General features: G+C 65.4%; 38 protein-coding genes. 11 read left to right on the plus strand and 27 right to left on the minus strand.

Annotation, left to right across the window (positions count from 1 at the left end; genetic code table 11):
• The 7 genes from ACWEVR_RS32230 to mobF form a co-directional block, all read left to right on the plus strand.
• A partial coding sequence (locus ACWEVR_RS32230; RefSeq protein ID WP_452469990.1) for a single-stranded DNA-binding protein occupies positions 1–407 on the plus strand: 407 nt, incomplete at its 5' end.
• Between the two features lie 516 nt (positions 408–923).
• Complete coding sequence (locus tag ACWEVR_RS32235; protein WP_452469991.1) at positions 924–1,454, plus strand: hypothetical protein; 531 nt, start codon at positions 924–926, stop codon at positions 1,452–1,454.
• A gap of 241 nt (positions 1,455–1,695) precedes the next feature.
• Entirely contained in the window at positions 1,696–1,899 is a 204-nt protein-coding gene (locus ACWEVR_RS32240; RefSeq protein WP_452469992.1) for a hypothetical protein, read from the plus strand.
• 204 nt (positions 1,900–2,103) lie between these two features.
• Positions 2,104–3,210, plus strand: coding sequence for a DUF4192 domain-containing protein (locus tag ACWEVR_RS32245; protein WP_452469993.1), 1,107 nt, complete (start codon positions 2,104–2,106; stop codon positions 3,208–3,210).
• A 533-nt stretch (positions 3,211–3,743) separates the two neighbouring features.
• Complete coding sequence (locus ACWEVR_RS32250) at positions 3,744–5,324, plus strand: hypothetical protein (RefSeq protein ID WP_452469994.1); 1,581 nt, start codon at positions 3,744–3,746, stop codon at positions 5,322–5,324.
• Between the two features lie 99 nt (positions 5,325–5,423).
• Positions 5,424–5,813 (plus strand): hypothetical protein, encoded by a 390-nt coding sequence (locus ACWEVR_RS32255; RefSeq protein WP_452469995.1) that lies wholly within the window; start codon positions 5,424–5,426, stop codon positions 5,811–5,813.
• Positions 5,814–6,201: 388 nt separating this feature from the next.
• Positions 6,202–12,264, plus strand: a complete 6,063-nt coding sequence (gene mobF / locus ACWEVR_RS32260) for a MobF family relaxase (protein ID WP_452469996.1) — start codon at positions 6,202–6,204, stop codon at positions 12,262–12,264.
• A 192-nt stretch (positions 12,265–12,456) separates the two neighbouring features.
• On the opposite strand, the gene ACWEVR_RS32265 is transcribed toward mobF, so the two are convergent.
• The 15 genes from ACWEVR_RS32265 to ACWEVR_RS32335 form a co-directional block, all read right to left on the minus strand.
• A complete protein-coding gene (locus ACWEVR_RS32265; RefSeq protein ID WP_452469997.1) occupies positions 12,457–14,004 on the minus strand; it encodes an MBL fold metallo-hydrolase in 1,548 nt (515 codons plus the stop codon).
• 127 nt (positions 14,005–14,131) lie between these two features.
• Positions 14,132–15,640 carry an AMP-binding protein gene (locus tag ACWEVR_RS32270; protein WP_452469998.1) on the minus strand — a complete coding sequence of 503 codons (1,509 nt, stop codon included), beginning with the start codon at positions 15,638–15,640 and terminating at the stop codon, positions 14,132–14,134.
• 19 nt (positions 15,641–15,659) lie between these two features.
• On the minus strand, positions 15,660–16,130 hold the full coding sequence (locus ACWEVR_RS32275) for a chorismate--pyruvate lyase family protein (RefSeq protein ID WP_452469999.1): 471 nt from the start codon (positions 16,128–16,130) through the stop codon (positions 15,660–15,662).
• 148 nt (positions 16,131–16,278) lie between these two features.
• The gene (locus tag ACWEVR_RS32280; protein WP_452470000.1) at positions 16,279–17,859 is read right to left on the minus strand and encodes a glycine hydroxymethyltransferase; all 1,581 of its coding nucleotides are present in this window, start codon (positions 17,857–17,859) and stop codon (positions 16,279–16,281) included.
• Positions 17,860–17,883: 24 nt separating this feature from the next.
• Positions 17,884–19,110: a DegT/DnrJ/EryC1/StrS family aminotransferase gene (locus ACWEVR_RS32285; RefSeq protein ID WP_452470001.1), complete on the minus strand. Its 1,227-nt coding sequence runs from the start codon at positions 19,108–19,110 to the stop codon at positions 17,884–17,886.
• On the minus strand, positions 19,107–20,342 hold the full coding sequence (locus ACWEVR_RS32290; protein WP_452470002.1) for an ATP-grasp domain-containing protein: 1,236 nt from the start codon (positions 20,340–20,342) through the stop codon (positions 19,107–19,109). The genes ACWEVR_RS32285 and ACWEVR_RS32290 overlap by 4 nt, the downstream gene beginning before the upstream one ends.
• A 38-nt stretch (positions 20,343–20,380) precedes the next feature.
• Positions 20,381–22,360 (minus strand): Gfo/Idh/MocA family oxidoreductase, encoded by a 1,980-nt coding sequence (locus tag ACWEVR_RS32295; RefSeq protein WP_452470003.1) that lies wholly within the window; start codon positions 22,358–22,360, stop codon positions 20,381–20,383.
• The gene (locus ACWEVR_RS32300; RefSeq protein ID WP_452470004.1) at positions 22,357–24,066 is read right to left on the minus strand and encodes a carbamoyltransferase family protein; all 1,710 of its coding nucleotides are present in this window, start codon (positions 24,064–24,066) and stop codon (positions 22,357–22,359) included. The genes ACWEVR_RS32295 and ACWEVR_RS32300 overlap by 4 nt, the downstream gene beginning before the upstream one ends.
• A gap of 37 nt (positions 24,067–24,103) precedes the next feature.
• Positions 24,104–25,495: a radical SAM/SPASM domain-containing protein gene (locus ACWEVR_RS32305; protein ID WP_452470005.1), complete on the minus strand. Its 1,392-nt coding sequence runs from the start codon at positions 25,493–25,495 to the stop codon at positions 24,104–24,106.
• Positions 25,496–26,672: 1,177 nt separating this feature from the next.
• The gene (locus tag ACWEVR_RS32310) at positions 26,673–27,566 is read right to left on the minus strand and encodes a hypothetical protein (RefSeq protein ID WP_452470006.1); all 894 of its coding nucleotides are present in this window, start codon (positions 27,564–27,566) and stop codon (positions 26,673–26,675) included.
• Positions 27,567–27,643: 77 nt separating this feature from the next.
• Positions 27,644–28,402: an aldo/keto reductase gene (locus ACWEVR_RS32315; protein WP_452470007.1), complete on the minus strand. Its 759-nt coding sequence runs from the start codon at positions 28,400–28,402 to the stop codon at positions 27,644–27,646.
• A gap of 17 nt (positions 28,403–28,419) precedes the next feature.
• Positions 28,420–29,643 (minus strand): JmjC domain-containing protein, encoded by a 1,224-nt coding sequence (locus ACWEVR_RS32320; protein WP_452470008.1) that lies wholly within the window; start codon positions 29,641–29,643, stop codon positions 28,420–28,422.
• A gap of 10 nt (positions 29,644–29,653) precedes the next feature.
• Entirely contained in the window at positions 29,654–29,794 is a 141-nt protein-coding gene (locus ACWEVR_RS32325; protein WP_452470009.1) for a hypothetical protein, read from the minus strand.
• A 367-nt stretch (positions 29,795–30,161) separates the two neighbouring features.
• Positions 30,162–30,737, minus strand: coding sequence for a cysteine hydrolase family protein (locus tag ACWEVR_RS32330; protein WP_452470010.1), 576 nt, complete (start codon positions 30,735–30,737; stop codon positions 30,162–30,164).
• Positions 30,734–31,702 carry a hypothetical protein gene (locus ACWEVR_RS32335; protein WP_452470011.1) on the minus strand — a complete coding sequence of 323 codons (969 nt, stop codon included), beginning with the start codon at positions 31,700–31,702 and terminating at the stop codon, positions 30,734–30,736. The genes ACWEVR_RS32330 and ACWEVR_RS32335 overlap by 4 nt, the downstream gene beginning before the upstream one ends.
• A gap of 360 nt (positions 31,703–32,062) precedes the next feature.
• Here ACWEVR_RS32335 and ACWEVR_RS32340 point away from each other — a divergent pair, with 360 nt between their 5' ends.
• The 4 genes from ACWEVR_RS32340 to ACWEVR_RS32355 all read left to right on the plus strand — a co-directional run bounded on the left by ACWEVR_RS32340 (position 32,063) and on the right by ACWEVR_RS32355 (position 36,563).
• Entirely contained in the window at positions 32,063–32,803 is a 741-nt protein-coding gene (locus tag ACWEVR_RS32340) for a WD40 repeat domain-containing protein (protein ID WP_452470012.1), read from the plus strand.
• Between the two features lie 37 nt (positions 32,804–32,840).
• Positions 32,841–34,010: a damage-control phosphatase ARMT1 family protein gene (locus ACWEVR_RS32345; RefSeq protein WP_452470013.1), complete on the plus strand. Its 1,170-nt coding sequence runs from the start codon at positions 32,841–32,843 to the stop codon at positions 34,008–34,010.
• Positions 34,011–34,532: 522 nt separating this feature from the next.
• Positions 34,533–35,726, plus strand: a complete 1,194-nt coding sequence (locus ACWEVR_RS32350; protein WP_452470014.1) for an IS110 family transposase — start codon at positions 34,533–34,535, stop codon at positions 35,724–35,726.
• A 51-nt stretch (positions 35,727–35,777) separates the two neighbouring features.
• On the plus strand, positions 35,778–36,563 hold the full coding sequence (locus tag ACWEVR_RS32355; protein ID WP_452470015.1) for a glycerophosphodiester phosphodiesterase: 786 nt from the start codon (positions 35,778–35,780) through the stop codon (positions 36,561–36,563).
• A gap of 751 nt (positions 36,564–37,314) precedes the next feature.
• Here the strand turns inward: ACWEVR_RS32355 and ACWEVR_RS32360 are convergent.
• The 12 genes from ACWEVR_RS32360 to ACWEVR_RS32415 all read right to left on the minus strand — a co-directional run.
• Positions 37,315–37,974, minus strand: coding sequence for a GNAT family N-acetyltransferase (locus ACWEVR_RS32360; RefSeq protein ID WP_452470016.1), 660 nt, complete (start codon positions 37,972–37,974; stop codon positions 37,315–37,317).
• 56 nt (positions 37,975–38,030) lie between these two features.
• Complete coding sequence (locus ACWEVR_RS32365; protein WP_452470018.1) at positions 38,031–38,906, minus strand: MBL fold metallo-hydrolase; 876 nt, start codon at positions 38,904–38,906, stop codon at positions 38,031–38,033.
• Positions 38,907–39,075: 169 nt separating this feature from the next.
• Positions 39,076–39,987 carry a hypothetical protein gene (locus tag ACWEVR_RS32370; protein ID WP_452470019.1) on the minus strand — a complete coding sequence of 304 codons (912 nt, stop codon included), beginning with the start codon at positions 39,985–39,987 and terminating at the stop codon, positions 39,076–39,078.
• Positions 39,984–40,886, minus strand: coding sequence for a hypothetical protein (locus tag ACWEVR_RS32375; RefSeq protein WP_452470020.1), 903 nt, complete (start codon positions 40,884–40,886; stop codon positions 39,984–39,986). The genes ACWEVR_RS32370 and ACWEVR_RS32375 overlap by 4 nt, the downstream gene beginning before the upstream one ends.
• Positions 40,883–41,812 (minus strand): DUF4913 domain-containing protein, encoded by a 930-nt coding sequence (locus ACWEVR_RS32380; protein WP_452470021.1) that lies wholly within the window; start codon positions 41,810–41,812, stop codon positions 40,883–40,885. Before ACWEVR_RS32380 ends, ACWEVR_RS32375 begins: the two co-directional genes overlap by 4 nt.
• On the minus strand, positions 41,809–43,683 hold the full coding sequence (locus ACWEVR_RS32385; protein WP_452470022.1) for a type IV secretory system conjugative DNA transfer family protein: 1,875 nt from the start codon (positions 43,681–43,683) through the stop codon (positions 41,809–41,811). The genes ACWEVR_RS32380 and ACWEVR_RS32385 overlap by 4 nt, the downstream gene beginning before the upstream one ends.
• A gap of 55 nt (positions 43,684–43,738) precedes the next feature.
• Positions 43,739–44,770, minus strand: a complete 1,032-nt coding sequence (locus ACWEVR_RS32390; protein ID WP_452470023.1) for a hypothetical protein — start codon at positions 44,768–44,770, stop codon at positions 43,739–43,741.
• A 191-nt stretch (positions 44,771–44,961) separates the two neighbouring features.
• Complete coding sequence (locus ACWEVR_RS32395; protein WP_452470024.1) at positions 44,962–45,948, minus strand: hypothetical protein; 987 nt, start codon at positions 45,946–45,948, stop codon at positions 44,962–44,964.
• A gap of 140 nt (positions 45,949–46,088) precedes the next feature.
• Positions 46,089–46,964, minus strand: coding sequence for a hypothetical protein (locus ACWEVR_RS32400; protein WP_452470025.1), 876 nt, complete (start codon positions 46,962–46,964; stop codon positions 46,089–46,091).
• Positions 46,965–47,016: 52 nt separating this feature from the next.
• Positions 47,017–48,306, minus strand: a complete 1,290-nt coding sequence (locus tag ACWEVR_RS32405) for a hypothetical protein (protein ID WP_452470026.1) — start codon at positions 48,304–48,306, stop codon at positions 47,017–47,019.
• Positions 48,307–48,361: 55 nt separating this feature from the next.
• Positions 48,362–48,994, minus strand: coding sequence for a hypothetical protein (locus ACWEVR_RS32410; RefSeq protein WP_452470027.1), 633 nt, complete (start codon positions 48,992–48,994; stop codon positions 48,362–48,364).
• Between the two features lie 26 nt (positions 48,995–49,020).
• A partial coding sequence (locus ACWEVR_RS32415) for a hypothetical protein (protein ID WP_452470028.1) occupies positions 49,021–49,449 on the minus strand: 429 nt, incomplete at its 5' end.

Below are 49,449 nucleotides of genomic sequence, written 5' to 3' on the forward strand. Positions count from 1 at the left end.
CAAGACGAGGTGTCTATGTAGCAGGAACTACCGACCAAATACAAACCGTACGGACGTTATGGACAGCGGCGAAAGAGGTCTACTTAACGCTGACCCGGGGAGCGCGTGTCATCGTCAGCGGCCGTCTCAAGCAACGGTCCTACCAGACCCGAGAAGGCGACAAGCGCACCGTCGTGGAACTCGAGGTCGACGAGGTCGGGCCCTCGCTGCGCTATGCGACTGCCAAGGTCAACAAGCGAAACGGCAAGCGTAACAGTGTAAACACTAGCCCCGATCGTTCCGGAGAACTTGTCGGGGCAGCTATTGGTGCCCCGACCGGCGGTGGCGACGATGTTTGGGCTACCGCACCCGGTAACGGATCCGGTGCAGGGTTCGGCGGCGGATTCAGCGACGAGCCCCCGTTCTAGAAACCGGTCCCGCGCTAGTGCCAAATCCGGGGTCCGCGTCAGTGACACTCACCGGTATCGGCGGGGGTGCACCCGATGTTCCGGTCGGGTGCACCCCCGAACGGTTTCACCGCCGCCCGGCCCCTGCGTCGACGACGTTCGCCCTCCGATGGTGCGCCTTCCCGAATACCGGCCAGACCAGTCGCGGTACGCCGAATCAACATGGCGAAAGGCCGATGACCGCGTGAACGAACCCGAGAACTCGACCTACGCCCGCGACCAGGGCGACTGGGAGCCGACCCGCTGGTACACCGTGCACCGTCCCAACGGGCAACTCTGGGCCGAGACCAGCGACCGCGCCGGGGCAGTCACGGCCCTGCGCCCCGGCGATCGGTCCCACGCACCTGGCAGCGGATCTGGCGCGAGTCGCAGATGCGTGAAGAACAGCACTGAACGAACCCATCATCTCGACAGCGGTGGATCCATCCCCTCGGGCGTGAACCCATCACTGCCTCAACCGAACCCAGGAGACCCCTGATGAGCGAGCCTGTCTCTACCGAACCACCCGCACTCACCGCGTCAGCTGCGGCGGCGTCCGCGCTGATCGCACTCGCCGAGCACGCACCCACGCGAGCACGCGCCGCGATGGCCGCAGCACTGGACGAGCTGGCACCCGCGGACTGGGCGTGGCTGGGGCTACTCCACAGCGGCCACGCCCACTCACCCAACGCTGCCCTGTCCAGAGTCCTCGCCCTCGCCGCAGCCCGCCTGTCCACCACCGACACCGATGCGCTCGAACATCAGGCCCGCCCGGCCATCGGCGTCGAGGTCGTCGAGGTCCCGATCGAGGTCGAGATCGGTGAATGGGCGCGTCACCCGGTCCGCGAGGACTGCTACGACCTGCGCCTGCACGCCGAACCGAGCCCGGCCACCGACGCGATGCGCACCACCAGCGCGGCGATCGCCGCCCGTGCCCGCCACCGCCCGGCCCGCCACCCCGGTTTCGCAAGCGTCACCACCGCAGCGACTGGAAACAGCACCGACGTGCACCGCCAGTTGGTGGCCTGACCCGGGCAAGGGTGTGCCATGAGCGCCAACGACCCCGCCAGAGACGGCCACGATCCAGATCCGGTTTCTGCACCACCTGCTCGACCGCCTCGAAACCCTGGCCGGTGAGACCAGCCCGTGGGAAGAGATTCGTCGCCTGCGCACAGTCATCGCCCAACGCCTCACTGTCATCACCGAGGCAGAACCGGGCGACCCGGCAGACGGCGTCACCGGCGGGCACGATCGGCAGGCGTTGATCGTCGTGGAGTTGCACCGGCTGCGCCGCGCCGCGATTTCGGCCGCGATCACAACCCGCGGCGGGCAGCGCCACCGTGTCCGCGTCCTGGCGGTCCGTCACCGCCACACTGTCGTCGACACCCACAGCGGCTTCGGGCTCGCCCCGGTGCTGGTACCGCTGCAATTCATCGAATCGGTGGATCCGCTGGAATCCGCCGCGCAGCCCTGACCTCGTATCAACGTCGGTTCCTGCACCGCATGTGCGACCGCCTCGACACCCTCGCCGACGAGACCACACCGTGGGAGGCAATCGCCGGTTCACGCACTGTGCGGCCCTCGCTCACCATGTGTCCGACCGCGAGGCCAGAACCTCGTCCTGGGCCCATCGTCGTACTCCCACATGCATTGCCTTCGAACCAGAAAGGAATCAGTGGTGGAACCCAACGACGAAGCCAGCTCACCCGCTTTCGATGCGTGCGCCCTCGACCCGACTGAGGACTCCACACGCCTGCGCGTCGACACTCCCGGCGAGTTGATCGCCGCGATACCCGCGATGCTCGGGTTCTTCCCGACCCGGTCGTTGGTGGTGGCCTTGTTCAGCACCGACTCCCTGCCCCCTGGCATGGAAACGTTCCAGGCGGTGATCCGATTCGACATCGACGACGCCACCACCCGCCACCTGGCCCGGCAGGTGGCCGACAGCGTCGACACGATATGCCTGCGCGAGAACCTTGCCTCGCCGATGCTGATCGCCGTCGACGACCGGGACGACGCGGCCACGACTGCCGTTGACGTTGTGTTTGCGCTCCTCGAGGCCGGGCTCGAGCCCAGGCACGCTTGGTGGGTCGAGAACATAGCGACCGATGAGGAGTACCACGATCTGCTCAGGTTCGGCCGGGTCGGCCGCGTGAGCGACCCTCGCGCGTCGACGGTGGCGCTCGACCACGTCCTCAAGGGCCGCCAGATCCATGGCTCCCGTGCCGAACTCGTCGACTTCCTCGCCCCGAACCCCGCACTGGCAACCCAGGTTCGCCCTCTCATCGACCCCGCCGCGACCAAGTACCGTGATCGCCTCGCCGCGACCAATACGACGGACTGCGCGATCCACCACCGACGCGAGGCCACCGGATGGGTTCTCGCCCAGATCGGCGTCGCCGACGAAACACTCCACACCGCACGGGATCTGGCAAGGATCGTCGTGCTGCTGCGTGACAGGACAATCCGCGACATCATGTACAGCCTCGCCGCGACCCGCTGGCACGGCGAAGCCGAGGCACTGTGGCGACAGATCGCGTCGGTGACCGACGGCTCCGATCACGCCCAGGCCGCCACGCTGTTCGGCTACAGCGCCTACTGCCGCGACAACACCGTTCTCGCCGCGATCGCCATCGACGCAGCGCTACAGGCCGACCCCGACCACACGATGGCGCAGCTGTTCGAAGTTTCGTTGTCTGGGGGTATTCGACCTGATCAGATCCGCAGGCTCGCCCAAGCCGGAGCCGAGATCGCCTCAGACCTAGGCATCGACACCACCGACTGAACTGCGACTCAGCAGTGCCCGCTCGGTCTCGGCGTCGGTCGAGAACCCCGCCCTGATTCACACAACGGCCGCGAAACCCTGTCGCCGGCCACGACCGGGCGTGGCCTCACCGGGTCGCCGGTGATCTGAAGTGGCAGCAACCGGACGCGCCGAGACCTTGCCCTGTCACCAGCGGGGTCGGGTTGGGCGGTGGGAAGGGCTGAGCGTCTGGCCGTCTGCCCCGCCTTCCCGAGTGCTACCAGGGCGTGAGCCCGCCACGGCTGCGAGCCCGCGCCCGGCCCTCACCGAATTCGACCAGCGCGCCGACCCGTTCGCATCCATCGGTCGTGTTGCTACAGCGCAGACGGCTGGCGCCGCGAATTCGGCGCTGGCCGCATCGGCGCGTTCTCTCCGCCGTGTCGGGCTCCCACCCTGGTCGGCCGCACTCAGGCGGGTCAGACGACCAGCCACCCAGCCCCGTGCCGGGGTGCGTGCTCGAGTTGGCGCGTCCGGTGCGGGGCTGTGCCGTTTCCACGACTGACAGGAACCTCGCGATGACCGCTACCTTGAACTCACCCGATACCACAACCGTCGCACCCGACGTCACCGATCCTGTGTCGCCTTTCGCCATTGCGCTCGGCGAGATCGAGTACTTGCTCGAGGTCGATCCCGACCGCGCCCGTGAGCGTTTCGCTGCTGTGCTGGCCCAGGCGTCGCCGACCGAGCGCATGGTGCTCGACCGTGCCGCTGACATCATGACCCGGTCTCCGTGGAAAGTCGCTGCCCGCCAACTGGGGTGGATGGCCAAGAGCCGCCCGGAGTTGCGGGCCATGATCATCGAGAACACCGCCGAAGGCGATCCCGGCCTGTGGCGCCCTGAGCTGCCTGCCCAGTCCGACACCTCGATCGAGGCCGCCGAATGGGTTCGCCGCTCGATCCGCGACCGCCGACACCGCGACCGGCTCACCGCCACCCCCAGTGCCGAGACCGACGCTGCCCGCTATTCCGCGACGGCGATCGCCGCGCGCCGTGCCCGCGTCCCCGCACCGGCTTCCAGTGGGGTGAGTCTGCGCCACCGTGCGCGTGACCTGCGGGTAGCCCAGCGACGGGAGCGCGAGTACGCCAGCTACGCCGCACAGCGGCTGTACGCGATCGACCCCGTCGGCGACGAGGACCGCACCCCGCCGGTGCCGGACCCGCGCAAGCGCCCCGATCTGCTCTGGGCGCATGTGCAGGCCGACTTGTGGGACCGCAGCTATTTCCTCCACGTGGCCGACTGCTACACCGAAGCCGACCGCCATCTGCTCGCGCCCACGATCCCCGAGCGCCACAGCGGTCACGCCGACCGCCACACCGCACTCGACGACGCGGCCCGGGAGTTGCTGGGTGAGCACGACACCGAATCCGAAGGGTCCTCTCGTGGTCGGCGCACGCGGGCCCGCCGGAGCCGCCCTCAGCTGCCGCCGCGGATCAGCGCCGCCGACCAGAGCCGGTTCGCGGCTCGACGCACCGGGATCCCGGTTCCCTCCGACTACGAAATCTTGGTGCCCTACAGCGAACTCGACATTCGTGAGTCCACTTGGCAGGGCTCGGGATTGGACTACGACCTCGTCGCGATGACGCCGTATCTGGGGTGGCCGTGTGTGGTGTGCTGGATCGACCGCACCGCGCTCGACCACCGTCCACTTCACGTCCGCGACGGGCGACTGGTCAGCGACGACGGACTCTGCGATGTCTGCCGCGCTGACGGCCACACCGGTATCCCCGCGTTGCCTTCTGATTTCCGGTTGGGCGATTTCGTCGAGTCCCGGTGCGACCATATCGCCGCCGTCTATCCCGCGCAGGCGCGCGGGCTGCTGGATCGTATCCGGGCGGCTGCTGCGAACACCGGTCTCACGTGGCGGTTGATCACCCGCTGGATGGCTCTCAATCTCGACCAGCCCGACCGCCCTGTCCGATCTGCGCCCACGGTTCGACGCCCCCGCCGTACGTCGGCGCTGGGGGCCGGGCAGCGGATCGGCCGTTGCGACGCCTGCGCCCGCAACGGCGTCGTGCACGCCGACAACTACTGCACCAGCTGCCGCGTCGATCTCGGACTCGTCCCCGCTACCCGCCGTAAGAAGTCGGTGGCCTGACCCTTCCTCGCTTGCATCCCTGTTCGCCGGTCCGCCGCGGTGTCGACTTGCCCGCGGCGGGCCGGTCCACCACCGCACCCACCGAGTAGGAGCTCTGCTGTGCACCGACTACCCACCCGAGCGCGCCGCGCCTTTCGCCTGCTGCGCGAGGCGCTGTTCGCGTCCGGACCGAACCAGGTCCAGGTGCGGGTCTACCTCAACACCGACCTGACCGCGATGCTGACCGGGCACCAGCCCGGCGCACCGATGACACTGGCCTACACCTACCGAGTGCGCGCCGACCGCGCCGATACCGACGAGATTCTGCTCGAGCGCGTGTTCGCCGCGTTCAACGACCACCCCGAGCACGACGACGACCATCCTCACACCCGTGCCTGGTACACCAACGGGTTCCGGTCGCTCTCGGTCGGCGACGTCGTCGGACTCGATGACCGCCACTACGCGTGCCGCAGTTCCGGATGGACCGCCGCCCCCGCCCCACCGACCTGACTTCCGCGCCCGACACCCCGAGCCGGCGCTCACGACCGTCGCAGGGACCGGATCATCTTCTCCGGTCCCTGCACGCCCTCCTACCGGCCTCTTCTACCGGTCCAATTCTCCCCGGCCCTCACTACCTGATCTGTCCCCACCCATCCACACCCCCCAAATCTCACCTCACACACCCCCTGTGCTCACTCCTCCTCTCACTCCGCCCACACCCACTCACCTCTACCCCTGTTCTCTCCTCACTTTCTTAAGCACACCTCTTGCATTCAGGTTTGAACATCTTGAATTTCAGATTCCGATCGGGTAACGACCAGGAACTTCGCGTCAAGTGCCGACAACTGCATAACTCGAATCCATCGACTTTTCACGCCACGGAGCGCTCGATGGAATTATGACCGCGACGATCCACAAAGTGGTCGCAGGCAATGGCTACCAGTACTACCTGCGAAATATAGCCGCGCACGATGCAGACTCCCGCGGCCGATCGTCGCTGTCTGACTACTACTCCGCCCACGGCGAAGCACCCGGTACCTGGTCCGGTACCGGGTTGGCATCCCTCGGCATCGACGCAGGCGCCGAAGTGACCGAGTCGCAGATGAAGTCACTGTTCGGGCTGGGACGCCATCCCAACGCCGAAGTGGTCGAAGACCAGGTCTACAACCACACGATCGCGGCAGGATCGACGCCGAAACAAGCCGACGACGCTGCCGACAAAGCGTCCAGGTTAGGCAATCCATTTCGGGTCTATGCGATCAGCTCCGATTTCCGAAAAAGGTGTCTGGAGGCGTTTACCCAGCACAATCTTGCGCACGGTAAGGCGGCGGATGAGGCTGTTTCCGATGGCGATCGCGCGCGTATCCGCACCCATATCGCGTTCGATATGTTCACCGATGAATACTTCCGGCCACCTCTAGATGAGCGTGAATTGTCGGGCTGGATCGCGAAGAACTCACGACCAGCCGCGACCGCGGTCGCGGGTTTCGACATCACCTTCAGCCCCGTGAAGTCGGTATCCGTGCTCTGGGCGCTCGCGCCGCTCTCGGTTGCGACGCAGATCGAGACCGCCCACCAAGCCGCAGCGGCTGACGCGTTGGGATGGTTGGAACGGCATGGGATCTTCACCCGGTTGGGGCGCAACGGCATTCGCCAGGTCGATGTCGAAGGCATCGTCGCGGCCGGTTTCACCCACCGCGACAGTCGCGCCGGCGACCCTGACCTGCACACTCATGTGCTGATCGCGAATCGATCGCGCACCCTGGACGGTCGCTGGCGGACCCTGGACGGGGCGTCGTTGTACCGGGTCGTGGTGACCGTGAGCGAGATCTATAACACCCGCCTCGAACACCACCTCGAGACCGCCATCGGTGTCGAGTTCACCGAACGTCCCGGCACCGACCCCACCAAACGCCCGATCCGCGAGATCGTCGGCATCCCTGTGCCCTTGATCGAGGCGTGGTCGCGGCGCGAAACCGCGATCCGCTCCCGCGTCGGTGAACTCGCCGCCGACTTTCAACACATCCACGGTCGCGAGCCCACCCCGACCGAACTACGCAGCCTCGCCCAACAAGCCACGCTGGAAACTCGCCCCGCCAAGCACAGTTTCCGCTCGCACGCTCAGCAACGACGCAGCTGGCTCGGTGAGGCCACCTCACTGCTCGGTTCCGCCCAGGCCGTCGCCGCCATGGTGTCCGCGGCGTTGAATCCGTTGCGCTCGGCGAGAGTCCAGGTCACCGGTGCGTGGGTCGCGCGCGCCGCCGACCACGTCCTACAGGTCGTAGCCGAGCACCGTTCGACCTGGCGGGCAGCGAACGTGCGCGCCGAGATCGAACGCCACATCCGCGGCAAGATCCACGCCCGAGACTGGGAAACAGCCGCCGAAGCCGTACTCACCGCCGCTCTCGACCCCACCCGGTCCATCGCCCTCGGTGACCCCGCTGTCACGGCGGAACCTGAACTCGCCACGGTCCCCGACACACTGCGCCGCCGCGACCACTCCAGCGCGTACACCCCGGCCGGTGCGCAGATCTACACCTCCACACGACTCCTCGATGCCGAGAATGCCCTGATCACGTTGTCGGTGCAGCCGGGCGCGCGTCGACTCCGCCCCGAGGTCGTGACTGCGGCGATCCGTGACCACGACATCGCTCACCCGGATAGACCATTGAATGCGGGGCAGCGCAACGTGATCGAGGGTTTCGCAAGCTCCGGTTTACGCGTACACACCGCCAACGCACCCGCCGGAACCGGGAAAACCACCGGAATGTCAGTGCTGACCGCAGCCTGGCACACCCAGGGCGGTACTGTGCTCGGTCTCGCGCCTACCGCCGCCGCCGCAGCGGTCTTGGGCGAATCGATCGGTGCGCGCTGCGAAACCGTCGACAAGCTTCTCACCGTCATCGACCTGCACGCCCCCGGCCCCGACAGCCCCACCCTGCAGCGAGATCAGCCACCACCGTTGCCGCAGTGGGTCCTCGACATCGACGCCGACACCCTCGCCATCGTCGACGAACACGTCAAGATCGGCACCTTCAAACGCTTGAAACTGCTTCGATTCCTGGCTGATCGCGGCGCGACGATCCGCTGCCTCGGCGACAACCACCAACTACCCGCCATCGACGCAGGCGGTGTCGATGACGACATGGCTGTAGCCGCACCCGAGCACCAGCTCACCCTCACCCACGTCGTGCGGTTCGCCTCCACCGCCGAAGCATCCGCGAGTTTGATGCTGCGCGAGGGCGATCCCGCCGCCTTGGGTTGGTACCTCGACAACGCCCGAATCCACGGCGGGCACACCGGCTCAACCCACGACGACGCCTACGCCGCCTGGGCCGCCGACCATGCCACGGGCCTCGAGGCGATCATGTTGGCCGCCAACCACGACACCGTCACCGCCCTCAACACCCGCGCGCGGGCCGACCGCCTCACCCGCGACAGCGGGTTCGACGGGGTGGCAGTGGGGCTCGTCGACCACACCGCAGCGTCGGTGGGCGACACGATCCGCACCCGCCAGAACAATCAGAAGTTGCGCTTGGGTGCCCGCGACTGGGTGCGCAACGGCTACACCTGGACTGTCACCGCCGTCCATCCCGATGGCAGCATCACCGCGCGACACCACGGAAGAACCGCGGCGAGTGTGCGCCTACCCGCGGACTACGTCGACCAGTTCGTGCGGCTGGGATACGCGGCGACGATCGATTCCGCGCAGGGAATCACCGCCGACACTTGCCACGTCGCGCTCACCGGCAACGAATCACGCCAGCAGTTCTACGTCGCGATGACCCGAGGGATCCACGCCAACCACACCTATATTCCGTCCGCCCTCAGCGGCGAGGAAGGCTCGTTCTGGACCGAAGCCGCAGCGTTTCCGCGCACCGCCGTTGAACATCTCGTGCAGATTCTGGCGCGCGACGGGGCCCAGAAATCTGCCCACACCCACCTGCGTGATGTCCTCGACCCGTACCGGCGGATCGGACGCGCACTCGATATCTACCTCGACAGCCTCGGTCTTGCCGCGGAGGCCGCACTCGGTGACAGCGGCCTGGCACGCCTGGACGCCGCCGCCGAGACCCTGCACCCGGGACTGACCGACAGCCCCGCCTACCCCGTACTTCGTCAGCATCTGGCCACCATCGCAGCCTCTGGCACCGATTCGGTCACCGCATTGCGCGCCGCCGCCGACGTGCGCGAACTCGATACCGCCGCCGATCCGGCCGCGGTCCTGGACTGGCGCCTGGACCCGACCGGTGCACATTCGGCCCCCGCCGGGCCGCTGGCCTGGGCACCCGGCATCCCGTCAGGGCTCGACACCACCTCCACCCACACCGATGCGCGCGCCCGCATCCTGACCGACATCGTCACCCAGATCCGACGCGACGCCGCCGACTGGACACCACTCGACGCACCCGTGTGGGCGCGACCTCTACTCGGCACCGACCCCGACCTGCTCGCCGATCTGGCCGTCTGGCGCGCGAGTGTGCATGTCGAGGACACCGACCTGCGCCTGACCGGGCCGCGCCGATACCCCGTCCTCGAACGCGACCACCAAAAGGTGCTCGACACTCGGATCGAATCCGCGTTGGGTGATCCCGCGCGCCCGGTTCACCAGTGGGCCGAGACCGTCCGTGCCATCGAACCCCGCATCGTCGACGACCCGTACTGGCCTGCCGTCGCCGACCGCGTCGACCTCGCCGCCCACGCCGGGATCGACATCACCACCCGTCTTCGTGCCGCTGCCGGTCTGCGGCCATTGCCCGGCGAAATGCCCGCCGCCGCACTCTGGTCGCGCCTGGCACTCGACCCCTCCGCACTGGACAGCCGCGACCACAACCTGCGCCCGGACTGGGTCACCGAACTCCCCGACATCCTCGGCATCGATACCGCCGAGCGCGTCATCGACGACCCCGCATGGCCGCGCGTCGTCGCTGCCGTCGACCGCGCCGCCGGCACCGGGTGGACGCCTCACCAACTCCTGGCCACCGCACACGAACTACTCACCGCCGCAACCCCAGACGACGGCACCGGACTACGCCCCGACCAGATCGCCGCCGCACTCGCCTGGCGCATCGACGCACTCGTGCACCACACACCCGACACCGAGCCCACCGGACACACGCCGATGACCGAACACGATCACACCAGCACTGCCCCGACACCCGAACCCGCCGAGTACGAACACCCGACCGACACCGACCGCGGACATCACAACCTCGACACAACCGGGCCGACACCACTGGGGCCACTGCCGAGCGCTCCACACGACGAACCTGCCCAAGGCACCGGTGCGGAGATCGCGATGGTCGCCGACCTGTTCGGACAAGGCCGCATCAGCGCCGCGGTGTCGCGGTTCCGCGAATTCGAGGACCGTCTCACCGCCGAGCAACGCTGGGTCGTGGGCGCGGTGACCGAGACCCTCTACCGCTACGCCTACCCCGTCGCCACCGCACGCCTCGCTAACGCCGCCCAACGCTTCCCCGAACATCGAGCGCTCATCGAAGCCTGCACCCCTGCTGCCGACCCCGGCGTCTACCAGCCACCGACCGACACAACAACATCGCCGGTCTATGACCGCGAACGCCGCGAACAGGTACCACGTGATCACACCACCCGACATAACCCGGACCTGATCAGCGACCCGTTACCTGACTCACAGGTTCGCGCGCGCCGCCAGGAACAGGACTATCACGACACCCGCGCCGGGATCGACGACCAACCCTGGGCACGCCCTGATGCCCACGAAGCGCGCCGATTGACCGATGATCCCGACTTGCCCGCCTCACATCTACCGCCGCTGCCCCGCCCGTCCACAGCGCCGCCGCGCGAATCCGACCCGCTCGCCGCCCGCGGATACCTCCGCGACGAAGCCAAAGACCCCACTCCCGCCGCCTACTCAGTCGATTACGACGAAGCTGCCATGCGGCGCCAACGCGGCCTGGAATGCGTCGTGTGCAGCATCGAACGCCGCCCGCTCGACGCCACGCCCATCCCACCTCGCCGCAGCGACGACGGGCTCTGCGAAGACTGCCGCGACACCAACCAGCCCGCCATTCCCGACCACGACCCCGTCCACCACATGACCGCCCGCGCAAACCATCTCGCCGCCACCAAACCCTTACCCACCGTCCATGCCATCCTTCGCCGCGACTGGAAGGCCACCCCCGACCCACACCTCCGCAGCCACATCGAAACCTGGGTCCGCGAACACCCTCTCCCTGACACCACCCAGCCCGTCGATGATCCTCTGTCCACGCTCACCGACACCGAACTCGCGCAGCAGATCACCGAACGCCAGCAACAAATCGCCCTCGCCGATACCTACGCCGCCGCCTTCGCTCCTGCCCCGCCTGACCCCGACGACCAACCCGACATCAACCAACTCACCGCCCGCCACCACGCAGCCCAAAACGCGATCCGCGCAGCACTGTCCGCCGACGAGCACTTTCAGCACGCCACTCGCGCGCTCCACGCGACCCGCACCGAACTGGCCACGCTCCGACAAACACTCGACCAATCCCCCACCCGGAAACGACACACCCGCCACATATTGCGCACCCGCATCGAGGAACTCGTCAAACAACAAGCCAGCCACGAAAGCGAACACACCCGCGCCCGCACCGACGTCCGGGAAGCCCGACGCAACGCCGTCAACCACGCGGGAACACCCAGGCACTGGAACGACATCCTTACCTCCAGCACCACCGACGTTCACATCCCCGGGGACCAAACCCGCCCCGACCGCGCCCCGACGCGCGCCCAAATCGACGATTTCACAGCCGAGCAACACCACAAGATCGGCCACCTTCGTGCGGAACAACAACGCCGACACAACCTCAAGCCCGCCCAGTACGAGCGCGAAAAGGCACTCCGTTACACCAACGATCTCGACACCGCCCCCGACCACACATCCCTGGATCAGTCGCAACGCACCCCGATCTCCGAGGCTGATGTCGAACCCTGAGCTCGACAGACGCCGACAACGCCGCTAGTGCGATTGGTGTCTGATTCCTGACCACGAGACTACTTCCGCTGGAGGCACCTTCGGCCACCACCGCCATGACGCCGAGGCCACCTAGTGGCGTCGGATCGGTGAGTAGGCGGCCGAGGTCACGGGGCATGCTCGGCTCGGAATGCGAATCATTCCTGCCTTGACTCATCGTTCACGGACGTCCAATATCTGGGGGCCGCGCAGTAATTCGGCTGGCACTCCGATGGCAGCACACTCGGCGATGAACACTTCGGTCTGGGCGAGGCTGTAACTGCGCGTCGGGTCGGGGACGCCGAACATGTACGACAGCCAGGGTTCCAGGCCCATGGCGTAGATGTAGACCTGTCGAGGCTGGAGTGCGTGGACGAGCGCCATGCCGCTGGCCGCGTCGGATGCTCTCGTGCGTCGATTTTGCGACATTTCCTCGGTGTACTGCCCTGCTGGCAGGTACGGGCCGACAGCCATGGCCATCGGTGAGCCTTCACACTCCATACCTATGAAGAGGGAGTCCACTGGGCCGAGTTGTTCGCGCGCCACCTCGTAGACCCGTTGTTCCAGGCACCGGGAGTCCGCGACTAGCACGCTGGTCGAATTGTCGAGCGTAACCGCATAGCCAGTCTTCCCGCGTACGGTGAGGTCCGAATGTTCCCCGAGGAATGGGAGCGCCGTAATCGAGCCGTTCGGCAGCGCAAGTGTGGCGTAGTCGTCCAGTTCCACGACATCGTCGAATCCGATGGCCGACAGGACGAGGGCGAGGTTCGGGTCCAGCAGATCACCAGCGTTTGTCCGGGGCACGACGACCCGGTCCACCATATGCCTGATTTGCAGCAAGGTTTCGATGTCGAGATGGTCCAGGTGGGCGTGTGTGATCGCGAGGCAGGTGATTCGGTCGGGCAGGTCGGCGACGGAAATGCGATCTGTCGCGAAATGACGCCGGTAGGCGACGAGTGGATCGACCAAAACGCAGCTACGTGGCGATTCGAACAGCACACAGGCGTGATTCAGAAACAGCGCCCCGCCGTGTGGCCGTGTGGTGAGCGCATGACAGCTGGGTGGCTCGGTGGTCAGGAAGGGCCGCAGTTCCTCGACATCGACCCCGAGGCCGTGGGCGAGATCGTGGGCCCGCACCGGCGTGTGGCGGGCGCGTCCGATCAGATCCCAGATCTCGGAGCCGAATGGAGCGGACCGAATCATTCGCCCAGGCTTCGGCAATCGAGGTACCGCGAGCCCTTCGCCGGGTTCGTCGGGGTCGACCCGTTCCAGGCGCACCGCCTGCAACCCTGGATCGTAGTAGGGACCGCGGTAGAGGATGCCCTCGAGGAAGCGCACGCCAGCCTGGTTGTAGCGGTTGTAAACCAGCTCCACCTGCCCTCTCAACGGCTCGGGCACCTTCGCATACAGCGGTTCCAGATCCTGGCCATCGACCTCCCCGAGCATCAGTTGGTCCAGCTGCGTGATGGCTTCGCCGAGGGCGATCAGATGCGGGCGCTGGCCGGTGACTGCGTCGAGCCACTCACGGGCGCCGACGACACCGGAAGCATCGCCACGTCCAAGTGCGTCGCGGAGGGCTTCGCGCAGCCGCGGCACGTGCCGGGCAACCAGGTTGCGCGCATAGGTGTGCGGCGCGAGCAGATGTGCCCAGGCCCGAAAACCGTTGACGAGAGGTTCTGCGCGCACATCCGGACGGAGAAACACCATCGCGTCATGAGTCATCATCTGTCCTTGCCGAGGCCAGAGGGCCACTGTTTCTGGGGACGTTGCAACAAAGGCGGTGTTCGACTCGATACCGGCAGTCTGCAGAACCTTTTTCTGCCGCAGATCAATTCCCGTGCTGCACCCTTTACTGATTCAGCTGCCACGAACCGGTGCTCTGAAATTCGCGTGCCGCAGCCCGCAAGACGTTGCGCCGCAGCTTTCCGGTGTCGGTGCGTGGCACCTCGGCCACGACAACCACGGTGTGCGGGACCTTGAATCCGGCGATTCGATGTCGCAGATCGTTCTGGATGCGCGTCGTGAGCTCGGCCAGCTCACCGGGTGGTGTCGCCGAAACGACGTAGGCGACCAGCCGCGAGATGCCGGACTCGTCTGTAACGGCGCAGACAGCCACGTCGGAGATTGTCGGAAAATCTAGGAGCGCTTGCTCGATTTCGGTGGGGTGCACATTGATTCCGCCGACTATCTCCACGTCGTCGACTCGACCCATCACAGTCAGATAGCCGTCCGCGTCCACGATCGCCACGTCGCCGGTCGGATGCCACAGGCTCGGTGGTCCCGGAACGCCGATCGACCTGAGTCCTTGTGCCATCGTCGGTCCCGCTACCTCCAGCGATCCCTCGACCTCTGCCGGGACCTGCTCCCGAGCGCGGTCCACGACCCGGACCTGGTAGGGCGGAAGGGCTCGACCGACGCTGCCGAATTTGTGTGCACGCGGGGAATTGGATGCGAATGCTTGCCCGACCTCGGTGGAGCCGATGCTGTTGAGCAGCACCGGGCCGTTCAGCGCCATGATTCGCCGTTCGATGGCCGGTGGTAGTACTTCACCGGCGCTGACAGCGATCCGCAGCTGGGCCAGCGCGGCGCTGTCGGGGTGCGCGAGCAGTTTGGCGTAGAAGCTGGGCACCGCGAATAGAATGTCCACCTGGTGCGCGGATATGATGTCGAGCACGCGCTCCGCAGTAGGATGGGTCGCTTCCAGGATTGCGGTGGCCCCGTTGAGCAGCGGAAACCAGACGGAATTGCCCAAGCCGTACGCGAAGTTCAATTTGGACACCGAATGGACCGTATCGCCGGGACTCAAGCCGAGCACGGGTTTGCCGTATGCGCGGTTGTGGACCAGCGGATCTGCGTGGGAGTGCAAACACAGCTTCGGATCACCTGTAGTTCCCGAGGTGAACAGGCCATATCCGGGTTGGCCGTCGACAATCGTCTCGGGCGGGGGTGTTGTTTGGCTGCTTGCGGACAGATGCTCGGGCAGCAGTTGTCTCACCCCGGGCAACACCTGAGCTGTTTCGTCGGCGCACACCGCAACGGTGGGCTCCGCGCGGTGAACCAACCTGGAAAGTTCCTGTCGGGGAAGGCGCGGGTTGCCCAGCACCGGGACTGCTCCGATCCACATCGCGCCCAGTAACGTTGTGACACAGTCGAATCCGTCGGGCATGAGAATCAGGATGCGGTCGCCGGATCGTACTCCGGCCGCGTTGAGCCCGGCAGCGTATGTCTGAGTCATGGCGAACACTTCGGCGTAGCTTCGTGTGTGCCCGGAAGCGATGATCGCGGGGCGGTCCAGCCAGCCATGTTGAGCGGCGAGTGTAGCCAGGGCAACGGCAAGGTTCGTGTGGTGTCGCAGCATCAGTTCCTCTGAAAGCGTTTCAGCACAACGGGAACCGCTCTTCCACCATGGCGATCGGACGGCCGCCCGAGATCAGTCGGTAGCAACGCGCTATCGCTTCGAGGGCGTGGGGTTGGGTGTCGGTGGCTGGCACCGGGTCGAACGCTCCTTGTCCGTACCACAGCAATTCACGTCGATACTCGAGCGCGAGTCGCGATAGGGCCGCACCCAAACCTTTGTCGGCCAAGGCTATTGCCGCGCCGAACGTGGCGGGTAGCCGCTCCGGCAGCAGGATCGTTTGCGCTTGGACCAGTAGGTGGTCGGTATGGCGCTCGCGGATGATCGCTCGTCGCCGAATGGCGCTGTGGCCAGGTAACGCGGTCATCAGGTGTGCTTGTGACCGATCGAGCCTGACCGGCTCTTCCGACTGTACGTCGACAACCACAGGTGTGAGCGAGCGCGCTTCGAGTGCGCTGGTCAGCGTGCCGTCGTGGCAGATCAGCATTCGCATTTCGGGTGACAGCGATGCCAGATCGATGTCGGCGAATCGTGCTGGCCGTTCAGCTAGTGCGATGAACTCATTCGGCGCTACCTGAACGGCCTGGCCACGACCGTCGTCCCTAATCCCCGTCAGGAGAATCCCCCCTAGCTCTCATGGCTTATCCGATATGTCCGTTACCAGCGGGCAGGACGACATCCAGGTCGATCTGCGGGTACAGCGGGTACCGGTCCAGGAGATCGGCGATCCGCTTGTTGGCTGCGTCGCGCACATGCGCGGGCAAGTTGAATTTGGCCTTGCTGGGCACCGAGGCGCCGTCCGCTCGGACGCTGGACACGACGGTCACCGAACTGAGCACCGACACGATGACGTCCGCGATCTCGGCCATCTCATCCACGCCCATACCCAGGGTGGTCACCGCAGGGGTTCCCAGTCGCAGACCGCTGGTGTACCAGGGCCCATTGGCGTCGAAGGGCAGGCTGTTGCGGTTGAGCGTCAGGCCGCACTCACGCAGAGCCGACTCGGCCTGGCGGCCGGTGAGGCCGTAGGAGGCCGTGACGTCGACCAACACGATGTGGTTGTCGGTGCCGCCGGTCACCACGACACTCCCGCGCCGTTGCAGTTCTTCGGCCAGCGCGCGGGAATTATCGACGATCGCGGCTGCGTAGTCGCGGAAGTTCGGGCTCAACGCTTCTCGCAGTGCGACGGCCTTGGCAGCCATCACGTGTGGCAGCGGTCCGCCGAGCACCATGGGACAACCCTTGTCGACAGCGTCGGCGAATTCACTGGTAGCCAGCACCATGCCGCCGCGGGGGCCGCGCAGGGTTTTGTGGGTGGTACTGGTCACGATGTGGGCATGCGCCACCGGATCGAAGTCACCGGTGAACACCTTGCCCGCGACCAAGCCCGCGAAGTGGGCCATGTCCACCATGAATGTGGCACCGATCTCGTCAGCAAGTTCGCGGAACTGCGCGAAATTGATCTTGCGGGTGTAGGCGCTGTAGCCCGCGAGCAGGATCCGCGGTCGCAACTCGTGCGCCTGCCGGCGGATGGCGTCGAAGTCCAGCAAGTTGGTTTCGCGGTCGACCGTGTAGTTGTGGGCGTCGAAGAGGCGGCTCGAGACGTTATGCCGGTAGCCGTGGGTCAGGTGCCCACCGGAGTAGTAGTCCATCCCGAGCAGACGCTGACCGACGAACGCTTGGCGCAGCTGCTCCCAGTCGGCGTCGCCGAGCTTGGCGGGGTTGGTCTCGCCCAGCCGCTCCAGGTGGGGGATCTCCACGGTTTGAGCCAAGACGGCCAGGAAGGCGACCAGGTTGGCGTCCGCCCCCGAGTGCGGCTGCACGTATACGTGGTCCGCACCGAACAGTTGCCGTCCGAGATCGGCGGCTTCCTTTTCGATATTGTCGACGTTGTCGCAGCCGGAGTAAAAGCGGTGTGCGGCGATACCTTCGGCGTATTTATCGGTAAGAAGGTTGCCCATTGCCTGCTGCACTGCGAGGCTACTGAAATTCTCGCTGGCGATAAGTTTGACGTTCGATCGCTGGTCGAGCAATTCCTGCACGATGGATGCCGCCACGGTGGGGGAAACCGAGCTGACGGTCTCGAGCCCCGCGATGAAGGACACCGCGCTGGGATCGATACGATCGGCGGGCACGGTCGCGAGGTATCGCTCGAGCGCGCCAGCAAACGCGGGCGGGTTCGTGGTGGTGTGCGTTGCGGGACCGGGATCGATAGTTGGCATTGGCATAGTTTATCTGCTGATTTCTCACGTCGAACCGACGGGCAGCACCCGCTCGAATGCGGTGAGCGTCTCACTGATGTCTTGGTCGTCCCAGCGCAGATCCAGCGCGATCACCACGGTGGAGCTGAGCTGCTCGCGCGTATCGGCGACCAGGTCCTCGGGTGCGGGCGGGAGCCCGCATTGTGTGAGCAACGGCCCCCAGTCGCCGGCGAAGTGCCTATTCATACCGACCGGTCCGAGTAGATTGCCCGCATTCACTCCCTCGGTCCGTAGCCCGTTGACGATCTGCGCGGCAGAGCCCGGATCCGGGGCCTGGAATATCAACGTGGTCCCGATGTCACCGGACGGGTCCGGAATTGGCCTGAGCGTTAGTCCGGTAACGCGGGCGACGTGTTCGACAAGGGACCTCTTCATCGTCCCGAGTCGGTCGATCCACCCCGGTAGTTGCGCCAACTGGGCGCGCCCGAGCGCTCCCTCCAGCTCCGACATGCGCAGGTTGGACGGCGCCATCCGCAAGCGCGGAACCCGGGCGAACACGTCTGGGGTGACCCATCGCGATGCCGCGTCGTGCAGGCATTGGGCCCGGTCCATCACAGCGTCGTTCGGACTGCTCACCAAGCCGCCCTCGCCGGTGCTGAGAAGTTTGAAGTGCTGAAAGCTGAACGCGGCGACGGTGCCGTACGTTCCCAGCGGGCGACCGGCGAATGTGCCGCCGCACGCTTGGGCCACGTCCTCCACAACATGGATGGCTGCCGTTAATGCCAACTCCCCGACTGCGGCAAGGTCGCACGCGGCACCCATCATGTGCACGGCCAACACCGCTCGGGTGCGATCGGTGATCGCTGCTCGTGCCGCGGCGACGTCGATACCCAACGAGGCATCGACAGCGACGAATCGCGGTACTCCTCCCGCCGCCGCGACTGCGGTCGCGGCGGAAGCGAAACCCAGAACGGGCACCAAAACCTCGAAGCCGGGTTCCTCGTCCAACGCCGCGAAGGCGACCTGGAGCGCGGAACTGCCCGAGTTCACCGCCAGCGCCCGCTGTCCCGCCAGGACATCGACGGCGAAGGCGTCCTCGAACTCGGTCACCGTGGATCCGTGGTAACGGTAGAACACCTGTCGGCTCAAGACGTCCTCGACCGCGGTGCGTTCGCGTGCGCCGGTCTGAGCGGAACCGAGGCGCATCACCCGGTCGGTATCGGGACGGGTACGGGCCGGGCCGAGACCGGTGGCCGACGGTGGAATTATCAACGGTCGCTTCCTTCGATACGGATGAAACGGTCCAGCGCGTCGAGCCAGTTCACGGCTTCAGTCGTCAATTCACCGGTCGGGTCTGCCACCGGAGCCGGGGACTGCACGATGTAGAGGGGATCCGTACCTTTAACGTCTGCCCCCACCGTCGCCATCGGCCACACCAGCGCCTGGTGCCCAGGGAGTGAGCCGAGCGGCGCTGCCTGACCGATACGGCGGCACTGCTGGTTCAGCACGTAGGTCCCAGCCTTCGGTAGCGCTGCCACCCGTCCATCGGTGTGGGCATACATCACGAGCTGGCCGTATGCGGGTGTCGGCACGTCGAACGGCGCCAAGTCGAACGGCTGGCGGGTGGTGAACGCCAGAGCCTGCAGCGCGGGCGCGGGCAGCATCCCCGCAGCCAGGTCGGCGGCGTTGCGCAGCGACGTCACGCTCTGCACCCGGGGATTGAGTTCCAACACAACCACGCCGCTGGCGGTGGCCAGCACGTCCAGACCGAACATGCCTCGAAACCCGCTCTCTCGCAGTACCTCTCCGATGCGCTGGCTCGCATCGTAGGACGCGGCGGCGATGCCGGGGGCAAGCGCCGAGTCGGCCACCAACTGGTTGCCGCAGTGCGCACCCCACAAGGGAGTCAGGCGAGAGTGACCGACGAGTTGGTAGGAGATTCCCGAGACCGCCACCGTGTGCGGCAGAACCACTCCGCTGACGGTGAGTGGTGTCCCGGCAACGTACTCGGCCAGTTTCACATCTCGGCCGGTCCACTCGACCAGGCACGCAACGAGTTCGGCGACGCTGTTGATCAGGCGGGTGCCCATGCCGGTCAGGTCGTTCTCGGCAAGCTGCGCCACCGCCCGAGTCGCGCGCAGTTCGCGCCACAGCGCTTCTGCGGCACGCTCGTCTGCCCGCCGCGCGACCACCGCCCGGGGCACCGTGACACCGGCGCGGTCGGCCAAACCCGGCAGCAGTGTCTTGTCTCCAGCGCGGTCGGTGAGCTCGATCGGCGGCATCGCGATGGTGGCGCCATTGCGCTGAGCCCACTCGTGCATAGCGGTGTCGGCCCGGAACCCCAGCACGACCTTGGGTGTGGGGGTGGCAGGCAGATCGTCAGTATCTACCGCTTGGAACCGCAGTCCAGGCAGGACATCGCAGCCCGCGCACAAGAACATCGAGCGGGCGAACCACCAGATCTCAGAGGCGTGTTCATGCAGCAGGCCGATGCCGCTGTTCAACGGCAGTCCGAGTGGCTCGACTCGAGTCGCGATCGGCGTCATGGCAGGCTGCCCACGCGGTCGATGGCTTCAGTGGGCACACCCGACCAATCGATCACCGCACCCACCACATCGGCTACCTCGGTCAGCCGAGTGCCGCGCGTGTGGGCTTCACCGCGCAGTGCTGCGACGAACTGTGCGTACGGCCCAACGGGATCCGATGATTCCGGTTCAAATTCGACAACGCGTTCTACATTGTCGGTGCGGACGCGCACAGCTGCCGTGTCGGGATGGAATGGCACCAGATCGAAATTCAACTCCCCTTCGGTGCCGGACACGGTTACTTCGAACCGTGGACTCGGCGCGTCCCAGCCGATTTCGACCACACCGGGGCTGTCACCCACGGCGATCGTTGCTCGCGCCCGTACCGGAGTCACACCGTCTGCTTTCAACAACACAGTGTCCACCGGTGCGCCGACATCACCGCCGAGCAAGTGTTTGGCGACGGCAAGCGCGTGCGGCCCGAGATCGGCGATCACTCCGCCCGGGGACGTGCGATACCAGGTTGCGCGGGGTGCCCACGCCGCCGGGCCGCTGTGCTCGAACACGATGGTCCAGCCACGAATCTCACCTATCACACGGTCTGCCAGCAGGCCCCGGGCATGCCCGACCACGACGTGGTATTGCCACGGCAGGTTGACCATCACCGTCAGCTCCGGGCTGTCGGCGATGGCCGCCAGCAGGCTAGCCAACTCCTGCCTGTTGGTGGCGGCCGGCTTCTCCACCAGTACGCTCACACCGCGCGCGAGGGCCGAAAGCACCAGCGACGCATGTGAATGCGGTGGCGTGCACACTACGACCCCCTCCAACGGCACCGTGTCCAACAGTGTCGCTGCATCGAGCAATGCGTGCGGGACGCCGTACCAGCGGGCTGCGGCGAGCAGACTCGTGACATCTGGATCAGCGACGCCGGTGACGCGCACGCCGTCCACGCGACCGAAGTGCAAGAAGGGCGCTGGATCCGGTGCCTCGCTGGTGGCTGGCGCGAATGCCGGAAGCGCACCACGCACGGCGGCCTGGCCGCAACCCAACACACCCACACGGACATCGGGGACCGTCGGGCTCCCGGTACTGACGAAGAACGACGTGTCCTGCTCCAGTCGCTCTTCCGGACCGATTTGGCGCACGGTCGGCGTCACCAAGTCTTGATAGTCCTTGCGCAGCGCCCGCCACGCCAGATCATCGGCTGTGTGGACTGGGCCACGCGCGAAGATATCCGACCAGCGCGCTCGCAGGACTCTCATGTGTTTCTGCCACACCGGGAATTTGTCGAAACCAAGGTGGTTGAAGGTCGTGCCTTCGTAGTGGCGCAGCGATGCACGGCCGACGTAGCCGATTCGCTCGCCCGCCGCGCGGATGCGGCAACACAGATCGACGTCCTCGCACAGCGCGATGGGGTCAAACGCTGTGTCGAATCCACCAGCGCGTGCGAAGGAACTGTGCCGCACCATCAATGCTGCGGTAGGTGCCCATGTCTGTTCCCTTTCTGCGTAGTGGCTCGCGTTCGGCACCTGGCCGCGGCCGACGAGACCGATCCTGCCGCGCGCTGTTGAACCGCCTCCAGCGCATTGCACGAGCGTCTCCTCGCCCGGGAACATCAGCAACGGCGATACCGCGCCGAGGGTGTGGTCGCCGACAAGAGCAGCGACAAGGGAGCCCACCAGCATCGGATCGTCGGCGATGACATCGTTGTCGACGAAGAACAGGTACTGGCCGCGCGTCGCCGACGCGCCGATGTTGCGGCGCACGCTGCCCCCGGCGTCATCACCGAACCTCAGCACCTGGGCGGCTCGATCGGTGCGGGTGCACCAGTCGTGCAGGAACTCGGCAGTATCGGAGGATGAGCCGTTGTCGACAATCACGAATTCCATTGCTGGGTAGTCGACTTCGGTCAGCGACTGCAGAGCCTGGCGGGTGTAGTCGAGCCGATCACGCACTAGCATGACCACCGAGACCAGCCCCGGAGTCGGTGTGTTCACTTGTTGTCCTTGGTGATTCGGTGTTGCTCCAGGTACAGCACATCGATCCCGGTGCCGAGGAAGCACCGCAACGCATCTCGTGGATGCTCCACGATCGGCTCCTGATCGTTGAACGAGGTGTTGAGCAGTACCGGCACCCCGGTGAGGTCTGCGAAATGCCCGATTGCGCTGTGCAGGAACGGTTCCTGCTCAGTGCTGACCGTTTGCACTCTCGCCGAACCGTCGACGTGGGTGATCGCTGGTACCAGGTCGGGTCGGAGCACGTCGGAGGCCAGCAGCATGTACGGGCTGGGTACGGTCAGGTCGAAGAAGTGGGGGTAGTCCTCTTGCCTGACCATTGGCGCGAAAGGCCGGAACGCCTCACGGTGCTTGACCCGGCGGTTCACCGAGTCCTTCATCTCTGCCTGCCGGGGGTCACACAGGATGCTGCGGTGCCCTAGCGCGCGTGGCCCGAATTCGGAGCCTTGTCGGAACAGCGCGACGATCTTGCCGTCAGCGATATCGGTGGCCAGGTCGAGTGCGGGGTCGTCCGCGATGCGCACACGGACCTTGCCCTGCACCTCGGATAGAGCCTTCTCGATCTCCGCCGGCTGGTAGGTCCGCCCCAAGTAGGGCGATTCGAAATTCCACTGCGGCCAGTGACCGTCGAGCCGGTGCGCGCCCAGAAGCGCGTTGCCCAGCGCGGTGCCGTCGTCTCCGGCCGCAGGCTGCACGAACAGGTCGAGGAAGGGGGTTTCGCGCAGGATCCTGGCGTTGGCGACGCAGTTGAGCGCTACACCACCGGCCAGGCAGAGTCGATGTTCCCCGGTCAGCCGGTGGGCGATATGCGCCAGCTGCAGGATCGCTTCCTCCAACGCCCATTGGGCGGACGCCGCGATGTGGCGGTCGAGTGGTTCGTCGGGAGTGGGGTGTTGCCTTGGTTCACCGAACGCGGCGACTAGCTCAGGATGAAAGCCGCCATCCTCGGTGAACTGGAAGATGTCGGAGACACGGTGGGTGCCATCGGGTCGAACGTCGATCGCATCCACGAATTCCTTGAGCGGTCCCCACGTGGTGGCTGGCGGGTCCGTGTCGCGATACCCTGCCAAACCCATTGTCTTGCCCTCTTCGCCGGAGCGAAACCCCAGAAACATCGTGATCGCTTGGTAGAAATCGCCGAGCGAGTTGCCGTACGCGGGCGGCCCGCCAACGGACTGGACCAGCCGCGTGAGATCGCCGTCGCGGTAGTGCAACAGTGTCGTTCGTTCGAACTCGGCCGCGACATCGTCCGCAAAGCGCACGATGCTGCCGCCGCCGTCCACGACGATCACCGCCGCGCTGGGAAATCCCGAGCACGGGGCCGTGCTCGCCGCGTGCGAGAGGTGATGGGGCGCTACGTGAATGGGGTGATCAGCTAGTTCAGGACACCCCCGCCGCACATCTGCTTCGGTCAGGTTGCGGCGGCTGCCGGTCACCGTGTCCAACACGTACGTGGTGCTGGCGACCACCAGGTCGATATCGCCGTAATCGAGGCCGCAAGCCTGCAGGCAGTAGGTCACGGCCTGCTCCGGGAAGGTGTTGTAGCGTTCGTGAAATTCGTTGATCGGGATGTCATGTTTGCGTCGGGACAACCGCTCCTCCGCGATCGCCACGACCGGCTGCCCGCCGATCGCGATACACGCCGAGCGGTCGTGGCCGACATTGATGCCCAGCACGATTTTGACCACAGTGCTTCCCCTTTCGAAGCTGGTCGAACGATCGGATTCACACCACAGTGAGCGGAAGCATCGGCCGACGATTGCCCAGCCAATGCGAGGGGTACTCGTCGACCGAGCCGGATTCGTTGAATCCGCAGCAGTTGCGACATTCGGGCCATTGGTTGCCGTCGACCAGGCTTTTGCGCAGGTCCGTGTAGTGGTCGCCGTGCCAGATCTGTTCGAGGCTGCGCTCTCGGATGTTGCCGAGGGTGCGGTCCATGTACGGGCAAGGCAGGACTTCACCGTCTGGCCGCACATAGGTGGTAGACCAAGCCTCGGTGCAGCGTTGTCCCTGCGTGGTGGGCAGAGATGTTCGCTGGTCGGTGTTGGTCCGCATCTCGGCGATCTGGAACGGCGGAGGCAGGCTGGCTCGCACACCGAGAGCGGCCGCGTGCGTGGCGGCGGCGCGCAGGAGTTCATTGCTGCGCTGCGGTTGATGCCACGGCGATTCCGGGGCCAATACATCGTCGTTGATCATCAGATAGATGCCTTGGATCTCTTCGACACCCAGCTCTGCGGCGATCGTGGCGAGCTGCGCGGTCTCACCGACTGTCGTATTCATCAGCACCATCGACAGGCACAGGCGCAGGTCGCCGCGGTTCATCGCCGCGCGACGCCGCACGAGGGTCTCGATCCCGTTGAGTACGACCTGGAATCCTTTGCCGACGAACTTCTCATAGGTCGCTGTCGTCGCGGCGTTGAGAGATACGGTGATGTTCTTGATGGGGTATTCCAGAAGTCGATCTGCGTTGCGGGCCAGGGTGACCCCAGAAGTGTTCATCTTGTAGACGACGCCGGGCAGCCGCTCTTGGAGCAGATCGAGTATTTCCCAGAATCGAGGGTGGGTCATCGCTTCACCTGCACCGGTCAGCGCGACAACCTGCACTTTGCCGGCCAATTCGTCGCACAGCTTGTTGACTTGGTCGATCGATAGCAGATCGAAGTCGAACGTGCGCGACACACAGAAGGTGCACGACCGGTTGCAGCGCTGGGTCAGTCCGAGGTAGATCTGTCGGGGCATCGGAACGTCCGAGATCATGCCGTGAGCTCGGTAGTCTGCTCCTGCGGTGTAGGCACCCACGTCGGCCTGCGAGTCCCCCGACATGTAGAACAGCGACAACGGTTCCGGGCCTACCCTGTGAATAACCAGACCGGCGACGTCGGAGAGAATGCCAAACCGACCGGTCGAGGAACTCGAAATCATGTCGGCAGCATGTGCGGAATCGAGGCTGCGATTGTCGGGCACATACAACAGATCGGTGACTTCAGGTGGGGCCGGGTGGGCCAAATGCCGGGCCTCAGTGACTATCCGGTATGCGGACCCGACCGTTTCGAGTGTGTTGATCGCGTGTGGTGACAGGGCGGTCGTCGGTGTGAAGATTCGAAATGAGTTACCCATGTGGGCCAACCTTCTTCGATGGTCAACGGCGCAACGCAGCAAGCATACCGCTAGAAGCGCGCGGTCGGAATGTGTTGGGCTAAACAAACTTTGGTGGATTTCACTTGACAACTGCGACCCTTGATCGGTCGGTCTGAGCGGCCTGTCGAGGTCACGGCGATCGGTAAGCTGGCATGACAGCACCCCGGCGAGCCCAACCGCAAAGTGCGGCTTCGTGATACGAACCGATGAACTGTAGTCCCAACATGCAAACGCGTCATTTCGGTTGTGATGCAGCAGAACCCGGTGTGTTCGTCGAGGTCCTCCCATGGTCGGTCGACCATGCCGCTGGGGAGCGTTCAGTAGTACCTCCCGGCCGGTCGTATTTCGGGCACCGCCCCTCAGTCTTGAGCAGCGACTCCTCGGTCTCCGTGCCAGGAACGATCACGACCGACGACTCTCGGCAGGCAGGGCCGTGCTGGCTGACGCGCCGCACAGGCGGTTGTTGCCGTGTCCATCCGACGTAATGCATTACGGCGTTATGGGTGTCGGCGTCGCGAAGCTTGGCTGGCTTCTCGAAACAAACATGTAGACGTGGTCGCTGTGGCTTCGGCAGTCGTTCGGGCATCGGTCCCGCGCAAGTAATGGACGGTCATTGTCTACGGGAGCGGTTGATGGACGATTTGCCAGGACAGGCAGTTTCGGGAGACTCGACAACGGTGCACCGCCCCAGACGTCGTGGGGGTCGGGGCCACGGGTCGACACATCTCTGATCAGGGTTTCGAACCGTTCCTGGTTCGTCAGGCAGAGTTCAGTATGTTCTGTCCGATCGAGGTACTGCGCTGTCGCAGCCAAGATCCACGGATTCCATTCGGAATCGTTGGTCGATCGGCATCGACACAACGAGTAGAAGTGCATTTCGTCGCCGTACGAGCCCTCGTAGATAGCAACTCGCTGCTTACAGAATCGGCACAGAAGCCCGCGCGGCCTTCGGTCCTCTGTTCGTGTCATCGCGTCGATCACCATTGCATGGCAGTGCGGGAACACCATGCAACGTCCGTCGAGTAACTGCAGCATTCGATCGAGCTGCTGTGGCGCGAGTCTGTACTTTGACTCACGCTTCGCCAGGGCGGCGTGCGGCGTCTGTAGCATGTATCCCCCGATGCAGAGCGCACGACTATCGACCTCGCCTGCCACCTCATGGTCCTGCCGGATCTGCCAGGTCAGCAACGAGTTCGGCGGCGTGTCGTACTGTCGGCTCGAACGCTGGTGCTGAATGGAATTGGGGATCGTTGAGGTCTTTCGAGCAGCAGAACAGAGCCATGATCTTGCCGGATCTGGTGTTCAAGTCGGCACACCTTGCCCGGTATACCTTGTCGGCTAGGGCGGGAACCATCAGCGAGGCAACCCAGAGCGTCGCGGCGTCGAGGCCACGTGGAGCAACGCCGAGGTCTTCCCAATCGAGTATCCAACAGTCTGGTGCGGTGAGGTTGGACCAATTAAGATCCGCGTGGGCGGGCACCCATTGATGATCGGTGATCGTCGTGTCCACTCGGTCAGGGAAAGCTCGCTCGATCGTCTCGGTGACCAACGCCTGGGTGATCGTTTCAGTGTCTGGAGTCGCTACCCGCGTCACGTGCTGGCGGGCAAGGCTGTCCAGAGAGCTTTTGAGTGTGTGCCACCAGTCCTGTGACAGTTCGGGTTCGGTGAGCGGGTATCCGATCGCTGTCGCGGACGGCTCGGTGATCATTGCGCATTCGTCGGCCCGCCAAAGTAGCCCTGCCGATTCGTCGAGCCAGGACACCGCTTGGTGCCACCGGGGCTTGGCGATGCCATCCAGCAGGGCCGAGGCTTCGATGCCGTTGTTGATCTGCCCTTGGGCGGCGGCCTTGTCTAGTGCTCGGGCCTCGATCCGTACCCACGTGCCTCGATCGCTGCGCACACCGATGGTGCGCCGTTTCCGCACTATGGTGGATGCATCGAAACCTGTTCCGAGGCGGGCTTGCACATCGTTGATCAGTTGGTCGATCGGTAGTTGGCGCAGGTCGCCGATATCGGACACTCGCGGCTGACCTGTCAGAGCTTCTGCCACAACTCCAGCTCCTTGGCGGTAGATGTGTTGGCTGAACCCGAGGACGTTTGTATCGTGACCGGTCTGGTTGGCCGTCGTCAGGTGTCGGCTCGGATGAGTTCGCGGTACTGGGTGATGGTGTCGGCCCCGATTTCGACGTCGGTCGCATCAACCAGTTCCGTGAGGTGTTCTGTGTCGCCCGTTCCGACCGCGATCCGTGCGACGGACGGTAGTTCATACGCGACCCGAAAAGCGGATTGCGATGTGGAACACGGCCGATGTGATGTCAGGAACGCGGACAGATTCGCCGTTCTCCACACATTGTCGGCCGTGCTGCCCCCGAACGGGCTCATACCCCACCGCCCAGCAGCCGCGATGCCGAGCGCCCTACTCATCGCTTCCGCCGCGGCCAACGCCGAGTCGGGCACGGTTAGTCCGGCGCGGACGAGCAGAACGGTTGGAAGCTGATCGGGTGTGCTAGCCGCGAGCACGTCGACCAACGGGCGGGGATCCCACGACGAAATCCCCCACGCTGCACAAAGACCCGACGCCACCGCTTCGTCGAGATAGGCACAGGCACCCGACAACCGGTCGCCGCCCTCCTCGGTGGATAGATCAGCGAGGGTGCGCTCCGGGTTGTGCAGGAACACCACATCCGGTGTCTGGCCGAGGTCCTCGCTGGATTGTTCGACGGCGGCGCGCAGCCGTTCGGGCTCAAGGGAATGAACGGTGTGCCCGTCCGAGCCCGGGAAGAATCCGACCTTGGTCGACACGGTGAATTCTGCGAGCAGGTCACCGGCGGTCTGGGCGAGTTTCCGGTGTGAGGTGAAACCGCGGTAGTTGTATGCGGTATCCACGCCACACACACCGAGTTTCAGGGCATGTTCGAGCAGGTGCCGGTCGGGATCATGCCGGTATAGCCCGAGCACAACGCCTCGGTCAGTTCGGCGCACACACCCTCCTTGATCAGGCTCTCCGCGAGGACGGCGGCGTCGATGCCCGTCATCGCGGTCACGGTGGCGAGGTCGATCGGATGCCCGGTCAGTAACAGTCGAAGCGCCGGTTCAGCCCGGACGGCGAAGGTCAACTTCTTTCCGGCGGCCAGTACATCGACCTCTTGGTCCCGGATTTCCATGCGTGGAGGGAAGTCGGTCACGCACACGATCGCTTGCGTCGGCCCGAATACTGCACCGGTGGCGACATGGCGTGGTGGCTGCCGTTCGAGCTCACGGGCAGCGAGATACGCCGAAGTCGGGTAGTCAGCGAGTAACTGCGCCATCCCGGCTACAAGCTCACCCTCTTGCTTGGCACGCTCGGCTGCTGTTCCCCATCGGTGCAAGTCACGTCGGAATGGCTCGCGCTCCCTGCTTCGATCCGCGACCCACGACATCCAATCGACCCCGGTCCGCTTCACGAATCCGAAAGTCACGTGCAGGCTGTAGCCCGACCCGCGGTCCCCGCGAGTCGCCTGGTGCCAGAACCCGCGAGGAATATGCATCACGTCGCCGGTCCTCATCGTGCCCGACCACACGATCTCCTCTGGTGGAACTGTGTTCGGCTCCGCGTCCCGGTACATCGGAACCGGCCTGGATGCCGCGCGCACTTCCCACGACTTCTCACCGCCGATCTGGACGATAACGACGTCGTGGTCGTCCCAGTGGAGTCCGAACCCAGCGGCATCGTTGGTGGTCAGGTAGGTATTCACTTGGACCAATTCTCTGGACCACCATTGCAACGCCCGGCATGCGATCTCCATCGTCGGATCGAAGGAGTCCAAAGAGTCCAACACCAACGAACAGCCCGACTGTATGAGCTGATTCAAACGGTCCATGTTGGCTACGGAAAGAACCTGTGACCGACGGGTCACGAGCTGTGTCAGGTACGCATCAGGGTGCAGCTCAGTCCCGTTCTCGAAGCAACGGAACTGAGGAGGCGCCACGGCACGGCGCATGATCACGCCGAGCAGCTTCTGCGGAGTCAGCAATCTGGCGCACAGGTCCGCGTCGGGAACGGTGCCGCGCGCGAACGCGGCACCGAGCCCGTCGGACCCACTCCAACCCAGCGCCTTCTCGATTGCTTGGGTCAAGTAGTGGTCCATAGATCGCGTCCTACGACTCGGGGATGTTCAGGCCGTCGCCACCCGAGCTACCGTGGCCGTCGCTGTTGGTGTCCGAATGCGTGCCGTCCATGCGTCCACGAACGCTCTCCAACTGTTCCACCGCGATCAGCAGGTCATTCTTCGCATCCATGCGCCGCTCCATTCTCGATTATGTGTGCGCAACTAAGCGCCCACTGTCGTCACGCCCGTCCGCCCTCTGGCGGTCGCGGTCGACGCCATACATAGAGAATGCGCCTCCGACCCGGCAATACACCCGGTCGAAAGTGAGGAACTTCCCCTCGGTCGGCTCCCGGCTGTGACCAGCAGAAACTGGCTCCATACCAGCGGAAGTCCGCAGGCTTGAGTACATCCATCGACTCGGGCCGGGCATCACGATCACCTTGCGGCGACCGCACCAAACACGCACCCCCGCGCGCGGATTCGCTGGATGGTACCGCCGCGCCGAGGCCGTCACTTTCCCCAGCCGCAGCGAGGCGTAGGTCCGTGACGAGGGGCCTCTAGACCGCCGCTGTCTTCGGCTGGTTTCGCGTCCGGAATTCGCTCAGAGGGACACACTCGGCATCGACGAGCCAGCCGAGGTACGTCACCGAGGCGTCCTTGTCTTCGCGGAACGACTCGATCCCGTCGTAAACCAGAGATACCGCATAGCCACGGTTGTAGGCGTCGACGGAGGTGAATCGGAGGCAGACGTCGGCGGAGTACCCGATGAGATAGAGGTGATCGCAGTCGAGGCTACGTAGGAGATCGTCGAGGTTGGTGTTGTAGAACGCGCTGAAGCGCTTCTTCTCAACGACGAAATCATCTGGCTCGATAGACAATTGGTCGACGACCTTCGCCAACTCGCCGCCCCGCACCAGATTCGCACACCAGCTCTCCCCGGTACTCCACGCCTTCGGCCAGTCGACCCGGTCTTCCCGATATAGCGTGACGACGTGGACAACCGGCATACCCGCCTGCCTAGCGATGTCGATGATCTCGTTGCAGCGCTTCCCCAAATCCAGGCGGTCGACGTTCGGGTTCTCCACGAAGAAGAACTCCTGCATGTCGATAACCACCAGTGCGCTCTTCTTCATTCTGTGCCGTCCCTCGGTTGATGGTGCATCTGAATCGCCGTGCCGATGAGCCGCAACGCGGGCTCCAGGACATCGAGTATCGCGACCGATCGCTGCGGCTCAAGCGTGTCGCCGTCCCCGATGGGGTTTTCGAATCTGAAGTTGAGATTGAGAACGCCGATGATGGCTGACGTTCCGGGTTCCGGAGATCGGATCGCCGCGGCCAGCAACGCGCCGAAGTAGCACTCATCGCGCCAATAGTCGTACCTGGCCTCGATTTCCGACGCTACATCCGGGGCCAGATCGTACTCGGGCGCGGTATACAGTCCGCGAAACGATCCGACGTAGTCGATGCCTCGCGACAGGAACGCATTCCCGCTTCCGCGCCACGGAGTCCCGTTCACCTGGATCGGAATCAGAGTTGGTCGTGTGGTCCGACGGACACCGCTGGCCCACACTTGCAACCATCCGTGCTCGCTCACCAACCCCTTGACCAGTGGGGCCGCCACGAGGGGTGCGTCCGAGTGCGTCGGCACCACAACGTCGAGCCATGCGGCGTCCTGACACACCAACGTGGTGACAACCCGGTTCAACACCACTAACAGCTCGTCGATCTCTTCGCGGTAGAACGTTCCACTTTCGATGATCGACAAACAACACTTCACGTAGGCCGCACAGCCGTTCGCGACCTCGGCGGTCGTACCTGCGGCCGCGGTGGGGACTCCCCGGTCCCCAGGCACCGTGAGGTGGTCGTGTGCGCGAAGCGCGGTCCGCTCGGTGCGGGTCATCGCCTCGTAGTCCGCGAAATCAACGAGGTGATGCGGCTGCGTGTCGTAGAGCTGCGCCAGCACCGACAACGTATGCAGAGTCGGCTTGACCCCACCTTTCGGCCACGCCTCGAAGTCCGAGATCCGCTTGCTACTCATCGGCGCTTGAGGGTCCCCTATCAACGCGTTGTACTCGGCAGCGACCTCATCCTGGGTCATGCCACGCCCGTGCCTCCATGCCTGTCGCGGACGAAATCCCCACCGCACCGCAAACTCACCGACGATCTGCTCCAACGAGAACTCTTCCCGTTGCATCGCACGCCTAAGACGCTCTCGCGCGGGCCTGCCACCGGTCTCAAACCCCACCATGCCACCCCAACTTCACGAACCATCCCCAACCGACGTCAACTACAGTAGGCCGCACTCCATCACACGTCCCCCGCAGCTGAGGTGGACCGCAGTAGCCCGATCGCTCGGACGGGGTTGTTGTCACACCTACTGTTGGGTGCCGCGCTTGAACCGAAACACTCCGCAGGGAGCCGGCCGCCCGCTTCCAGCGCGGACAGGGGCGGCGGCGAGGTGGTCGGGCAGAAAGAGGCCGATGAGGCCGGCGTGAAACGCGCGGCGATCCACGTCGGCCCCGGACGGATATGGTCGCTGGCCTGCGCCGTAGGCTACATCGCCGCAGCCTGCGGCGACGGCCAGGTCCACATGCGATCGACTGTCGATCCCGAGTGGAAGCTTGTTCTCAATCGTGAAGCGCGCAGGACATGGGCAGTCGCGATCGCTGGCTCCGGGACTCGGATCGCTGCCAGCGATCGCGATGGAAATGTCCGAGTCTGGAGTCTGCCGTCCGGTGACCTCCTCTGGGAGACCTGCACAGATGCTGGGCGAATCCGTTCACTGTCATTCGACGACGGTGGCACGATTCTGGCGGCGGCATGCGGGGACGGCACAGCTCGACTTTGGAATGGCCAGGGCGACCTGCTGTCGGTCGTACCCGCAGCTGGCGGATGGAGCCGAACCGTCTCCCTCGACTCTGCCGGGTCACGTCTGGCTGTCGGAGCGGGGACCGGCGCGATCATGGTGCGCGACACTCGGACCGGCAATACCTTGGCAGAGCTCTCCGGCCACACCGGCCGCGTCTTGATGCTCGGATTCCTCGGCGACCATGTCGTCTCGGTCGCTGCGAACGGCACTGCCCGCTGGTGGTCGCTCACCGACGCCCGCCACTCCGAGGTCCGTGTCGACGCCTCCTGTCAGGCCGCAAGCTTCACCCGACCCGAGGCCATGTCACGATTGCTAGCGCGGGCGGTATGACCACCTTGACCATTCCCCAGCCCGCGATGGGAGCCTGATGTCCAACAGCACCACCTCCGCTCAGCCGATCCTGTCCAGCGAGAAGGACTCGTTCTCGTGGAAGGTCCTGACCCAGCGCCACCCCACTCTGATCGACCAGATCGAATCCGCCCACCCCTACCCGCCCGAGATTCGGCGACGACTCGACTCGCTGCGCGAGGAAATCACCAGCACGATCCAGCCGCTACCGGACGGCGCGGCAGGCAAGCATGCATGGGACTGCTGGGGTGAGGGAATCTACGGCCGCGACTGGCTCGACGCGCCGTTCCTATGGGCGGAAAGCTATTTCTATCGGCTGCTGCTAGAAGCAGTCGGCTACTACGAACACGGCCCCTGGCACGGAATCGACCCCTTCATCCAGAAGAACACCGAACTCCACGTCGCAGAACTCGCAGCGGAACTCGCAGCGATGAACCCCGACCACGACGAATCATCGACAGAAACCGCTGCTCTGATCCACACCGCCCTCTGGGGCAACAGAGCCGACCTCGGATTCCGGATATCAGACCCCACCTCCGCGGCGCGCGAGCACGACGACGCCAACATCATCGCCGACCAGACCACGCAAGCAGTGGAACTCCTCCGCGGTGTCACCGACGGCACCATAGCGCTGATCGCGGACAACTCCGGTCGTGAACTGATCCCCGATCTACTGCTGATCGACCATCTCCTGCGTGTCAACACCGGACTCAATGTCGAACTCCATCTCAAGCCACACCCGTACTACGTCTCCGACGCCACCACAGCGGACTTCCTCTCGACACTGCGTCTCCTGGCATCCATCCCCGGCCGTGCCTCCGACACTGCCGAATACCTCGACGCGGCGATTCGCGACGACAGGCTGCGCCTGTCGAGTCATGAATTCTATTGCGCACCATTGTCCTTTCACGAAATGCCAAGCGATCTCAACGACCAACTGGCTGCCACCGATGCCGTGATCTTGAAGGGCGACCTCAACTACCGGCGCCTGACAGGCGACCAACACTGGCCCACAGCAACTCCGTTCAACCGGCTCACCGAATACTTCCCGTCCGCAGTCATCGCACTTCGAACCCTCAAGTCCGACTTGGCAATCGGAATCGACGGCTCTACATCAGACCGCCTGGAGTCATCGGACCCGGCCTGGCGAATCTCCGGCCACTACGGCGTCGTTCAAACACGGCCGTGAGAATCCCGCTCGCATTCGGACGACGCTAGCCATTTTATGGAATTCGCGCGTCCGATCTCGACCACGGCACGCTAAAGGTCGACAGCCGAGACACGCACAGCCCACGCACACGAGCAACGTTGACTTCAACGGTGCGCGTGTGGGTCCGACCTGCACAACGCAGCGCTGTATCGGCTGATCCCGATAGTCGGCCGGTCAGGCGCAGAGGTCGCTGGGCTGTTTCCTCTCGGTCGTTCCTACGCTCGACACCAATGGAATTCAGGTTCTGTGCGGTCGCGGCCCCCCGTTACCGTGTTCGTGGGTCTGAGACCAGGCCCACGGTCGCCGGACCCGGTATGACTACTTCCCCCAGTCGAACGCATGATCCGGGGGGTGGTGTCGCCGGGCACCGGTGGCGTCGACGGACCGCTAATGGGGACAGGGCCGCAACTGAGGTCTCTTCGTAACGTGGGTGCCGGGCGTTGACGCCAGATCGGGCGACCGTTTCCACCAGCGTTTTCTGACCTGACGAGGAAACACGAAGTGACACAGGCATATGCCGTGTTCTGCGGCATCGACGTCGGAAAAGGCGAGCACCACGCAGTCGGCCTCGACCCGAACGGCAAACGGCTCTTCGACAAAGCGTTGCCCAATGACGAAGCCCGGCTACGGGCGGTGTTCGACCAGCTCGCCGACCGCGGACGGTTGTTGATCGTGGTCGATCAACCCAACACCATCGGCGCACTACCGGTCACCGTCGCTCGGGCCTGCGGTCACGACATCGCCTACCTGCCCGGGTTGTCGATGCGTCGTATCGCCGACCTCTACCCAGGTCAATCCAAGACCGATGCCCGAGACGCCCACATCATCGCCGACGCCGCGCGCACCATGCCGCACACGTTGCGCCAGGTCGACACCGGCGACGAAACCCTCACCGAGCTCGGTGTTCTCGTCGGGTTCGACGACGACCTCGCAGGAGAAGCGACCCGCACCAGCAACCGCATCCGCGGCCTGCTCACCAGCATCCATCCCGCTCTCGAACGGGTCCTCGGCCCCCGCGTCGCGCACCCGGCCGTGCTGGAAATCCTGTCCCGCTGCGGCGGCCCGGAAGGAATCCGAGCCGCCGGGCGACGCAAACTCACCGCCATCGCCACCAAACACGCGCCCCGCATGGGCGCCCGCCTGGTCGAGGAAGTCCTCGCCGCGTTGCCCGCCCAAACCGTCGTCGTTCCCGGCTCTCACGCCGCCGAGACCGTTCTGCCGAAACTCGCGGACTCGTTGAAAACTGTTCTGCTGCAACGCAAACAGATGGCCATCGATATCGAGGAGATGTTGGCCGATCACCCTCTTTCCCAGGTCCTGACCTCGATGCCGGGCATCGGAGTCAGGACCGGCGCCCGCATCCTGCTCGAAGTCGGCGACGGCACCGCTTTCGCCTCGGCCGGCCACCTGGCCTCCTACGCGGGCATCGCCCCGATCACCCACCGATCAGGCAGCTCGATCCGCGGCGAGTTCCCGTCCCGATCAGGCAACCACAAGCTCAAACGGGCGTTGTTCCTCTCCGCTTTCGCCGCCCTACACGATCCCGCCTCGCGCACCTACTACGACCGGAAACGAGCCGAGGGCAAGAAACACAACGCCGCCCTCATATGCCTGGCCCGCCGCCGCTGCGATGTCCTCTACGCAATGCTGAAAAACAAAGAAAGCTACCGTGATCCGGCCAGACAGGCCGCGTGAATTCTACGTCGGTGTTCGGCAGCGCCGGGCTACAAGTGCCAGACTCAACGAGTGCCTACATCGACCGGAGTAACCGTCGTCGCGCACCGAGGACTCGCGCCTGGTCTCCCGGAGAACACGCTGGCCGCCTTTCGCGGCGCGATCACACTCGACGTCGACGCAATCGAGATCGATCTTCGAGTCACTGCCGACGGGCATCTCGTCGTTATGCACGACGACACAGTAGATCGGACCACCAACGGTCACGGCCGAGTCGCCGACCTGACATTGGCCGAGATCAAGACTCTCGACGCTGGCTCGCTCGCCGGTTCGGCCTTCAGCGGAGAGCGGATACCGACTTACCGCGAAGCGCTCGAGGTGCTGCAGGGACATCGGATGCAGCTGCTGCTCGACATCAAGGACTGCCCACCCGAAGCCAAGGAGGAAATCGTTGGGCTGACCGATCACTTCGACGCCTCACACAAGGTGATCCTCGGTCCGCGCATGGTCACCGACCTGCACGAATTCAAACAACTGGATCCACGCCTGCGGACGTTGGCGCTCGTGCCCGGACGAACGGACCTCCCGCCGGACCCATCGGAGATCGCGGCGTTCCTTGCCGCCGGCGCAGACATCGTCCGTCTCTGGCCAGCCTGGCTGCTGGCCGACCCCAACACCGGCGCTCAGCTAATCGAAAGCGTCGTCGCGCGCGGAGCACCGGTATGGACCTGCGCAGACACCCTCTACGGCGACATCAGCGCCGACGCCCCCGAGAACGATCTCAAGCGACTCGTCGACATCGGCGTAACAGGCATCCTCACCAACCTGCCGGAACTACTGATGGACATCGTGCGCTGAGACCGAACCCGATCGCCCGGTCACTACATCACCTCGCGCAGCACCATCGACTCCGAGCGCCAACCCGCCTCCGACACCAGGGTTGACGAAAACATAGGGAGACCCCCCCGCAACGAGTCGACGGTCGGATCAGGGGGCGAGGAAGACGCCGTGCGTACCCAATGGGGGCCTGCGAGAATCCCGGGTACATCTACTGTGGTCATGGCAGAGCTCTCCAAGTGTCTGCATCTGCTCTGTGGGCGGTGGCAACCGCTTCGCAGAGTTCCTTCGGGTGTCTCCCCGTGCTCGCGGGGAGACACCCGTTCCGGTATCCGAGGCGCATACGCGTTCTTATTGCGACGCCACCTCGGTTCTTTTTGCGAGCAGAACGGTCCGCAACGACCGCCCTACTTTCGGCAGCGCAGGTGGCCCGCGACCAGGTGCCGGTTGTGATGACCACCGTGTTCGAGCACCCGAAACCTTCACAAGGACAGGCGAATTGCGCCATCCCATGCGGCCAGCATTTTCGTCGCTCCGAACACGGTCGAACGTGAATCGCCTGTCTCCGGGCTCGCGGGTTGATCTCCGACCGGCATGCTCGCAACATCTCCGCGCCCACCTGCAACGACTGTCACCCAGCTGCCGCTTTGTTCGACGCGTGCTCTGGCAGTCATGTCGGGGTGTCGTCATGTTTCGTGCCCCGGCGGGAAGGGTCAGCTGCCTTCCCTGCCGCCGGATTTCTTGGGCAGGTTCGGTCTTCCCGTCGAAATGTTCAGCGGAGGCCATGTGTGAAGACTCGGTCTTCGGGGTCTGGGGTGAGGGTCAGGTCGATGCCGGCGAGTTCGCTGAACTCGATCGCTGTGTCGGGGTGATGCACGGTCAACCCGGCTGCCCGATAGAAGCTCGTCAGTGTCGGGGTGTTTGGGAACTCGCCGTAGACCATGTGGGCCTTCATCGTTCGGGCGGCAGCGGTGGCCGCGTGGACGAGTGCGGTGCCGACACCGAGGCGGCGGTGGTTTTCCTCGACAGCGAGGACCTGTATTTCCGCGATGCGCAGCAAGGCGAGCAGGAGGTGGTCGGGGTTGCTGACGATGGCGCGGGTCAGCGACCACATGGTGGGTCCGGTGAGGATGCCACCGACGATGCTGCCGTCGGCGACTGCAACCAACGCGGTGGTGCGGGTCGCCGCGGCGGCGGGGACACCGTGGGTGTCAAGTGTGTCGTGGACTGTGGCGCGGTCACTGCCGAGCAGTCCGTCCCGGTGGAAGCCGAGCAGCTGCTCGACGAGCAGGTCTGGGTCGCCGAATCCGCACATGGCCGCCCAGCGCCTGAACTGGTGTAGCTCGGATTCGCTGTCGATCTCACGCACCGCGACACGGCTGGGCGAAGGCGTAGCGGCGGTACTGGTACGGGTGGTCTGTCGTCCGGTCATCGTTGTCCTCCTGGTAGTGATGAGATGGGTGGCCGGTGATCTGGCTTTCGCATGGTTCAGTGGGTGGTCTGGATGGGTTGCCAGTGGTGAGTGCCGTTCAGGGATGCGACGCGGCCGAATTGGATGTCGGCGAAGTGCATGCCGAATCCGAGGATGTTTGGCTGGGTGAGTTGGTCGATGAGCCATCGGGCGCTTTCGCGGGATCGGTGAGGGTCTTCGTCGTCGACGCTGGTCAGGTCCGGGTGGGTGATTTGAGCGGGGGTGGTGAGGGCGTCGCCGAAGGCCAGCAGTTGTTGGTCACCGCTGGTGAGTCGGTAGCTGGTGTGGCCCAGGGTGTGGCCGGGAGTGGGGACCGGGCGAACACCAGGGAAGATCTCGTCCTCGCCGACGGTGCGGAGAACTTGGGCGGCGATGAGGTCGAGGACTTCGGGTGGGGTGCCAGCGGCGATGGCGCGCTCAGGCTGTTGCCACTCGGTGTCGGCGACCAGGATGGGGATGTCGGCGAAGATATTGGTGGTGGTGTCGGGGTGGGACTGCCACAGCCAGCCGAGGTGGTCCATGTGCAGGTGGGTCAGCGCGACGAGTTCTATGTCGGTGACGCTGCGCCCGGCGGCTGTGAGGCTGTCAAGTAGCCGCCCCCCGCGAAGGAGTCCGACTGGGGTGGGGACTGCCAGGGGTCCGAATCCGGCGTCGATGAGCATGGCGCGGTTGCCGTATTCGATCAGCAGGGCGCCGACGCTGGCGGCAAGGTAGCCGTCCTCGTCGATGAGGTCGGCGAATTGCCGCCAGATCTGTTCGTCGGCGTCGGGAAACCAACGGCGGGGGTCGATACGGGCGACACCGTCTGGGAGGTAGGTGACGCGGTGCTCGCCCAACTCGATGCTGCGCAGGTCGAGGGCTTGGCGGTGCAGACGTTCACGGGTGATCGTCATGTCAGGTTCTCCTGGTGAGGGTTGGGCCCGCGACCGGATGTCTCGGGCGACCACGGTGGGTCGCCGTCGGTGGCGGCGGTTGTTCGGTCGGCTGGGGTCACCCCGCCCGCGTGGGCGGGTCATGACCGGCACTCGAATTTCACTGCGCGGCGGGGTGTTCGGCGTGTGGTCATGGGTCCCGTCCGCCCTCGATCACCACATCCGCACCCGCGACTACGTCATCTCCGTAGCCGAGGTCGTGGCTAGGCTCCTCGTGGCGGATCGGTCCGGTGATCGCGGCGGCGATGGCCTGGTCGAGAGCGTGGTTGGGCTCCGGGGACCGTCCGCCGGCCAGGCTCGCACGGGCTTGGTCGACCCAGTGCTGTGGGGTGGGCAGCGACGGGCTCGGGTGGTGACCGGACGGAGTGTTGGCGGTGATGGATTTGCGGTACGTGTCCGCGATAGCGCCGCCGGTGTAGGCGCCCCAGAGGGTTTGGACATCGTCGAGACTCATGGCGCGGTAGAGACTGATCCGCCGCGTGAGGTCGGCAGTCGCGGCGTCGGTGACCTGGGTCAGTTCTGTCTTGTCGAGGTTGATGGTGTCGGCGGTGATCACGCTGCGCCGCCAGACCGCGCCCATATTGCGGCGGAACTGGACCGCCGGTGCCGAGTCGGTGTCCGCGGGGCTGCGGTGATGGCTGAGAAGGTGCTCACGGACCACGCTCACTGCGGCCATGTCGACCACCAAGTGGGTATCAGCCGCGACCCGGCTGCTGCTGCGACGCCCGGAATCGGTACGCACCGGGGGCAGGATCTGGTCCGGCGACCACGGTCGCTGCGACGACCCCAGCCGTCGAGCGACGTCGAGCCACACCGCCGGGACACCGTTGCCACGCAGGTCGATCTCGAGCAGTGCGCGCTCACGGTCCACGGCGGTACTCTGCTGACTCAGCTCCGGCCGGTCCGCGGTGAATAGCCCTACGGCATTGAGAGTCCGGTGCAGCCGGGCGCTTTCGGCAGTGAGCTGGTGTACCCGGCGCAGCCCTTCGGCGTAGTCAGGACGAATATCGCGGACACGTTGCGGCATCGGGACCCGGCTCACCAACCTGCTCCGTCCACGTTCGACAACACCAGCGCCGCCTCGGCGTGTTCGACAACCCCGGTCCACGGCCGGTCGGGCTCCGACGGGGCACTGAACACCACCTCTGCGGGCACATCGGCAGGTGGTGAGATCGCTGCCTCTACCGCGCTGCCGATAGCGGCTCCGGCGGAGACGAACTGTGCTTGTACGCTGCCCAATTCGGTGTTGATGGCAGCGCGCAGGTCCGATGTCGTGGGGAGCGCTGCGGCGTCGTCGACGGGTATTGCGGCGTCGGTGGCCAGGGCTGCGGCTTGTCCGGCGTAGGAGCGGGTGTCGGTTTCGGTTGCTGCGTGCCAGCGGTGCACGATCTGTTCGCCGCAAACACCATCGAGTGTCGCGGCGGCGTAGTGCGCCCAGTCCGAGACGTCGCCCCACAGCTCCACCGACAGCTCGGACGTCAGGCCGAGGATGTTGGTGACTCCGGCAGTGCGCATCCGCACAGCGTCGAGTTTGGTGCGCAAGCCTGCCGACGCGGTCTCGCCGGTCGGGTGCTCGAGTTGGTGGTAGGCCGCGTCGAGCGCTTCCCATTCCTGGATGCGGGCGACGTCGGTGGTGAGATCGGTCAGTATTCGGTCCCAGTCTGTCGGGCCGGGATCGACGAGAGCTGACCTTGGATCCCAGGGGACGCCGCTTTCCCCGCGAGCTTGGACTTGCTCGATCCACACTCGCGGAACCCCACCGGCACGCGCGGCGGCGGCCAGATCCGCACACGCCACCGCTTGGTGGTGATAGGTCACCAGCCATTCTTGCGGTGCGAGACCGTCGAAGGTTTGCGCTTGGGTGAGCAATCCCACGACTGCCACACTGCGGTTTTGCAGGGCTTCCAAAACGCGGGCCTGGGCCCGAGTCGGTTCGGTCATGGGGTTCGCCCTTCTTCCGTGGGCGCGTAGGCGCGGAAGTCGGGGCCGAACCCTGCCCGTTCGACCGGGGTCCGGGAGCCGAGCGGGCCGAACCAGTTGCGGGGTACCCGGGTGCTGGCCAATCCGGGCAGGTGCTGGTGATCGTAGGGTGTGCAGCGGTGCAAGGGCCCGTGAGCGGCGTCGAGGACGATGCGCATGGTCGGATCGATGTTGCGCACGAACAGGTTCGACATCGCGGTGTTGTCCTTGGAGATCACCGCGGCCTCGAAGGCGGCGTGCAGCAGCGCGAACCGGACCGCCACACTGTGGTGGTCGAACCACCGCGTGCACCAGGTGTAGGTCCCCTCACGTTGCTGGGCGGCGATTCTCACCGCGGTCACCGGAAGCAACCACTGCTGCACCCACAGCGCGTAGTGGTGAAATCGCGGCGGGGGCGGCGACTTGTTCTCGGCGGTGTCGCTGTCTTCGGACGTGGTGGCGGGATCTGCATCCTGGACCGACTCGCTGTCGTCATCGCCTGCGTCGGGTGCGGTGATTCTGTCGGTGGGAAAGGGTTGGAACGGCAGCGATGGGGCGCTGACATGCTCGGTCGGGGTGCAGCGGTGCAGAGGCCCGCGTGCGGCGTCGAGGATCACGCGCATGTGGGGGTCGATGTGACCGGTGACGAAACTGCTGGCGCCGCTGCCTCGGTAGGCTTCGAACGCCGAATGCAGATGCGCGATCCGCACCGCTACCGGTCGATGTAGCCACCACTGCGCGCACCACGTGCGAGTCTCGTCGCGCTGCCCCTGGGAGAGGCGGACACTGATCAGCGGCAGCAGCCACGTCTCGGCGAACGCCACGAAATCCGGATACGCGGGCTGGGGCGGTGGCTTCTTCTTCCCCGTTCCTCCACCGCTGGTTGCGGCAGGAGCCGGGCCGGTCACCGTGAGCTCCCCTGCGAGCCCGGATCGTCGTCACCGTTCGCGACGGTGATCATCGATTCCGTGTTCGTGGCGAACCGTTTGAGGGACTCGTGGATGATCGGTGCGTATTCGGTGTTCTGCCACCAGATCTTCTCGACCACTACTGGGCCATGCCCGGGAATGCGTACCAATGCACGATCTTTGGGCAGCGCCGCCAGGGGTGCGATGTCGAGGATGGGTTCGGCTCGCCAAGACAGTGTCCGGTTGGTTCCTCCCGCGCCGCGACTGCGGGAGCGGTCGGCCACATCGTGTTGGCCCGCCATCTGCGACCAGTGCTGCAGGTAGTCCACTGCGGCGATTCCTCCGCCGTAGACCTCGATCGACTGGGCCCGCATGGTCTTCAAACCGTTTGCGCCCCACAGGTCTTCGCCTTGTTCGAGGACTTGCAGGATCGTCATGAGGATGATCCCGCAACCGCCGGCATAGGTGTAGTAGGAGGGAAGCTCGGCCAGGCGAGCACAGTTGGCGGCCTCGTCGAGCACGCCCAGCAGCGGTACCCGCAGCCGCCCGTCGGCGCGGGCCCTGGCTGCGGCCAGAGCTGCCTCGATGATCTGCCCGACCAGCGCCGAAGTCAGCGGCGTAGCGCCGTCGGGGCCCGCCATGCTCAGCGCGTAGACGGTGTCGGTGGAGTTGACGAAGTCCTGGGGTGTGAATTCAGGCAGATCGTGCGTGCGCCCCAACGCGGTTTCTTCGATCGCGATGGACGTGGCACCGCGGCGTTTGTCGGTCTGCTCCCGCACTCGCAACCGCGTGCGTGACGGTGGAGTGACCATGCGCGCGTAGTCGGCGTCAGCCAAGACGTTCAAAAATCGTCGGGCCATGTCATACAGGCCATCGCGCTGACGGGAGTAGAGGGCCTGGGATTCGCGGATCCGATCCGCGGGTCGACCCTGGCCGTGAGCATCGAGAATCATTGCCGGGGTCTGGTCTTGGTCTTTGCCGAGCCATTCGGCCACATGCAGCAGATCCCCGCCCGCGCGGGCAGCAGCCAAGATATAGAGCGCCAGCAATTCTTGCGCGCCGCCGTCGAAGTAGCTGTCCACCTTGGCATTTGCCGCTTGTGCCGCGGTTCCCGAGGAGGCGGAAACGAAGAAGGAAGCCAGTTTGCGCGCCGTAGGTAGGTTGGTGATCTGGGTCAGCAGGTTCACCCAGAAGCCGCATGTCGGTGTGCCGGTGACTCCTTGCAGGTCCGACAGCCAGATACGGCCCTGTTGTTCGCGCCCGGCGAGGGTGTGCCGGTAGAGGTCGGGTTTGTTGGAGGTGGCCAGGCACGGCCCCCACGCGGCGAGCACGGCCGGGATCGCCCATGCCATGGTCTTTCCGGTGCGGGTGCCCGCCGCGATCGTCACGCCCAGCTCGGCGGGCACGAACAACTCGATGCCACCGACGACGGTCCTGCCCAACGGAGGGCCTTTCAACGCCCGGATCTCTACAGGTGCGTCGGCCAGTAGTCGCTCGTTGGCGGCGACGTTGTCACTGGCGCGGGCCACGCGAATCTGGTTGGGACGCTGCATGGTTTTCGCGGCAGCATCGATCTCGCTCGGCGCGCGGAACCGATGGCGAGCCGCGACGACAATTGCGGCTTCGACCGTGTAGAACAGCACGGCCATTACGCTGGCTTGCCACGGCCACGCGAGCGCACCGAGAGCTACCCCCGCCAGCGCCGCTCCGGGATGGAGGGTGACCGGTAGCCCTGCGGCCCAGCTGCCCACCGCGAGGGCTGCCCAGGCGGTAAGCCCGGCCGCGAGCGCGGCGAGAAACAGCAGCAGCAGAGTGGTTTCCTCTCCAAGACCGCCTTTGGTGCGGCGGCGCGTCTCGCGGTTCGAGATCATGGGCGAACTCCTTCTGCGGTGGCAGTGACTGATTTCGGCTCGGGGACAGCGGATTTCATCGCGACACTCCGATCTCGCGGTGGCTGCTGGCGTCGAGTTCGTCGACCGGCTCGGGTTCCGGCACCGATCCCTGGCCGGGCTGCGGTTCGCCGATCGCCGCGGCCACGGCCGCCTCGATCCGGGCGGCGGGCTCGGCTTCGGCCCACCGGGGTTCCGGAGGCGGATCGATGGGTGTGGTGTCGTGGACGTAGCTGCCGTCGCGTCCGGCCAGATAGGCGGTGTGGATCTGTTCCGGTGTGGCACCGGACAGTTCGGCGGTGTCGCGCGCGGTGCGGGTCTGCGCAAGCAGGTTGTCCAGCTGTGCGATCAGGTTTTGGTCGTCGCTGTGGATGCCGGTGAAATGCGTGCTCGTATGGGTGTGCTCGGCCGTGAGGTCTTGTACCTGTCGCAGCGCGCTCGCACGCGCCACCGCGCGTTCGTCGGTGCCGGTGTCGAGGTCGCCGTGTAGTTCTTCGGTGTCGAGCAGGGCGTCGGTGGCGGCGATGATCGCGTCGATCTCGTCCATGGAGACGATCTCGGGGCCGCGTCCGCCCAGGGCGCGATCGAGTAGGTTGGCTGGGTCGGCCTGCGCACCCAGGGCTCTGTCCTGGGGGCGTGAGCGGGCGCCGTCTTGAACCGAACCGGTGATGCCGGGTTCGATGCGTCCGGTGATGACGGCGGCTTGACTGAGCGTCCGCCATGCCAGGTCATCGACCGGCAGGTCACCGGCGGCTTTGGCTTGGGCGAGCCGGAAGTACTCGGCGCGGGTGGTTTCCGGTCGCGCCTGCCACACCGCGGTGGCGGCATCGAGCTGCGACCACAGGCTGCGTTGCTCTACCGGCCCCGACCGCCGCCACTGGGTATCCAATACTTCGGCGCGGCTGGTGAGGTCGGCGATCTCTGCGGGGGTTTCCCCGTACGGCGCGATTTCGCGCAGGTAGTGGTAGCGGGTGAAGTCGGCGCGAAGCTTCGCTTCTCGAGGGCTCGCGGCGTCGCGGTAGTAGTCGGGGTCGGTGGGTGAGCCGGGTTGGGTCTGATGCCAGGTCATCGCTGTGTCCTGGCGGGGTGTCGGTGGCGGGGTGCTCGGTTGGTGATGGAAGGGGGAAGTGGTGACATCGCACGGCCTCTGGTTCAGCAGAAGGTGTTCGGTGTCCCTGGTGAGCAGGTTCGAATGTCGCGGTCAGTACCCGTGACCGGACATCGACGTAATCAGCTGTGGCTGTTGCTGATCCGCGCGTTCTAAGGGTCATTGCCGTAGTCGAGGTGGTGGCCGGGATCGGGGTCGATGTCGATGCGGTGGTCGGTGCCGACACCGGGCGCTGTGCTGGTGAAGCCGGCGGGTAGCGCGTCGTCGACGGCGGCGGAGATAGCGGCGAGAGCGGTAGTGGCGTCGGTGCCGAGTTCGGTGTCGGCCCCGGCCAGCGCGGCGTCGAGGAATTCCGCGCGCATCGATGCTTGTGCGGCGAGGATCATCTGTTTCGGGGTCGGCGGCGAAACGGATGTCGCAACGGCACGGGTGCCGGTAGCGGGGTCGGGGGCAACGTAGAACGGCCTGGTGGGTTCGTCCGTCGGGCGGGCGTAGGTCTTCCACTTCTGAATGAGATCGAGCTCGTTGTCCCTTTCCAGGTCGATGGCATGGTGGCGACGTACCGGCTCCGCGCCCGAGCCCCACAGTTCCTGCGCCTCCTGAGCCGTGATGCGGGCCGCGCCAGCGAGCACCGTGGCCCGCTGGTGGAAGAGCTCCATGTTGGCAATGAATTTCGCCTCGGTTTCCGGGTCGCCGCCGAAGCTGTAGCGGCCGGAGGCGATGCGTTCGCTGCGCTCGGCGTGGATGGCGGCCATCCGTTCGAGCCGCCACAACTCCACCGCGAGCATGTCGACGTGAAAGCTCGCCGCTGCGTCGTCGCGAGCGGGTGAGGACAGCGCCCGGGTAGTGGCATCGACACGAGGACGGCTGCGCTGTTGCCCGAGCGCGGCGGCGTCAGCGATCTGCCCGGCGTCGACACCCGCGCTCAGTGCCGTTTGCTCCCAGCCCTCACGTTCCCCGTCGAGAGCCTCGAGATGCTGTTGCCACGCAGCCTCGGGGCCGCCGTCATCGACGGCGTCGAAGCCGGTCCAGCCCGCGTCCAGGATCCGGGCGTGCTCAGCTGCCAAATGCCCGATCGTCAGCAGCATTCGCATCTGCCACTGCGGCACCGTCTCAGGCGGCTCATTCGGTGCGGTCATGAAGATCTCCCGGTTCGGAGTTCGGTCGCGGTTTCGATGGCGGTGTCGACCAGCACCGGTCATGCCGGGACCGCTGCGGTCCGGCCGCGGATGCTGGCGATGTCGGTGACAAAGCTGGCGAGGGTGCGTATCGGTGTCGGTCATCGCTCGACTCCTTGGTTCGGGTCGGCGTCGACGAAGACGGCGACAGGATCGGAGTTCGGCAGGTCCGTCTGCTCGGGTGCGGGGTGTGTTGGCGCATCGGCAGCGAGGGCGGTCTCGATCGCGATCGCCGCATCATCGAGGGACTGATCAGCACTGGTGGGTGCGTGTTGGGCGGTGAGTGCGTCGGCCACCTGGGCGACCATGCGGTCCGGGGAGATCGGCATCGCCGCGGCCGTGTCCTCGGCGGTGATCCCGGCCGCTTGCAACACGACCACCGGGATCGTCGCGGCACTGAAGTCGGTGGCGACGATCCTGTTCCACTGCTGCGCCACCACTTTCAGGTCCGCAGAACGTAGCTGGTCGGTCACCTCGGTGGACCAATGTCGGTGCCCGCGTGACCAGACCTGATGCTGTTCTTCGGTGCTCAGCCCCAGCGCGTGCGAGATCGCGCCCAGACGCTGCCAGGTGATCCCCGTGATGCGGCGGAATCGGGCGAGGACGTCGCCGTCAAGGCCGCCCTGCCCGATGTAGACCGCGCCGACCCCCGCCATATCCTGCAAACCGCGGACCTCGCGACCCAATGCCGATACCAGCTGCTCACGCTCGACCAGGCCCGAGCCCAACATCGCCTGCCCTGGTTGCCAGCGCACACCACGCTGCCCGGCCGCACGGGCGTAGTCGACCCACGGTTTCGGTACCCCGACTGCGAGTGCGACCTTTTCGAGCTGGGCCAGTGAACGCTGCCCTATCCCCCACAGCTCTGCCGCGTCCTCGGCCTCGGCCAGTGGTAGGGGTCGATATTGTTCGTTGTCGCGTGCCAAGTTCTGGATGCCCTTGAGCAGATGCTGCTGCAGCGCGGTCGCAGTGGCCATCACGACACCGCGATTCGGCACACAGCCCGCGCGTACCGACGCCGTGGCCCGCTCATAGGTCCGGCTCCGACACCGTCACCGAGGAGATATCGAGGCCGCCCGGATCGAGGTCGATCACGTCCACTGACACCGCACTCTCACCGCTGCCGCCATCGAGTGCAGCATCCATCGCGTCGGTGATGGTGGCGGCGGGGTCGGGGTCCGGTTCCAGCAGCCTTGCGGCGGCGTGCGCGAAGTGGATCTCGGCGGTCAGTTCCTCGGCCAGTCCGCGCACCGCATCCAATGAGACGTGGTGTGAGTACTCGGGTTCGGCGACCTCGTCCGAATTCCCGTCGAGGCTGTTGTCCGAGGGGGCATCGAGGTCGCCGTCGAAGTCGATGTCGACGGTCTCGACGTCAATCACGTCGGTGACGTCATGACCGGAGTCCTCGGTGAACCGCGCCTCGAAGGCATCGGCGTCGAGGCCGTGGTCCTCGGAAAGGTCTCGCGCGGCGTCGGCCGCCGCGAATGCCGCCGACGACGCTGCGGTCTGTCCGACGTCGCCTTCACCAGACAAGGTCTCGGTGAAACCCGCCGCGCGGCGGCGGACATTGATCAGCAGTTCCTTGTACTCGACGTCGAGCTCGTGGAGTTCACCGGCGCGGGTCTCGCGGCCCTCGTAGCCTCCGATTTTGGCGTCGTGGACTTGCTGATTGTGTTGGTACTGCTGTTCGCCTAGCCGATCGCGGCGCGCCAGGTCCTGATCCGAGCGCCCCATCCTGGCTTCAGTTTCCCGTTGCGAAAGTTGCTGTGCTTCGTGGTTGATGGTGATCCGTTCACGGATCTCCTCGATGCGGGCTTCGTTGACTGCCACCTTGGATTCGGCTTCGGCGATCGTCGTGTCGACCCGCACCGAATGCTCACGCTCCGAGCGCCCCTTCCTGGCTTCGGTTTCCTGTCGGGAAAGTTGCTGTGCTTCTTCGTTGATCGTGATCCGTCCCCGGATCTCATCGACGCGGGCTTCGTTGACCGCCGCCTTGGATTCCGCTTCGGAGATCGTCGTGTCGACCCGCACCGAATGCTCACGCTGCGAGCGTGCTTCGCGATTCTCGGCGTGCGCGACCCGCTGGTCGTGTTCACTACGGGAACGGCTATCGCCTCCGCGGCCCCGCATGAGTGCGGCGGTAGTGTGCGCGGTTTGCAGCGCTTGCACTATCCCCTGGCGTGCTTGCTGGCCGCTCTCCTCGAGCGGATCCCCGCTCATAGCGGCACCTGTAATCCGGCCAGACTCCACGCGTGCCCGTATCCAGGGGCTCGGCAGAAATCTCGGTCCACCGTTTCGTCGGATGTTTGCCTCGCGCACAAAGCCATCGAGGCCGTGCCCACTGCACTCACCGTTGGTGCGATCAGGTGGGCGATCATGGCTTGTCCTCGTCGGAGTCGATCAGGGTCGCCGGGTCGGTGCCGTGCCATTCCACGATCGGCGCACCCGAGGCGCGCCCTGCCGGGTTGCGCAGCGGGTCGGTGACCACCTCTAGGAGCAGATTCGCCGCGAGCGCGCTGTGGTGCAGCCCGACCAGGTCGACTCCGTGCGTGCGGGCCATGATCAGTCGTAGCCGGGCCGCCTGTGCTCCCCACTCGGCGCGGGCCAGTCCAGCGACCCAGATCGCTTGCTGCGCACCCGATTCCGAGGCCCGTGCGACGGTGATGGTTCGCGCGCCTGGGTGGCGTTCCCGCCAGATGAGGTCGCCTCCGGTGCGCGCGACGGTGAAATGGGTAGGAGTGCCCGCGCTCCACAGCACCAGCCGAGGACCCCGCCCTGCTTGAGCGGCGAAGAGCGGTTCGACGCGCTGTTGGGCCTGATTCAGCGCGCAGACCGCGGCGAAGTCTACGCCGGCGACTCGGCGCAGAGCACGGACGAACCGACTGAAATCGGCGGTGCCACGCAATCCGTGTTCCACGGCGAACCCTTCGAGGGCTACGACATCGGTGATGCGGCGCAGGTGCACGGCATTGTCGTCGATCAAGTCGTTGATCTCGAGTTGTGTCATTCGCGCCCTGCTGGTTCGGCTTTCGGTCACGGCTCGACCTCCGATCCCCCGCGTACGGGTTCGTGTTCGGGATAGGTGTGAGCTCGTTGGTCCTGCCCAGCCGTATTCGAATCGGTGTCGATTGCGATCTCGAATTCTGTTGTCGCAGAAGTGCTCTGGGGCAGAGATACGTCGAATTCGTCGGCGCCCAGTGGTGGGCGGTCGGGACGTCGGTCGGCCGCGATGTGGTTCCCTACCCGCTCCGTCAGCGCATCGTCGATGACACCTGCGAGGGTGTCGGCAAGGCGGACTTGGATCGCGAATTCCCTGCGTTCGCCGGAGTCACCGGAGGCGTTGGGGTTGGGGTCGGGTGTCATGGGTTCCTTACCTTTCTTCGTGGGTGCTGTAAGCCACTGGCTGCCATAGGCTTTCCAGCACCCGGGAGTGCCGGGTATGGCTTTCATGGAGTTGCCCCT

This window comes from Nocardia sp. NPDC003979 (genome assembly GCF_053605015.1).

What these genes read in the sequence shown, in the direction of transcription:
- ACWEVR_RS32335 (WP_452470011.1), bottom strand. Translation starts at nt 31,702, where the DNA reads ATGACCCAGGATGAGGTCGCTGCCGAGTACAACGCGTTGATAGGGGAC.
- ACWEVR_RS32265 (WP_452469997.1), bottom strand. Translation starts at nt 14,004, where the DNA reads ATGACTCATGACGCGATGGTGTTTCTCCGTCCGGATGTGCGCGCAGAA.
- ACWEVR_RS32330 (WP_452470010.1), bottom strand. Translation starts at nt 30,737, where the DNA reads ATGAAGAAGAGCGCACTGGTGGTTATCGACATGCAGGAGTTCTTCTTC.
- ACWEVR_RS32390 (WP_452470023.1), bottom strand. Translation starts at nt 44,770, where the DNA reads ATGACCTGGCATCAGACCCAACCCGGCTCACCCACCGACCCCGACTAC.
- ACWEVR_RS32320 (WP_452470008.1), bottom strand. Translation starts at nt 29,643, where the DNA reads ATGGACCACTACTTGACCCAAGCAATCGAGAAGGCGCTGGGTTGGAGT.
- ACWEVR_RS32325 (WP_452470009.1), bottom strand. Translation starts at nt 29,794, where the DNA reads ATGGATGCGAAGAATGACCTGCTGATCGCGGTGGAACAGTTGGAGAGC.
- ACWEVR_RS32280 (WP_452470000.1), bottom strand. Translation starts at nt 17,859, where the DNA reads ATGCCAACTATCGATCCCGGTCCCGCAACGCACACCACCACGAACCCG.
- ACWEVR_RS32305 (WP_452470005.1), bottom strand. Translation starts at nt 25,495, where the DNA reads ATGGGTAACTCATTTCGAATCTTCACACCGACGACCGCCCTGTCACCA.
- ACWEVR_RS32365 (WP_452470018.1), bottom strand. Translation starts at nt 38,906, where the DNA reads ATGACGATCACCCGTGAACGTCTGCACCGCCAAGCCCTCGACCTGCGC.
- ACWEVR_RS32410 (WP_452470027.1), bottom strand. Translation starts at nt 48,994, where the DNA reads ATGACACAACTCGAGATCAACGACTTGATCGACGACAATGCCGTGCAC.
- ACWEVR_RS32250 (WP_452469994.1), top strand. Translation starts at nt 3,744, where the DNA reads ATGACCGCTACCTTGAACTCACCCGATACCACAACCGTCGCACCCGAC.
- mobF (WP_452469996.1), top strand. Translation starts at nt 6,202, where the DNA reads ATGACCGCGACGATCCACAAAGTGGTCGCAGGCAATGGCTACCAGTAC.
- ACWEVR_RS32275 (WP_452469999.1), bottom strand. Translation starts at nt 16,130, where the DNA reads ATGCGAATGCTGATCTGCCACGACGGCACGCTGACCAGCGCACTCGAA.
- ACWEVR_RS32360 (WP_452470016.1), bottom strand. Translation starts at nt 37,974, where the DNA reads ATGACCGGACGACAGACCACCCGTACCAGTACCGCCGCTACGCCTTCG.
- ACWEVR_RS32375 (WP_452470020.1), bottom strand. Translation starts at nt 40,886, where the DNA reads ATGACCGAACCGACTCGGGCCCAGGCCCGCGTTTTGGAAGCCCTGCAA.
- ACWEVR_RS32400 (WP_452470025.1), bottom strand. Translation starts at nt 46,964, where the DNA reads ATGGCCACTGCGACCGCGCTGCAGCAGCATCTGCTCAAGGGCATCCAG.
- ACWEVR_RS32235 (WP_452469991.1), top strand. Translation starts at nt 924, where the DNA reads ATGAGCGAGCCTGTCTCTACCGAACCACCCGCACTCACCGCGTCAGCT.
- ACWEVR_RS32270 (WP_452469998.1), bottom strand. Translation starts at nt 15,640, where the DNA reads ATGCTGCGACACCACACGAACCTTGCCGTTGCCCTGGCTACACTCGCC.
- ACWEVR_RS32385 (WP_452470022.1), bottom strand. Translation starts at nt 43,683, where the DNA reads ATGATCTCGAACCGCGAGACGCGCCGCCGCACCAAAGGCGGTCTTGGA.
- ACWEVR_RS32395 (WP_452470024.1), bottom strand. Translation starts at nt 45,948, where the DNA reads ATGACCGCACCGAATGAGCCGCCTGAGACGGTGCCGCAGTGGCAGATG.
- ACWEVR_RS32345 (WP_452470013.1), top strand. Translation starts at nt 32,841, where the DNA reads ATGTCCAACAGCACCACCTCCGCTCAGCCGATCCTGTCCAGCGAGAAG.